The 57,671-nt window shown below is 53.7% G+C and carries 50 protein-coding genes, 2 tRNA genes and 1 riboswitch (2 of these 53 cut by a window edge); of the genes, 24 read left to right on the top strand and 28 right to left on the bottom strand.

Annotated features, from left to right (window positions below; all coding sequences use genetic code 11):
• The 8 genes from DPQ25_RS05310 to ade all read left to right on the top strand — a co-directional run.
• Positions 1–941: the 3' portion of an MBL fold metallo-hydrolase gene (locus DPQ25_RS05310; protein WP_112332146.1), read on the top strand. It extends 358 nt beyond the left edge of the window; the window shows 941 of its 1,299 coding nt (coding positions 359–1,299); the start codon falls outside the window, past its left edge; its stop codon occupies positions 939–941.
• Between the two features lie 82 nt (positions 942–1,023).
• Complete coding sequence (locus tag DPQ25_RS05305; RefSeq protein WP_112332145.1) at positions 1,024–2,421, top strand: MBOAT family O-acyltransferase; 1,398 nt, start codon at positions 1,024–1,026, stop codon at positions 2,419–2,421.
• A gap of 43 nt (positions 2,422–2,464) precedes the next feature.
• Positions 2,465–3,673: a DHHW family protein gene (locus DPQ25_RS05300; protein WP_112332144.1), complete on the top strand. Its 1,209-nt coding sequence runs from the start codon at positions 2,465–2,467 to the stop codon at positions 3,671–3,673.
• Positions 3,674–3,995: 322 nt separating this feature from the next.
• Positions 3,996–6,176, top strand: coding sequence for a DUF3825 domain-containing protein (locus tag DPQ25_RS05295; RefSeq protein WP_112332143.1), 2,181 nt, complete (start codon positions 3,996–3,998; stop codon positions 6,174–6,176).
• A gap of 299 nt (positions 6,177–6,475) precedes the next feature.
• Positions 6,476–7,531 carry a uroporphyrinogen decarboxylase family protein gene (locus DPQ25_RS05290; RefSeq protein ID WP_112332142.1) on the top strand — a complete coding sequence of 352 codons (1,056 nt, stop codon included), beginning with the start codon at positions 6,476–6,478 and terminating at the stop codon, positions 7,529–7,531.
• A 700-nt stretch (positions 7,532–8,231) separates the two neighbouring features.
• Positions 8,232–11,711 (top strand): glucosidase family protein, encoded by a 3,480-nt coding sequence (locus DPQ25_RS05280; RefSeq protein ID WP_146740529.1) that lies wholly within the window; start codon positions 8,232–8,234, stop codon positions 11,709–11,711.
• A 338-nt stretch (positions 11,712–12,049) separates the two neighbouring features.
• Positions 12,050–12,382: an antibiotic biosynthesis monooxygenase family protein gene (locus tag DPQ25_RS05275; protein ID WP_112332139.1), complete on the top strand. Its 333-nt coding sequence runs from the start codon at positions 12,050–12,052 to the stop codon at positions 12,380–12,382.
• Between the two features lie 121 nt (positions 12,383–12,503).
• Positions 12,504–14,171 (top strand): adenine deaminase, encoded by a 1,668-nt coding sequence (gene ade, locus DPQ25_RS05270; RefSeq protein WP_112332138.1) that lies wholly within the window; start codon positions 12,504–12,506, stop codon positions 14,169–14,171.
• Positions 14,172–14,312: 141 nt separating this feature from the next.
• On the opposite strand, the gene DPQ25_RS05265 is transcribed toward ade, so the two are convergent.
• The 17 genes from DPQ25_RS05265 to DPQ25_RS15020 all read right to left on the bottom strand — a co-directional run bounded on the left by DPQ25_RS05265 (position 14,313) and on the right by DPQ25_RS15020 (position 30,097).
• On the bottom strand, positions 14,313–14,552 hold the full coding sequence (locus tag DPQ25_RS05265) for a hypothetical protein (protein ID WP_146740528.1): 240 nt from the start codon (positions 14,550–14,552) through the stop codon (positions 14,313–14,315).
• Between the two features lie 139 nt (positions 14,553–14,691).
• A complete protein-coding gene (locus DPQ25_RS05260; protein ID WP_112332136.1) occupies positions 14,692–15,072 on the bottom strand; it encodes a radical SAM protein in 381 nt (126 codons plus the stop codon).
• A gap of 12 nt (positions 15,073–15,084) precedes the next feature.
• Positions 15,085–16,332: an MFS transporter gene (locus DPQ25_RS05255; protein ID WP_112332135.1), complete on the bottom strand. Its 1,248-nt coding sequence runs from the start codon at positions 16,330–16,332 to the stop codon at positions 15,085–15,087.
• A gap of 139 nt (positions 16,333–16,471) precedes the next feature.
• A complete protein-coding gene (locus DPQ25_RS05250; protein WP_112332134.1) occupies positions 16,472–17,620 on the bottom strand; it encodes a helix-turn-helix domain-containing protein in 1,149 nt (382 codons plus the stop codon).
• Positions 17,621–18,138: 518 nt separating this feature from the next.
• A complete protein-coding gene (locus tag DPQ25_RS05240) occupies positions 18,139–18,729 on the bottom strand; it encodes a hypothetical protein (RefSeq protein ID WP_112332132.1) in 591 nt (196 codons plus the stop codon).
• A 25-nt stretch (positions 18,730–18,754) separates the two neighbouring features.
• The gene (locus DPQ25_RS05235) at positions 18,755–19,540 is read right to left on the bottom strand and encodes a hypothetical protein (protein ID WP_112332131.1); all 786 of its coding nucleotides are present in this window, start codon (positions 19,538–19,540) and stop codon (positions 18,755–18,757) included.
• 463 nt (positions 19,541–20,003) lie between these two features.
• Positions 20,004–20,177, bottom strand: a complete 174-nt coding sequence (locus DPQ25_RS15305) for a barstar family protein (RefSeq protein WP_407928152.1) — start codon at positions 20,175–20,177, stop codon at positions 20,004–20,006.
• A gap of 82 nt (positions 20,178–20,259) precedes the next feature.
• On the bottom strand, positions 20,260–20,553 hold the full coding sequence (locus tag DPQ25_RS05225; protein ID WP_112332130.1) for a barstar family protein: 294 nt from the start codon (positions 20,551–20,553) through the stop codon (positions 20,260–20,262).
• Between the two features lie 16 nt (positions 20,554–20,569).
• Positions 20,570–21,166: a minor capsid protein gene (locus DPQ25_RS05220; RefSeq protein WP_112332129.1), complete on the bottom strand. Its 597-nt coding sequence runs from the start codon at positions 21,164–21,166 to the stop codon at positions 20,570–20,572.
• 529 nt (positions 21,167–21,695) lie between these two features.
• The gene (locus DPQ25_RS05215; protein WP_112332128.1) at positions 21,696–22,862 is read right to left on the bottom strand and encodes a hypothetical protein; all 1,167 of its coding nucleotides are present in this window, start codon (positions 22,860–22,862) and stop codon (positions 21,696–21,698) included.
• 411 nt (positions 22,863–23,273) lie between these two features.
• A complete protein-coding gene (locus tag DPQ25_RS05210) occupies positions 23,274–24,803 on the bottom strand; it encodes an ABC transporter ATP-binding protein (protein ID WP_262510510.1) in 1,530 nt (509 codons plus the stop codon).
• A 121-nt stretch (positions 24,804–24,924) separates the two neighbouring features.
• On the bottom strand, positions 24,925–26,607 hold the full coding sequence (locus tag DPQ25_RS05205) for an ABC transporter ATP-binding protein (RefSeq protein WP_112332126.1): 1,683 nt from the start codon (positions 26,605–26,607) through the stop codon (positions 24,925–24,927).
• Between the two features lie 76 nt (positions 26,608–26,683).
• Positions 26,684–27,448, bottom strand: coding sequence for a hypothetical protein (locus tag DPQ25_RS05200; protein ID WP_112332125.1), 765 nt, complete (start codon positions 27,446–27,448; stop codon positions 26,684–26,686).
• Positions 27,445–28,869 carry a radical SAM protein gene (locus DPQ25_RS05195; protein ID WP_112332124.1) on the bottom strand — a complete coding sequence of 475 codons (1,425 nt, stop codon included), beginning with the start codon at positions 28,867–28,869 and terminating at the stop codon, positions 27,445–27,447. Before DPQ25_RS05195 ends, DPQ25_RS05200 begins: the two co-directional genes overlap by 4 nt.
• Before the next feature lie 61 nt (positions 28,870–28,930).
• Positions 28,931–29,068, bottom strand: coding sequence for a hypothetical protein (locus DPQ25_RS14620; RefSeq protein ID WP_177576855.1), 138 nt, complete (start codon positions 29,066–29,068; stop codon positions 28,931–28,933).
• 90 nt (positions 29,069–29,158) lie between these two features.
• Positions 29,159–29,410 (bottom strand): integrase core domain-containing protein, encoded by a 252-nt coding sequence (locus DPQ25_RS15025; protein ID WP_242978235.1) that lies wholly within the window; start codon positions 29,408–29,410, stop codon positions 29,159–29,161.
• A gap of 297 nt (positions 29,411–29,707) precedes the next feature.
• Positions 29,708–30,097 carry a hypothetical protein gene (locus DPQ25_RS15020; RefSeq protein WP_242978234.1) on the bottom strand — a complete coding sequence of 130 codons (390 nt, stop codon included), beginning with the start codon at positions 30,095–30,097 and terminating at the stop codon, positions 29,708–29,710.
• A gap of 246 nt (positions 30,098–30,343) precedes the next feature.
• Here DPQ25_RS15020 and DPQ25_RS05185 point away from each other — a divergent pair, with 246 nt between their 5' ends.
• Positions 30,344–31,333, top strand: a complete 990-nt coding sequence (locus DPQ25_RS05185; protein WP_177576854.1) for a nucleotidyltransferase family protein — start codon at positions 30,344–30,346, stop codon at positions 31,331–31,333.
• A gap of 157 nt (positions 31,334–31,490) precedes the next feature.
• On the opposite strand, the gene DPQ25_RS15300 is transcribed toward DPQ25_RS05185, so the two are convergent.
• The 4 genes from DPQ25_RS15300 to DPQ25_RS05160 all read right to left on the bottom strand — a co-directional run bounded on the left by DPQ25_RS15300 (position 31,491) and on the right by DPQ25_RS05160 (position 33,391).
• Entirely contained in the window at positions 31,491–31,676 is a 186-nt protein-coding gene (locus DPQ25_RS15300; RefSeq protein ID WP_112332342.1) for a leucine zipper domain-containing protein, read from the bottom strand.
• Positions 31,677–32,190: 514 nt separating this feature from the next.
• A tRNA-Tyr gene (locus tag DPQ25_RS05170) sits at positions 32,191–32,275 on the bottom strand.
• Between the two features lie 53 nt (positions 32,276–32,328).
• A tRNA-Thr gene (locus DPQ25_RS05165) sits at positions 32,329–32,404 on the bottom strand.
• A gap of 129 nt (positions 32,405–32,533) precedes the next feature.
• Entirely contained in the window at positions 32,534–33,391 is an 858-nt protein-coding gene (locus DPQ25_RS05160; protein WP_177576853.1) for an AraC family transcriptional regulator, read from the bottom strand.
• 193 nt (positions 33,392–33,584) lie between these two features.
• On the opposite strand from DPQ25_RS05160, the gene DPQ25_RS05155 reads away from it, so the two are divergent.
• From DPQ25_RS05155 to DPQ25_RS05135, 5 genes are all read left to right on the top strand, one after another.
• Positions 33,585–34,307 carry a ThuA domain-containing protein gene (locus DPQ25_RS05155; protein WP_112332120.1) on the top strand — a complete coding sequence of 241 codons (723 nt, stop codon included), beginning with the start codon at positions 33,585–33,587 and terminating at the stop codon, positions 34,305–34,307.
• Positions 34,308–34,399: 92 nt separating this feature from the next.
• Positions 34,400–35,500 (top strand): Gfo/Idh/MocA family protein, encoded by a 1,101-nt coding sequence (locus DPQ25_RS05150; protein WP_112332119.1) that lies wholly within the window; start codon positions 34,400–34,402, stop codon positions 35,498–35,500.
• A 114-nt stretch (positions 35,501–35,614) separates the two neighbouring features.
• On the top strand, positions 35,615–36,583 hold the full coding sequence (locus DPQ25_RS05145) for a sugar phosphate isomerase/epimerase family protein (protein ID WP_112332118.1): 969 nt from the start codon (positions 35,615–35,617) through the stop codon (positions 36,581–36,583).
• A gap of 52 nt (positions 36,584–36,635) precedes the next feature.
• Positions 36,636–37,685 carry a Gfo/Idh/MocA family protein gene (locus DPQ25_RS05140; protein WP_112332117.1) on the top strand — a complete coding sequence of 350 codons (1,050 nt, stop codon included), beginning with the start codon at positions 36,636–36,638 and terminating at the stop codon, positions 37,683–37,685.
• 72 nt (positions 37,686–37,757) lie between these two features.
• Positions 37,758–38,486 (top strand): sugar phosphate isomerase/epimerase family protein, encoded by a 729-nt coding sequence (locus DPQ25_RS05135; protein WP_112332116.1) that lies wholly within the window; start codon positions 37,758–37,760, stop codon positions 38,484–38,486.
• A gap of 204 nt (positions 38,487–38,690) precedes the next feature.
• On the opposite strand, the gene DPQ25_RS05130 is transcribed toward DPQ25_RS05135, so the two are convergent.
• The 3 genes from DPQ25_RS05130 to DPQ25_RS05120 all read right to left on the bottom strand — a co-directional run bounded on the left by DPQ25_RS05130 (position 38,691) and on the right by DPQ25_RS05120 (position 41,217).
• Positions 38,691–38,891, bottom strand: coding sequence for a helix-turn-helix domain-containing protein (locus tag DPQ25_RS05130; protein WP_112332115.1), 201 nt, complete (start codon positions 38,889–38,891; stop codon positions 38,691–38,693).
• On the bottom strand, positions 38,875–39,657 hold the full coding sequence (locus tag DPQ25_RS05125) for a DeoR/GlpR family DNA-binding transcription regulator (RefSeq protein WP_177576852.1): 783 nt from the start codon (positions 39,655–39,657) through the stop codon (positions 38,875–38,877). Before DPQ25_RS05125 ends, DPQ25_RS05130 begins: the two co-directional genes overlap by 17 nt.
• 207 nt (positions 39,658–39,864) lie before the next feature.
• Positions 39,865–41,217 (bottom strand): sodium-dependent transporter, encoded by a 1,353-nt coding sequence (locus DPQ25_RS05120; protein WP_112332341.1) that lies wholly within the window; start codon positions 41,215–41,217, stop codon positions 39,865–39,867.
• A 475-nt stretch (positions 41,218–41,692) separates the two neighbouring features.
• Between DPQ25_RS05120 and DPQ25_RS05115 the strand changes: the two genes are divergently transcribed.
• The 5 genes from DPQ25_RS05115 (at position 41,693) to ptsP (ending at position 47,558) form a co-directional block, all read left to right on the top strand.
• The gene (locus DPQ25_RS05115) at positions 41,693–42,493 is read left to right on the top strand and encodes a DeoR/GlpR family DNA-binding transcription regulator (protein WP_112332113.1); all 801 of its coding nucleotides are present in this window, start codon (positions 41,693–41,695) and stop codon (positions 42,491–42,493) included.
• Positions 42,494–42,521: 28 nt separating this feature from the next.
• Positions 42,522–43,427 carry a 1-phosphofructokinase gene (pfkB, locus tag DPQ25_RS05110; protein WP_112332112.1) on the top strand — a complete coding sequence of 302 codons (906 nt, stop codon included), beginning with the start codon at positions 42,522–42,524 and terminating at the stop codon, positions 43,425–43,427.
• Positions 43,428–43,477: 50 nt separating this feature from the next.
• Positions 43,478–45,460 (top strand): PTS fructose transporter subunit IIABC, encoded by a 1,983-nt coding sequence (locus DPQ25_RS05105; RefSeq protein ID WP_112332111.1) that lies wholly within the window; start codon positions 43,478–43,480, stop codon positions 45,458–45,460.
• Positions 45,461–45,511: 51 nt separating this feature from the next.
• Positions 45,512–45,775: an HPr family phosphocarrier protein gene (locus DPQ25_RS05100; RefSeq protein WP_112332110.1), complete on the top strand. Its 264-nt coding sequence runs from the start codon at positions 45,512–45,514 to the stop codon at positions 45,773–45,775.
• A gap of 73 nt (positions 45,776–45,848) precedes the next feature.
• Positions 45,849–47,558 carry a phosphoenolpyruvate--protein phosphotransferase gene (ptsP, locus tag DPQ25_RS05095; RefSeq protein ID WP_112332109.1) on the top strand — a complete coding sequence of 570 codons (1,710 nt, stop codon included), beginning with the start codon at positions 45,849–45,851 and terminating at the stop codon, positions 47,556–47,558.
• Between the two features lie 250 nt (positions 47,559–47,808).
• Here the strand turns inward: ptsP and DPQ25_RS05090 are convergent, their stop codons facing one another.
• The 3 genes from DPQ25_RS05090 to DPQ25_RS05080 all read right to left on the bottom strand — a co-directional run bounded on the left by DPQ25_RS05090 (position 47,809) and on the right by DPQ25_RS05080 (position 50,534).
• Positions 47,809–48,714 (bottom strand): AraC family transcriptional regulator, encoded by a 906-nt coding sequence (locus tag DPQ25_RS05090; protein ID WP_112332108.1) that lies wholly within the window; start codon positions 48,712–48,714, stop codon positions 47,809–47,811.
• A gap of 267 nt (positions 48,715–48,981) precedes the next feature.
• Positions 48,982–49,872: an energy-coupled thiamine transporter ThiT gene (gene thiT, locus DPQ25_RS05085; protein ID WP_112332107.1), complete on the bottom strand. Its 891-nt coding sequence runs from the start codon at positions 49,870–49,872 to the stop codon at positions 48,982–48,984.
• A gap of 93 nt (positions 49,873–49,965) precedes the next feature.
• Positions 49,966–50,078, bottom strand: a riboswitch (TPP riboswitch).
• Between the two features lie 75 nt (positions 50,079–50,153).
• Positions 50,154–50,534, bottom strand: a complete 381-nt coding sequence (locus DPQ25_RS05080) for a thioesterase family protein (RefSeq protein ID WP_112332340.1) — start codon at positions 50,532–50,534, stop codon at positions 50,154–50,156.
• A 283-nt stretch (positions 50,535–50,817) separates the two neighbouring features.
• Between DPQ25_RS05080 and DPQ25_RS05075 the strand changes: the two genes are divergently transcribed.
• Entirely contained in the window at positions 50,818–51,807 is a 990-nt protein-coding gene (locus DPQ25_RS05075; RefSeq protein WP_177576851.1) for a ComEC/Rec2 family competence protein, read from the top strand.
• 248 nt (positions 51,808–52,055) lie between these two features.
• Positions 52,056–53,147 (top strand): uroporphyrinogen decarboxylase family protein, encoded by a 1,092-nt coding sequence (locus DPQ25_RS05070; protein WP_112332106.1) that lies wholly within the window; start codon positions 52,056–52,058, stop codon positions 53,145–53,147.
• A 105-nt stretch (positions 53,148–53,252) separates the two neighbouring features.
• Here the strand turns inward: DPQ25_RS05070 and DPQ25_RS05065 are convergent, their stop codons facing one another.
• Positions 53,253–54,293, bottom strand: coding sequence for a DUF3737 family protein (locus DPQ25_RS05065; RefSeq protein WP_407928151.1), 1,041 nt, complete (start codon positions 54,291–54,293; stop codon positions 53,253–53,255).
• 402 nt (positions 54,294–54,695) lie between these two features.
• On the opposite strand from DPQ25_RS05065, the gene DPQ25_RS05055 reads away from it, so the two are divergent.
• From DPQ25_RS05055 to DPQ25_RS05045, 3 genes are all read left to right on the top strand, one after another.
• Entirely contained in the window at positions 54,696–55,586 is an 891-nt protein-coding gene (locus DPQ25_RS05055) for a LysR family transcriptional regulator (protein WP_112332104.1), read from the top strand.
• Between the two features lie 444 nt (positions 55,587–56,030).
• Positions 56,031–56,522, top strand: a complete 492-nt coding sequence (locus DPQ25_RS05050; RefSeq protein WP_112332103.1) for a MarR family winged helix-turn-helix transcriptional regulator — start codon at positions 56,031–56,033, stop codon at positions 56,520–56,522.
• Positions 56,515–57,671, top strand: partial view of an ABC transporter ATP-binding protein gene (locus DPQ25_RS05045; protein ID WP_112332102.1) — the 5' portion only. The gene runs 577 nt beyond the window's last position; only the first 1,157 of its 1,734 coding nucleotides appear in the window; its start codon is at positions 56,515–56,517; its stop codon lies beyond the right edge, outside the window. Before DPQ25_RS05050 ends, DPQ25_RS05045 begins: the two co-directional genes overlap by 8 nt.

Genomic DNA, 57,671 nt, shown 5'->3' with positions numbered 1-57,671 from the left:
CGGACTATGCCATTGTCAACGTTTCTTCCCTGAAGATTCTGGAGCGTGCCGTCCAGCTCACGCCTGCCGCCCAGGTGGTTCCTGTGGGGCAGGGCGACTGCTTCGGCTTTGACGGCGTGACCTACGACGTATTATGGCCTCCGCGCCGGGATTGCGTTTTTTCCGACCTCTTCGCCGGTGCGGTGGAGGAGATGAACGTCTGCCTCAGCTCCCCCTTCCTGCCCGAGTGCGCCAGGCAGTTCCTTGCCTTGAAAAATGCTTTCTGCCAGGCTTACCTTGCCTGCTGCGCAGGCGGCCCGCTCGATGCGCTGCGCGTGGCGGAATGCTCCCGCCTGCTCGCCGAAATCGATGCGCTGCTGCCCGCCGTCAACCTGCTTCCCTCCGCGCCCGACATCCAGGAGATCCTGAACCGCCCGGTTACCAAGGCCGCCTATACCGAGGAGCTCAACGCCGCGAGCGTCGTCTTTCACAACCGCCGTACCCAGGAGGCCAGCACGGACGATATTCTCATGACCGGCGACGCCTCGCCGGAAACCCTCGACGCCCTCGCAGAGCTGCTCTATGAGAATTATTACATCATTAAGGCCCCGCACCACGGCACCGCCAGCCATTGGAGCCACCTGCTTTCTGAAATATCGTCCAGCCACATCCTCGTCAGCAACGGCGACTACCAAAAGGCCGGAAAAATCGCCCCCGCGTATCTTGAGCTGCCTGCCGTCAAGCACTGCACCAACTGCAGCGCCTGTGACTGGTACGCCGTCAGCGGCTGCTCCTGCAACCGCATGGCCGTGTGTTACGACCTGGCGAACGGCGCAGGGCTGACGATTAAATGCCCCTATGTATGCGGCGCCCAACAGTCCCCGGACTGCGGCATCTTTATTGTTGGCGCTGCTGGGCGGCGTTCCTGCCTCTGCGACAATCTGCCCGTACAAATCAACTGATTTTCTTGATATTTCCACCTTTATCACGTAAAATAATAGTAACCTCGGTACTGCGCAAAAAGAATATGTTAGGGAGTTTGCCATGATATTCAGCAGCCTGTTTTTCATTTTTATATTTCTGCCGCTTGTGCTCGTCGCCTATTACCTGGTTCCGCGCAAATTCAAGAACCTGTGCCTTGTTCTTTTCAGCCTGGTTTTTTATGCGTGGGGCGAGCCAATCTATGTTCTGCTCATGATTTTCACCATCCTGGTGGACTATGCCTGCGGCCTCTGCGTTGCCCGGTTTATCGACCGGCGCGGGAAGGCCAAGCTGTTTATCACCATCAACATTGTCATCAACCTGGCACTGCTGGGCTTCTTTAAATATGCCGGCATGCTGGTCGGCACCTTTGACGCCGTCACCGGGCTGGGCCTCTCCATTCCCGAGGTCGCGCTGCCCATCGGCATCTCCTTTTACACCTTTGAAAGCATGTCCTACGCCATCGACGTTTACCGCCGGGAGGCGCCCGCCATGCGCAACATCATCGACTTTGCCGCCTACCTCTCGTTTTTTCCGCATCTGGTGGCAGGGCCCATTGTGCGCTATGAGGCGCTTCAGGCCCAGGTGTTGAACCGGCGGGAAACCCTTGAGAAATTCACCGAGGGAACCAAGCGCTTTTTGACCGGCCTTTTCAAAAAAGTGCTAATCGCCGACAACCTCGCTATCCTGGCGGAACGCGTGCAGTATCTTGGCACACCATCCACCCTTACCGCATGGATGGGCATCCTGGCCTTTACCTTCCAGATTTATTTTGACTTCTCCGGCTACTCTGACATGGCCATTGGCCTGGGGAAAATGTTTGGCTTTGAGCTGCCGGAAAACTTTGACCACCCCTATGTCTCGCAAAGCGTTTCGGAGTTCTGGCGCCGCTGGCATATGACCCTGGGCGGCTGGTTCCGCGAGTACGTTTATATCCCGCTGGGCGGCAACCGCAAGGGCCGGCTCTGTACCGTGCGTAACCTGGCGATTGTCTGGGTGCTCACCGGCATGTGGCACGGCGCCAGCTGGAATTTTGCCTTTTGGGGCGCCTATTACGCCGTGCTCATCATTTTGGAAAAGCTCTTTCTGCAAAAAAAAGTGCTCGACAAAATCCCCGCCTTTTTCCGCTGGCTGTACAGCTTTTTGGCGGCGGCCATCGGCTGGCTGTTTTTTTCCTACACCGATATTGGACAGGCCTTCTCCGTGCTTGCCTCCATGTTCGGCTTTGCCCCCGAGGGCGCAACCAGCCTGGGGCTTTACGCCCTGCTGACCTACGGGCTGCTGATGCTCATCGCGGCGCTGTGCAGCGGGCCGCTGGCGCGCAACCTGTTTGAGAAGCTGCGCAACGCCGGAACCGCCGGCAAGGTGGCGTGGGCGCTGGGTGTTGCCGGCCTGTTCATCATCACCCTTTCCTTCCTGGTCAACAGCTCCTACAGCCCCTTCCTGTACGCAAAATTTTAAAGGCGCCCGCTTTATTGACGAAAGATAGGAGAAAATACAGCGCATGAAAAAAATGGAAGCGTTTAAAGAAAGCGTCAAGCAGTGCAAACCGGAATATCTTGCCGTCACCCTGCTGCTGTTTGTCACCATATTAGCCGGCCTGGCCTATCTGGCTTTTGTACCGAAGCAGACATTTTCAGAGGAGGAAAACCGCGCGCTGGAGGAAATTCCCCAGCTTTCGCTGGAGAATCTGGCTGACGGCAGCTTCATGTCCTCCGCGGAGTCCTATGTGGGCGACCACTTCATGCTGCGGCAGGCGTTCATCTCACTAAGCACCACCGTTAAGCTCGGGCTCGGCTTCCGCGATGTCGGCGGCAACTACAGCTCCGTTCCCGCTGAGGGCGGCGTCTATTTTGGCGGCAACGGCCACCTGTATGAAGTCCTGCTGCCAAACAAGGACCAGGTCTTTGCCCAAAACGTGAAGGGCCTTGCCGCCTTTTGCGAGGGCGCCGGCCTTCCCTTCTATGTGGTGCCCGTGCCCTCCGGCGCGCAGGAACAGGCCCAGAACCTGCCGCTCTTCTCCTACAGCCATAATCAGCGCGAGGAGTTCGAGGCCCTCCGCGCGGCCATTGGTGAAAACGGCGCTGTTGTCGACCTGTTTGATGCCCTGAACCTCTGGAACGGCGACTACTATTATAAGACCGACCATCACTGGAACACCGAGGGCGCCTATGTGGGCTACACCGCGTTGGCGAAGGAAATGGGCTTTACCCCCACCGACCGCAGCCAGTTTGAATTTAAGCTGGTCAGTAATGATTTTTACGGCACGCTGTACTCTAAAGCCATTTCCCCTTTCCAGGAACCGGACTCCATGTACCTGCCAATACTGAAGGAGCCGCAGCACATCACTCAGACCACCGGCTCGGAAACGCGCGAAGGTCTCTACTGGGAGGAATACCTGGGGAAAAAGGATAAATATTCCACCTTCCTCGGCGGCAACCACAGTGTAGACGTCATTCGCAACAGCGATGTTAAAAGCGAACGCAAGCTGATGATCCTCAAGGATTCCTACGCAAACAGCATGATCCCCTTCCTGGCGACAAACTTTTCTGAAATCCATGTGGTTGATTTGCGCTATTATGCGCAAAATCTGTACACCTATATCGACGAAAACGGAATCACCGACATCGCCGCCATCTACAGCATCAAGCAGCTCTGCGACACCGATGTCTCCCGCCGCCTGCTGGCGCCCAAACCGGGCGGCGCAGCCTGACGGCCGGCCCTGATTCCTAAACAATCCGCCTGCTAACATTGGCCCTTTACCATTGGCAACCGTTAGCCGGCGGTTTTTATTGTAGCATGCGGTTATACCGCTGACGCATCTGGTTCACCACCGGATTATTTCCCGGTTTTATGCGTAAACTTCTCACCGCACTGCGTCTGAAAACTCCTTGCTTTCATTATTCCTATATGATAAAATTATAACAAACAAAAGCATTTTATTTAAGAAACAAGGATTTTGAAAAATTAACACCGTATTGCAAAAGAGGCACCCTTTTTGCAATACCTAAGAAATAATAAGGAAGTAATATTAAATGATGGATCTAAATGAAAAAAGCTATATTTATCAGCTGCTTACCCAGAGGTTTCCAACCGAAACGGAAATTCCTCTCTCCAGCATATCGCTGTGGATGACCAAAAACGGCGCTTACAGCCGGAATTACGGCTATATTAAAATGAAAAGCCTGCTTTTGGACCTCCCGGAATTTCTCACCTTTTATGAAATTCCCAACGGCACCATCAACCCGGAGCAGTACGTCGTACTGCACCACTGGCAGCCGGGCTCTGACGGCGGCAGCTACGATGGCTCTGACGAGGGCTATGACGAAGCGGATGCGTCTTTTTATTCCTTGGTAAACGTGCCCTCTAAATCCACAGCCGCATATGCCGCGCTGTTCAACATGACGCTGGAGGACGTCTATGACGAAATTGCCCAGGCCTTTGAGGAGGCCCGGGCAAGCGGCGCCCTGGAGGACGGCGGTTCCTGCCTGCGCTATACCACGCCGCACGCCACGGTTATCCTTACCGAAAACCGCTACCAGGAAATGGACGGGCGTCCCTGGCATTTTTCCTTTGAGTCCCCGCTGCCGCGGACAGGCCCCGCAGCCTCCCCGGCGGCTCCAGCCATGCAGGCGGCCCATGCCGCTCCCGGCGGAATACCGGCGGCTTCCCCGCTCTCCGAGCAGGACCGCAGGGAAATTTATTTGGCGCTTTGCGCGGCCCTGCCGCTGGAGGAAAAGCTCCACATGGCGCGTGTCAGCCTGGTACTCAATGAGTCCGGCCATACCAAGGAGCGCTATGGCTTTCAAAAGATGAAGGAGCTGCTGCGCTGCCTGACCGATTTTCTCACCCTCGATGATGCCGTTATGGGCGGCGTTCCCCAAACGCTGATCACCATTCACGCCGTTCCCGCCTGGAGCTATCCGCACCGCCCGGCAGCCATCCATGCCAACGCCGCAAAAATATCCCTTCCGCTGCCGCTGGAAATGGACGGCACCATCCTGCTGCCCCCAAAGACCCTTGCCAAGCTGAACCTTGAGGTTACCGGCGCCGAGGAGCAGCCCTCCGGCGAACTGCTGGGCGATTTGAGGGAAAGCTACCGAAAGGCCCGCCAGTCCGGCGATTTCCGCCGCAGAGGCGACGCCTATGTATTTTCGCTCAACATCACGGCGCTGAACGGGGCCCCCATGGTTGCCTCGCTGAAAGAGACAAACGCCGCCAATGTCCGTTGGTACCTCAATTTTGCAGGCGCCGACCGCCGGGAGGCCAACATCCCCGGCAAAATGCTGGAGCGCTTTGCCTTTCTGGGGTCCTGGCCCAGCTTTTTAGAGGAGCTGGCAAAAAAAGCCCTGCCGGAGCCCTGGGACTTTGAGGGCAGCACGCAAAAGGAATATTTCATTCTGCAAAAATATATCCAATACACCTTTTACCGCCTTCAGCTGGAGGATAAAATCTGTATTTCAGAGCATAAAAGCTTCGCCGCCTTCAACACCGGGCTGGTTTCGCCCTATTATGACGACATTTACGCCTGCTTTGAAGCGCAGGATGACGACGGCGAATATCAGACCCAATGGCGCTTTCTGGAATTTTGCACGGCAGCCGGACGCGGCACAGGCAAAAAGCTGGTTGAATATTTCAACCCTCTTCCTCAGCCTGCCTCCTACTTTGAGCGCAGGGGCGACCTGCTTTTCGACCTGGAGAAGGAGCTGCACACCGATTATGAACACATTCTGCTGGACAATATCTCCCGCCTGCCGCTGGATTTTATCCGCGAAGAATGCCGTGGGGCAGAGGAAGCGCAAGAACTGATAGACGAAATTGAAGATGGACAGGACTGGGCCGCCAGGAAGCGCTTTTACCGGCAGCTGAGCGATTTAATCGCCTCCACGCCGCGGCTGTTCAACCGGATGCGCAACCGGTTGGAGGATGCGATTGAGCTTGCCCGCAAGCAGGTGCGCTGGAACTTCAAAACCGCCATTCCCTGCTATTTCCCCACGCGCAACGTCATGAGCCTGATGCTTCCGCTCGCCCTGCAAAACGACAACCGTGCGGATGCCGCCCTGGTGGTGGAACTGACTTCCTCGGGCAATTACCAAGGCCAGACCATTTTAACCCTGCAGCAGGCGTACCTGGACGGTCGCCTGCTCTGCCGCCCCAACAGCGAATGGCTGGATTCCGAGACCATTTACAGCGACGGCGATTACGACGATGATTAACCCCGGCTTCTGCTTTGGCAGAAAACCATGAAACCCGAAGAAGGGCCCCGGACCTCCGGCTTCTATAAGCCGCGCACGGTTCCGGGGCCCTTTCGCGTTCCCGCCCAAGGGCAAGCCCATCCCCGGCTGCCACCCGTACCGCCAGCGCCAATTTCATGATTGCATTTCAAAGCGCTGTCGTTTATAATGTGTGCAGCGATCATCGGCCCGCAAAAATGCACGGCAAGCCGCCGGCGCCGCACGGGTATGCGGACTGCCGTGTTGGGCCGGTAGTACGGCGAGTTGGAGGAGGATTCCCAATGACTTCAAAGGAACGCGTGAGAGCAGCCATCCGCCATGAAAAACCGGACCGGGTTCCAGCCGCCTATGAGGCTGTGGGCCCGGTCAACGAAAAGCTGCTGAAGCACTATGGCTACACAAATATGGACCAGCTGCTGGAGCGGTACCAGGTTGATATTGTTCCGGTTGGGCCGCGCTACATCGGTCCGGAACTGAAAACCCGCAAAAACAGCCGGGGCGAGCTGGTCGTGACCTCGTTTTGGGGGCACGAGAGCACGCTTCATGCGACCGGTGTGGACACCTACCCGGTCACCACCCATTTTCCCCTTGCCGGAATGGAGACCATCGACGATGTAAAAAAGGGCTACCGGTTTCCTTCCCCGGATTGGTTCGACTACGCCAGCCTGGCGGAGCAGTGCGCACGCTACCCCGGCAAGGCGTTGATCTTCGGCCATGAGGGGCCCTTCCAGATGGTTACCTTTCTCATGGACATGGAGGAGTTTTTTCTGCTAATGGTTGACCATCCTGAGACCGCCCGGTATATTCTGGACCAAATGGTCGCCTTTGAACTCGAATTTTACCGGCGCTGTTTTGAGGCCGCCGGGGGCCGGTTGGACATTCTGCGCCCGCATGACGACTACGGTACGCAGATTTCTCTGCTGTTCAGCGTGGAGATGTGGCGGGAATTTTTTGCCGAAAATACCCGCCGCCTGGTCCGGCTGGCACACGAATACGGCGCCTTCTACCAGCAGCATTCCTGCGGCGCCGTGGCGCCCATCATCCCGGAGCTGATCGCCTGCGGTGTGGATGTGCTGGAACCGCTGCAAAAGGTCCCGGGCCTCTATCCGCAGGAGCTAAAAGCCCGCTATGAGGGGCAGCTTACCTTCCACGGTGGGATCGACACCCAGAGCCTGCTTCCCCGCGGCACCCCGGAGCAGGTGCAGCGCGAGGCCCGCGCTTACATGGAGCTGCTCGGCGCGCATGGCGGCTATATCCTCATGGCCAGCCAAGGCTTCGAGGGCGACGTCCCCTTGGAAAATATCGAGGCGCTCTACAGCGTCTCCCGCGAGCTCTGACCCCCGCGGCGCTTGCCGTTCTTTAGAAAACGGCGCAGAACGGTGATACAATACCTGCCGTTCTGCGCCGTTTACGTTTTATGAAAACCAATAAAAGTTATTGACTTCACAGGAGGGTGGAGCCTGGAGGAATATTATAAAATCCTTGAAATCGCAGAAAACAGCTTAAAAAAAGTCAAGCTACAAGCCTACACCCAATGCATAGTAGTCCTAACAGACAAACAAAAAATTTATCATAAAATCATTGCGAATGCGTTGTCAGAAGAAAATGCGGTTGAATTTTCTTTTTTAAATGAATTGAAATCCAATCATGATACTAAAATTAAAAAAATCGTTTGTATGTGGGGAAGCGGCGACATTGATCTGCCCTCATGGAAGCTTCGTAAAATGCTGTGTGAGGTCAATCTCGAAAACCAAAAGGCTCAAATGCTTTTGCTGGGAAAACCATCCTATATCGTTAAAAATATTTTACAAACCTTAAAGTAAAACGGGACATTCACTACAGTAAATGAGCAACCGCCTCCTTTTCCATCAAAAGCTCCAGCACACGGACCCGCGGAAGCTTATCCGCGGGCTTTTTTATAAAGCACTTGTTTTACCCGCATATCCATGCTATTATAAAACCGATTTTCTGAGTTCCCGGCAGCCCTGCAAAACCGGCTATGGGGATTGCCCTCAGACAAATGGAGAGGTGTTTGTTATGAATCAACGGAGAACCCTGCCCGAACCGCAGCCCACGCTGAAATACCAGGATGAGCGGGCGAGCGCCTGGGGCCAGAGCATGGTGTTTATGCGCCAAGCCTACCCCAACATGGCACTGATGACCTACGATAATATTGTTCACCGCGGGTCTGAGCATGTGGTGCTGGCAAAGCTTGTCGTCGGCGTGGGCAATGAGTCGCCCACATGGCTTACCTGGGAAGCCTGCACTGCGGAGACCACCGCAGACAACGTGCCAGGCGGCCTGGTCAGCCGCACTGTCCTGGCGGACGGCGGCTCTCTGACCGCCGAGCTCTACCCGCTCATGGCCGGACGCGCCCCGGACGCATGGGAGGGCGGCGCCGTACTGCGCATCTCCTGTGAACGCGAAACGGGCCTTTGGCTGAAATTCGGCGGCGGCAAAATTGCCTTTATGCACTACTCCCCCAACGTCTCCATGGCTGGGGATCAGATTGATTGCGAGGAAAGCAGCGCGGAGCTGGACGGAAGTACTGTTTTCCTGTCCCATGGGACCGTGCCGCTGTTCACCGCCGTCTCCGCGGACGCGGATTTTCGTGTGGAGACCCTGCCTGAAGCCGTTACCGGACGCGGCGCAGACTGCGGCGCGAACTGCGGCGCGAGCTGCGGCGCCTACGCCGTCGCGCACACCGCGCGGAACCAGCTCTGCCTCACAGCCGGCTTTGCCCGCAGCCGCGAGCGGGCCCGTCAGCTCGCTCAGACGGACGCGGCGGCGGAGATCTTGCGGATCCAGGCCTACTATCGCGGGCTGTGTGAGCATTGGCGGCTGGATACGCCCTCCGCGAACCTCAACGAGGCCTTCACCCACGCGCTCTACCACCTGGAATATGCATGGCTGGAGCCTTACGGCTGGATTGAAAGCATCCAGCACTGGCCCACCATGTGGCACATGGAGCATACCGCCGCAGAAGAGTGGAACGGACATTCCGAGCGGGTTAAAACCTGCCTGACCGCCCAGATGCAGCGTGTGTTTGACAACGGCGCGATTCCCGACCTGTGCCCCAACGGCGAAGGCCGCCGCGATTGGGGTGGCAACAACCAGTTTTTCCTGCGCGAGGTGCTGCACTATGTGCGCATGACCGGCGACCTGGACTTTGCCGCCCAGGCAGAGCCCTTTATGGAGCGCGCCCTGAAGCAGAGCTTTGCGGAGTATGACCCCACCGGCAGCGGAGTCATCGGCTGGAGCACACAGATCGGCAATCAGGAGGATATGGAGAGCACCCCCGGCAAGGGCGCGGCAACCGGCAGCGAGGGGGTGCGCATGCTTGAAATTATGGCCGAGCTCAAGGAGCTGCTCGGCAAGCCGGAGGAGGGCGCGCGTTACCGCGCGCACGCCGCATACTGCCTGGACCAGCTGCGCCAGACTCTCTGGCTGCCCGACCTGGGCCGCTATGCCTGGTATGAGGATAGCGTAGGCGAAAAGCGCCTCGACACTACCTACCACGGCATCGCCTATCCCGTGATCTACGGCCAGCTCGACGCCTTTGACAGCAAGAGCGCCCTCGACCACCTCAAGCATCGCCTGAGCGGGCCGGAGGGGGAAATTTATCAATCCAACCACTTCGGCGACCATGCCTATTGGGACGTCCCCACCTGGGGCATGCAGTGCGGCTCCGACATGCAGCCGTTCGCCACGGCGGCCTATGCGGCCGTGGGCGATGCGCAGGCCGCCGTCCGGCCCCTGGAGTTCATCGCCAAGCGCGTCTGCGGCCCCTATCAGCGCGGCGCTTGGCCGGAGACCGCCAATGAGACCCGCTTCGCCTATTTCTCTCCCTCCGCCGCGGTCTATGCCCAGGCTGTCATTGAATCCATATTCGGCCTCAGCCGCGATGCCATCCGGAATGAAACCGTGCTCGCCCCCTGTATGCCCGAGGACTGGCCCTCCGCCGGGCTGACCCTGCCCGGGCTGTCTATACGCTATGAAAAGAAGGACGGCGCCTGCCGCCTGGAGCTGCACGCGGATGGCGACCATACCCGCAAGCTGCTGCGTCTGCGCTGTGCCCCCTACCGCTCCATTTCCGTTTCCGTCAACGGCCGCGAGGTTCCCGTGCGCACGGTTCCGCAGTGCGGCTGGTTTGAAGCCGAGGCCGATCTGGGTACGGATACCATCATCAGCGTCAGCTGGCGCCTGCTGCCGCTCTCTCTGTCCATCGACGGCCCGCAGACGGCAGCCTGCGGAGACGAGGTCTGCTTTTCGCTGTCCGGTACGGACGGCAGCGTCGAGCTGATTGGCTTGGATGACCGCTGCGGCCTGTTCCAGCATGCCGTTATAGCCGGCGGCCTCCTCACGGCACGAGTCCGCACCGGCCTGCTTACGCCCTATGAAAAATTCGGCCCATTGGGCATGATGAACTTCGCAAGAAGGCAGTTTGCACTGCTGCTGCGCCAGGGTGGGAGAAGCTTCTCCATGCCTTGTACGCTGACCCTGCTCCCGGCGCTGACTGTCACCGGAGCCTGGGAACCGTTGGCGCGCCAGGCGGTGCTGCGGGTACAAAACCACACCGCGCGGCCCATCACCGGCAACTGTGTGCTGACGTTCGGCGGCTGTTCGCTCACAGGCAGAGCCGGCCTCCCGGCGGGAAGCAGCGCGGAGCTCCGTTTTCCTGCCCCGGCCGGACTGGAGCCGCTGCTCTCGCCGGGGCAGAACCGGGCCGTTCTTTCCTGTCCCGGCGCGCAGCTGTCGCTGGAATTTCCGTTACAGGCGGCAGGCATACCGGCACGAGTGGAGGGCCTGCCGCTTCCGGATGAAGCCGTGTTGCCCGCGGAGGCCTGGCGGGAGCTCGGCATGCACGCTCACCAGGGCTGCATCCTCCAAAACCCGGACATCTTCCTCAAGGACTTTTTCACCCGCTACCAGCAGGTGCAGGTGATCGACGGTGTGCCGCTGCCGCTGAACCCCAACGGCTTCCTGCCTATAAGCCAGGAAAAATATCCGGTGCTCACGCTGCCCATGGGCGGCAGGCGGATAAAAAAGCTCTATCTGCTGATGTGCGCCTTTATCAATAATTCCGACACCTTCGCCCGCGTTTTCCGCGTGGAGGCCGAGGCCGGGCGCGAGGGCGCCTATATGCGTCCCATTTTCCACCGGGAGCTGTGCAGCCCCGGCGCGCTGGATATGGGCTACGGCAGCGGCGTCATCGCCGGCTTTGCCACCTTTGTACCGGGGACGCAGCGCGGCGCACTGCCGGTCTTTCCCGAGGAGGCCGAGGCGGGGGACTACCCGCAGGCTGTCCCGCCCCAGTACCCGCAGCGGGAATTTTGGAGCCAAAGCCCAGCGGTGGCGCTGGACAATAACGTATTCAACCTGATTGAGCTCGACTTCGGGCGCTTTGTCTCATTGAAGGAGCTGCGCATCACCGCACTGGAGGCCGACGCTGCCGCGGGGCTGTTCGCAGTCGCCGCGCATCTTCCGGCGGAGCCCGATCCCGATGTGCAGCGGTAGAAGCATGTAAAACGAATGAAAGCCTAACAGCCGAAAATCTTCGGCACTTTGTAATTTTACGGTTCCCATCTTATAATAAACGCGCACCGGGCCGTACCGGAAACGGGTTGGCTGGGCAAGTAAAAATTTTGAGGGGGGTATTGCCTGATGTTTCAGACAATACCCCCCTTTTATGTGAAGCTCTTATTGACTTCTTAACCGGTACTGTGTACGATAAAGCCTAAGCGCTGCTTAAAGAGGATGCCGTTAAGCTCCCGTTACGGGCTTGCTTGGCTCTATAATAGCCGGGAACGACGCAGCCTATCCTTATAAATAAAACTTTACGGAGGCATACCAAAATGGCCATTACAATCAACATCTATTATAGCGGTAAAAACGGAAATGCAAAAAAGTTCGCAGAGGAAATGCTTTCAACCGGAATCGTCGACAGTATTCGCAGGGAAAAGGGAAATATTAAATATGAATACTTCTTTCCAATGGCTGATACAGAAACTTTGCTTCTAATCGACAGCTGGGAGGATCAAAGCTCCATCGATCTTCATCATGCTTCTCCGATGATGGCACAAATTATAAGGCTTAGGGAAAAATACGGCCTTCACATGAAGGTGGAACGCTATGTTTTGGCAGATAACGGTATTCCTGAAGCAGATAGAAAATTTATAAAGGAGTAGAAAGCCTGCATGGCGTTTTCCCTAGGCTGCACCCAGCCGGGAATTTTATTTTGTTGCGCTCCTATTTGCTTTATGGTATCATGGCAGCAAACAACCAATCATCCAGGAAAGAGGGTGCGAAATGGACCGGCGTAAACTGATTGACACGGCCCAGGGCAAGCTGGAGCCGGACCTTGTTCTGAAAAACGGAAGGATCATCCAGGTGCTGACCGGGGAGATTTTGGAGGGCGACATCGCGGTCAAGGACGGTTGGATCGCCGGTGTGGGCCGTTACGACGGGCCGCATGCGGCGGACCTGGACGGCCGCTACGTGTCGCCGGGCTTCATCAACGCCCATTGCCACGTGGAGTCCTCCATGGCTCTGCCGGAGGTTTACTGCGCGGAGGAGCTGCGCTACGGTGTCACCACACTGATTACCGACCCGCATGAGATTGCCAACGTTGCGGGAGCCGCGGGCATCGCCTTCATGCTGGACCGCTCCGAGGGCCTGCCGATGCGCTACTACGTCCAGGCGCCGTCCTGTGTACCCTGTACCGCGCTGGAACACGCGGGCAGCGTGCTCACGGCGGAAAGCCTAGCCCCCTTCCTGGCGCATCCCCGTGTGACCGGGCTGGGGGAAATGATGGATTTTCACGGGGTGGCGGACGGCGCGCCCGGTGTGCTGGAAAAGCTGGACCTCTTCAGCGGCAAGGTGCTGGACGGGCATCTCCCTGCGGCGCAGCCGTTGCTGCAGCCTTACGCGGCCGCGGGCATCCGCACCGACCACGAAAGCGTCACCTTTGAGGAGGCGCAGGCAAAACTGCGCGCGGGCCTGTCGGTGCTGATCCGGCAGGGCAGCGGCAGTAAAAACCTGGACGCCATTGTCGCCGGGATTGTGCGTGAGGGGCTCGATACTTCCGGCCTGGCCTTCTGTACGGACGACAAGCACCTGCTGGATATTCACCGAGAGGGCACCATCCGCTGCTGTATTGAGCGCGCCATTGCCCTGGGGCTGCCGCCGGTCACCGCCTACAGGCTGGCTACTCTCAACGCCGCGCGCATCTACCGCTTATGGGATCTCGGCGCGATTGCCCCTGGTTTCCGGGCAGACCTGGTGGTGCTGGACAGCCTGGAGCAGGCCCGGGTACACAGCGTCTATCAAAACGGAAAAAATGTGAGCGGCCTCCCGGCTCATCCGCACCGCCAGCCGATTCCGCCGGAAATTCTGCATTCCGTCCACATTCGTCCACTGGCAAAGGAAGCCTTCCGCCTGCCCGGGCAGGAGACGTACCCCGTCATCAATATGGTTCCCAACCAAATCATCACCCGGAAAACCCTGGTTTCCGCTGCGGAGGCGGAACGCCTGCTGCGGGAAAAGGAGCTGCTGAAAATAGCCGTGGTAGAGCGGCATCATGCCACCGGCTGCATGGGCGTGGGCCTGCTGGCCCGCTATGGCCTGCGGGACGGCGCTATCGCCACCACCGTGGCCCACGACTCGCATAACCTGATTGTGGTAGGCGGCAGCGACCGCGACATGCATATTGCCGTGCAAGAGCTTCAGCGCGTGCAGGGAGGCTTTACGCTGGTACGCGGCGGGCAGGTGCTCGCCACACTGCCGCTGCCGGTGGCGGGCCTCATGTCCGACAAACCCTGCGCCGAAATTACCGTGAAACTGCAAGCGCTCACCGGGTTGGCCCGGGAGATGGGCGTGGACCCTTCCATGGACCCCTTCATCGCCCTAAGCTTCCTCGCGCTGCCCGTCCTTCCTGAAATCCGCATCACGGACCTCGGCGTGGTCGAGGTCTCCTGAACCGCCGCATAAGCTTTAAAGAGGGCGGATATATCCATAAAAAGGTTGACAAGAGGCCGCGCCGGCTACTTGGCCTTTAATACCCTGATAGATATAGTAGGGCTTCGAGAAGAAATAGGGGCCATTGCGACTGGCGTCTAGTTATGCCGGGTTGTAGCCGTTCAGAATATCCAGAATGTCGGCCCGGCAGATATTGCCGCCCAGGACGCCGCCGTCCGGAGAGACGCACAAGGCGCGGATATCCGTTGGGTCCTCCGCGTACGGGCTGGTATATGTCCGCTCCCTGTCAAAATATGCGCTCAGATATTTAAGTGCATTTCCGCTCGGGAAAACGGTGTTGCCCTTAGAGGCCGCAATCCCCATTCCGGCAAATTCCTCCAAGATCGCCGCCGTCCGCTGGTTATAAGGGTTTGTGTCCTCCCTGCCAACCAGCCAGCCAGGCCGGGTGCGCGCGAACCGGGATGCCGGCGGCCTTCGCCGCCCGCGCAAAGCTCTTTACCGGCTCAAGCGGAATGGCCTCCTAGTGGAATGCATCGACGGACAGCAACAGGTCGTTGACGCCGCTTTGAGCCAGCCTCAGGGCGGCTTCTCTTATTTTTTTCTCATCCCTATTGAAAAAACCGTTTGTTATCAGCTGCCTTTTGGGAACACTCATCTCCTGAGCCGCAGCCTGAATCTCGCAGACCTCATCAATGCAAAGCAGCGGCTCCCCGCCAAAAGTCATAAGGGAATCTATACCGAACGCCCCGCACAGGCTATAAACAGCCCGTACCGCCGCGCCGCCGTCTATATGCCCGCCCGTGGACGCGTGCTCTCCCTCGGAGCAACGCTTGCAGCGGCCCGTACAGGCCAGCGTGACCAAAAACTCCAGACGCCTAAGATTTCTAAAAGCTGGATTCATGCGCGTCCCTCCCTATTCCTGCGCCCCGGGCTCCGCCGGCTGTTCCTGAGCGGGTATTCCGCCCTTGTGCGCCAGCTCCTGAAAGACTTTATCCCTGACCAGGAAGAACGACCCTGCCATAAACAGCAGGCCTGTGGCAATGAGGATGTATTCAATTTTAACATAGTCTGCCAGCGGGCCAAAGAACACCATCGCCAACGGCATAACGGCCCCGGTAATAACCGAGATCAAGGAAAACACCCGCCCCTGCTTATCGGGGTCGACATGCTCCTGAAACAGCGTGATAAAGGGGGTGTTGACCATCGGCATGGTCAGGCCCGTCAGCGCCATCCATACCAGGTACACCACAAAGCCGAGCGGCAGGCCCATAAGAACGGAGAAGACCCCGCACAGCAGGCAGCCCAGTCCAATGGTGTGGATTTTATTTTTGAACCCGCCCCAAGAGGAAATCAGCACGCCGCCAAGAATATTGCCGATGAAAAAAATCATCTCATTCAAAGTCAGGTACCAGGGTTCGGCGCCGAAGGAACGGGTGACCATCAGGGGATTGAGAATGGAGAGCGGCGCCATCAGGATATTGGCAAGCACCAGGTAAATCATCATGCGCGAGACAAAGCGGTGGTTTTTGGTGTAGAGGATGCCCTCCTTGATCGCGCCGAAATAATCGACCTTGCCCTGATCCCGCTTCTGATAATGCACCTGTACAAACGAGAAAACCGAGATGCCGATGACGGCGGTGATAACATCGACAAAAAAGATATATTCCAGCTCCACGTTTGCCAGCAGCGCCCCGCTGACAGCCGGGGAGATGATCAGCATAATGGATTGAACCGTGGTATTGATGCCGTTTACACGCATCAGATGCTGTTCGGGTACAATCTCGGGAATGAAGGAGGTCACCGTGGGCGTTTGAATACCGCTGCCGAAGGAGCGAATACACAACACTACAAACAGCAGCCAGATAAAGTCAAAGCCCGCCAGGAATAAAATGGCAATGACCAGGGTTGCAAGGGCAATCGTGCCATCCGCCAGCATGATGAGCTTCTTTTTATTGTATTTATCCGCCCACACGCCGGCAAACAGGGAAATCAGCACCTGTGGGATAAAGCCGCACAGGGTCGCCAGCGTCGTCATAACGCCGGACTGCGTCTCAAGGGTGATGTACCAGATAATTGCATACTGAACCAGGGATGACCCAAACAGCGAAACCGCCTGGCTGGTCAGGAACAATCCGGCTTTCTTCTTCCAGGTTTTTTCCATAAATCTCCTTTAGGCTCATTTTACAGCCCGGCTTTTTATTGATTCGTTTCTTTATTATACCTGAGTATGAACCGGCTTGCAAGAAATAAAAATCCCGGGCCAAAGCCCGGGATTTTCCACCGCTTTTAAACCGCTCGAATTAATCCGCCCGGCCCTTCTGCAGCTTTGTGGACACAAAAACATACTCCGCCATCCACTGCGCCATTTCATTTTCAAAGGGAAATACCTCCGTGTCCGGCGCGGGCAGCTCCCCGTAAATTTTCGTACAGGCGTTTTCCTTAAAGCCTACCGCCCGGCAGTACTCCTCCCATTGCTGCACATTCACCAGCTCTTTCTTCCACCAGGCCTCTTCATCTCCCGATACGGCGGAAAGCAGCAGGTTCATCCAGGCCTTAGAGTTTTCGCTCTCAAAATCCTCGACGACCGATTTTGTATAAACGCTGCAGCCGCCGTCCTTTAAAACCCTGTTCGCCTCACTGAGCCCGGCCATCATTTTAGCCTGCATACTCTCATAGCCTCCATAGGAAAACACCAGGTCGACCGAGCCGTCCTTCAGCGGCAGATTGGCGCCGTCACAAGCCAAATATACCATATCGACAAACGGGTTTCTACACTCTGTGGCATAAAAAACCTTGTTCCACTTCAAAATCCGGTGGCTGATGTCCACCATGATAATCGTCACCGGCCAGTTGATCCGTTCAATCTGTTGCTTGATCCCCATCCCTTGACCACAGGCCATGTCCAGGATCACCTTGGGCCGCTTCTTCTCAATCGCCTGCCACATGACGTCGGCCTGGCTCAGGCCCCTTCTGTAATTGGGATTTTGGGGCCGGTGATGCTCGCGCAAATACCCCTCATAGTTGCGAAATGCAAGGGACCACAGTTCCCCAGGAATTTCCCTGGTGTTGAAATCCAAAACGCCGTCAACCACCGCATAACTATGTCCGCTGTCGCATGCATAGGTAATGGGGCTGTCACAAACCTTTTTCAGCTTTAACGGCTGGCGGCATTGCGGGCATAGGAGAATCTTGTCCATAAAAACATGCTCTCTGCCGATATTGCCGATGCCCTCGGTGTAATCGTCCCCCTCCAAAATGCTGTTGATTGAGACCTTGCAAATCCAGGACATATCCAGAAGCGTGCCGATGTCCGGCAGCGATACGCCAGTTTCCCACTTGCTGATCGCCTGCGGGCTGACGTTCAGAAGCTCAGAAAACTCCGCCTGTGAATACCCTTCCCTTTTGCGAAGAGCACTCAGCCTTTTACCCACGTCCATTTTGTCAATCATTTTATACACCTCCCAAATTTTAATCTTACTATAGCATATCCCTGCGGATATAAAAATGGAGAGACAGTTTCAACAAACCATGAAAGCATCAACCGCCGGTTGATAAGAGGTAGTAGACCGGCAGCGCTGTGAGCCCCTATGCCTGCGGGCAAAAAGGCGATAAAAAGCCCCAAAGCCCGGTATTGTATACCGGCTTTGGGGAAACCGCAGGACTCTCTGCCCTCTGCCCTGCACGCAGCCCAACCGTTGGTTACTTAAAAAAGCTGTTGACGGCCTCCGCCCCTATGACCGCTAAGAGCACAAATATTATACTGAGCACGCAGAACAGCACGGCCTGTACCGGCCGCACGAACCGCGCCCTACGACACATAAAATTGCGCCTGTGGCAACAGCAGAATGCCGCCGGCATTTGCCCGGCATAAACAGAGCCCGGGGCGGGCAAGGCCTCCGGGCTGCTGTAAATAGGAATTTGGCACGGGATGTGCTTTTATGTTGGGCGCTGTATTCGTTCGCTGTTTTTATTTTGCTGCTTCAATCTGATAATGCAGGCCGATGCTTCCGACGCCCTCGGAGACAGCAGCTCTCAGTGTGAGCACGGTATTTTTTCCAACATTCCAGGTTTCTGTCCAGCTGCCGGATGTCCCGCTTTTGATTTTTTCCATGATTCCCTCGGCGGAAAGCCGGCTGTCTAAACCCGGGTAGGTAGACATTTCGCCGTAGGCTGCCTTTGCATCTGCCAGCAGGGTTTGCGCCACAGCTGCGAGCTGTCCCGGGTCTAATTCGCCTAAAATGTAGTCAACGCCGTAAAACGTTTGCGGATCCGCGCGCATAAAAAGCGGTTCTTCGGTAAACGCCTTGCCCGCCAGCTCTTTCTTAGCGGTCAGGACCAGGTTTCCGGGAGAGTGGGCTCCGTCCGTTGTATAATCGCTTTCAGAAAGCTTCAGGGCAGCCGTAACATCCGCCGCGGCGTTTCCGTACTGCGCTTCGTAGGCCTCAATGGTTTTATGGTCGGGCAGCCCGCCGGCAGCCGTCTGCTGGCAGGCAGTGGCAAAAACAAGTGCAAGGACAAGACAGATCAGGGCGGTTATTCTTGTAAAGCGCTTTTTCATCGCAAATTCTCCTCGTTTAATGAAGTTATAGCGCTACGGTGTAGTCATTCCAAACTCGGTCTATCTGAATATCGAATGTTAGATATTGTCCAGCAGAAAGTGAACCTGTTGGGTTGATAACTCTATTTGAGTAAGGGAAGGTACGATTAGTCATATACATTGTAGATGGAACCGGGTTTGGTTGATTAACCGTAATTACATACTCTACCTCATTAGGATCAACTTTTTGGAATCCTGGGTATGAGTACCAGAAACCACCACATGTGTAATGAACCCTAATAGCAGTTAAATTACATTCTTGATATTTTTTATAGGTAAAATATGCAGCAGTAGGACGATAATAGGAATAATTAAATACATCATACACAGCGGTTGCACGGACAACATATCTTCCATCCCAAGAAAGTGGAGGGAACTCCGCTGTTGAGCCCGCCCTGGTGCTGACATCGCCGGATTTTTCAAGCCCAGCCTCGCCGTCATCATCCACGAGGAGAAGAACATCCTTGGTCATTGTCGGGCCATCGGTATTGGTTACCACCAAGGCCTCTCCGGTGCCATTTGCGGACGACTCAACAGGAAGCAACTGAATGTCTGAATCGTCACAGACGGGAACACCTGCCTCTTCAATATTTTTTTTCAGAGATGTCGACAGGTCGGCACCGGTCATGGAATAGGTTTCGCCTGCATCTATAGACTCGGGCGAGGCTGTTTTTACAGGATTGGAAGAGTCCTGCACAGCCCATGCGTTTGTTACTCCCAGAGAAAATAATAAAGATAGGCAAAGTATAGTTGACAATAGTTTCTTCTTCATTGTTATTCCTCCCTATATCAACAACTTCTGAGTTCCTGCTTTTTCTGTGTAAGTATAGTGATTATATCGCTGGACTCAATTTTAAGATTTTGACTTTAAGATTAATTCTGCATTGGAATCACCTCGATATCAGGTTTATCTTTCAGTCCAATTATATACTATTTATATAAAATGTAAATAGATTTATGTGATTTAGTACACAATTTTTAAAAATTAATGAAATCAATAAAACAGATGAGAATATATAGTTGTATTTTGCATTTATTTGGCAGTATTAGTCGATAAAAGCTTAACCTTTAATTTGAAATGAAGTAGAAAATAACTCCTAAGTCCCGAATGAATGAGAAATAGACTCAGAACAGGTGAAGGCCTGGTGTTGCGATTACCGCGGGAATTTGGTATCATAAATTTAAAGAAGCAGGTTAAAGGGGACGGAAAAAGGGAGACAAGATGAAATTATTATTTAAACAGCGCTTCTTCTCACTGTTTGACAGCTACGACATTTACGGTGAAGACGGAAGGACGGTTTTTCTCCATAAAAATCGGGAAAATCAAAGGCCTTTTTAATTCTCTGGTGAATCTCCCCCAAATACTTGCACCCGGTTAAGTCCAGCGTAATGATCTTTTCTTTTTTCATGCGTACCGCTCCTTTTGATAATTTACAGAACCATCATATCTACAAATAGCAAACAGGAAAGAAATATAGCTGAAAGTAATCTTTAGCTGCGTATTTCGATCTCCACCTGCTCGTCATATTTAGCACAGTGTTCCTGAAATTCCTTTAAAATCTTATATATCATTTTAACGCTCGGTCTCAGCTCTTCCGATACAGCCTTTTCTCCCAAGACAATCACCTTATCTGCGTCACACTCACTCCAAAGTAAATCATCGAATGCGCTCCAGTTTTCTCCATAAAAATCGGGAAAATCAAAGGCCTTTTTAATTCTCTGGTGAATCTCCCCCAAATACTTGCACCCGGTTAAGTCCAGCGTAATGATCTTTTCTTTTTTCATGGTGCGTAGACTCCTTTCAAATAATTTCTAAAAATGTTTCATAATGATCGTAGGTGACAAACAGCAATCCGTCGTTTGACCATAGCAGGCGATGCCGGTTTCGCTGCCCGCTGTAATAGTTAATGTCCGCCTCGTACCAAATCCGTCCTGGAATTTGGGGTAAATGATGATCTTGATTTTTATAAATTCCCTTCGTTACCATTTTTCCCGGCGCAAATTTTGCGGGCGCTTTTCCCTTTCTCCATCCAAGTTCTCTTAAATCGTTTTCTGTCATGTAGTACTCCGGTAAATCTGCAAAATACTTCATCCAGTAATCCGCGCCGTTTTGTCCGTCCTTTGTTCCCTGTCCGGCAATCACCGCATCCATTGGTTTTATCTCGCACCGGCAGTTCGGGTGAAGCGGCGGCTCTATGTCCGGCGTCTCATCCATCCGATAAATTTGACCGTGGCGGGCTCGGCATTCCAGACAGGTTTTCAAGTCGAGCACCGCAACCCAATTCTTATAAGTCCGGCTTTCCTGTGTGGGCGGCGAATAGGAATCCAACCGGCCTTTTGTCAAGACACAGAGCATATTTGCTGAAACGACATATCCACACATCTTTTTTACATACATTATAACACTTCCTTACTTTGTAATAAAGATAAAGTCTTTTCACTATTCCTGAAAAATCGCATAAAAGTTACACTGTTTTATGCAACTTGAGAATAATATTTACAATTCATTCATACCTTAACAGATAAAATCCATCACAAAAAGGAAAACGGGGCCTCCGGCCTGAAAATCAGGCGGAAGCCCCGCATCTGCTTGTGAAAGTCCCTTGTTTTTCCATTTTATGGAAAAGACATCTATGGAAAACTGTTTTTGTTTTGTGGGCTCTAAAAAGCCCACAAACCCGCATGAAACCTAAAAAATGGGCCGGTCATCTATTATGACCGGCCCATTTGTCAGGGGTGGACACTTTAGATGCCGCCCCCGCCGCGAGCGTTCCGTTTAGGCAAAAGACTAAATGTCAACGCGAATTGCGTTCGGACTTAGTTTTTATTTCGGCGGTAAAAAAGATATTTTTGCGGTTTCGGCAGAGAGAGCTGAACTCTCACACCTCTCGAAAAGGGAGGACGATCGACGCCGATTTAAATAATTTTTATTTTTCCAAATTTTCTTTAATCACATCAGCAACATGCGAAAACCCATTTTTCCGCAGAGCGTTAAGATATCCATATGTGTTTTTATTTTCCAGGTCTGTAAAGCATCTGATAACTTTTTTCATGCTATCAAAACCAATATCGTTATAAATTTTATAAAAAAGTACAGTCCCTTTGTCATGCACCCCATCAGGCCGTGTTCCATCAAGTGTTTTAATAGGCGGCAGTGTAGTAGACTGCTCAATTTTAGGCTGTAAAATATAATTAAAGAGATTGGTATCATTGTTTTTCAGGGCAAACAATAAAGAGGCCCACTCCGCAGTCGTTTCGTTGAGCCAATCCTCCCAACTGCCGGTATCAGCACCGGCACACCAGATATGTGCAGTTTCATGTGCAAATAACCAACTAATTTCAGCTTCGCTGTTTCCTAATGAGGTACACCACATAAAATCTTTTCGCCTATAAGCACCACCTACAGTTATAAATGGCCAGGCACAAGCAATGTCTAATGTAGAAATATTAATCTTTTGAAATAAATCACCGTTATAAAAGTTTACGATATCATTATAAATTTCATTTGCTTTTTCTGCCTGTAAAGCAATACTATCATCAAGAAAATATATACTCATATATTCGCTCGATACTTTTTTCATTAAAGCACGGTTATAAGCGACAATATTATATGGATCAAAGCCCTGATTTCCATATTCCCATGTTGAGTTTTTATCATTATAAGTACCTTTTATGACGAACCAACGCTGTCCATCTTCAATAATTACCTTATCTATAGATATATCAATAGACATTTCCTGAGGATACCAAGCCGAATAAAAACTTAATGAAACAAAATCATCTGTTACAATATTGTGCCAATTTTTTCTCTTTTCTAAATCAAACTGCACGGAACCACAATATGCAATAGTAATATTCTGAATGGGTTCATTTCCTGTTACTTTTATTACTTGTGATAACGATCTGAAGGTTGGTGAAATTGTATCAGTTTTTTGATATGTTATATTTTCTCCGAATATCGAAGTAATAACCAAATCATTGTTAAGGATAAAAGAAAGTTCTTTTTCTGTATTATTGGGACAGTTAATATTTGCTGAAGCAAAGAATTCATTGTTTTGAAATTTTACAGTTACTTTCATTGCATTTTGTGACATTATTGCCTTCCCCCCTCTACATAAAAACAACGATTTTTGTTTTAATAATACTATATTCCACATAAAATGTAAATAAAAAGTATGATTTTAATAAAAAATTACCGTATGAAAAAGGTACTCTATTCCGCAGGGCGTCCCGTAAAAAGTTGGCAGCAACGCACAGGCATTGATCTTGTTTGTAAGCAAACGACACTAGTGTCCCCCGACGTGTCTGGCTATCATGAAATAGGTACCTGTTGCCAACACAGCAGCAAAACTTCAAAATAGAAAAAATGCGGCCATCTAATTGCTGACCGCAAATTTGGAAAGGCAGCCCTAAATATGGAATAAAAAGGACAACAGTGTTTAAAACAATCCATAAAAAACTGTTCAAAATACTGTCATCCGATCAAGTAGCGTTTTCTTCTTCCTTTACCGCAGGAGTCCATTTTCTAGGGTGAGAATCCGGTCGAAATTCCGGGCGAAAGTGGGGTCGTTGGTGGCAGCCAAGACGGTCAGATCTTTCTGGAAAAGAAGCGCTGCCATTTCCTTCCGGAGACTGGTGTCTTGGGCGGAGGTGATCTCATCCAGACAGAGAATCTTCTCTCGGCGCAGCAGCGCCCTAGCAAGGGCAGTTCGTTGCTTCTGACCCCCGGAAAGAGCGGCATCCCCACCTTCAACGGGCGTGTCCAGGCCAAGACTCCGGTCTGAAACGAAATCGGCAATTCCTGCCTCTGACAAGGCTCTCTCAATTTCATGATCAGAGGCATTCTCTTTGCCCATACCCACGTTTTCACGAACTGTTCCCGGCAGCAAATCAGCGGACTGATCTACATAACCGAAGCAACGCCGCCACTGGCGGGGATCTGCCTCCTCCAGGGGGATGCTGTCTATGGAAATTCTTCCGCTGTCAGGGCGCAACACGCCCGCAGCCAGCTTCAGGAGAGTGGATTTTCCGTTGCCGGAGCTACCCACCAAAGCTACCTTTTCTCCCTTGTGGAGGGTGAAACTTACATCCTGGAGAACATCCTGAACTCCGCCGGGATAGCGAAAGGTAACATGAGCAAAGGTGAGAATCTGGGGAGAGGTTTCCGGCAGAGGCGTACCGGTTACCTCTTCTTCCATGTCCAGTATCTCAATGACCCGGTTGCAGGCAGGCAGGGAAGCCTGATACATGGCAACTATGTCGATGAGAAAGCCAATTTTTATGACGACTTGGGGCAATACTCCCAGCGCCAGAATCAGAGCGGGTAGAGTAAGTTGGCCGTGGTAGATCAACAAGCCTCCCATCAGGCAGATACCGCCGTAGGTCATCCACTTGCGGCAGTAGGTGAGACAGGAAAATCGGGTGTCTAGTGAGACTTTTTTTCGGTTGGTCAGAGTGATGCTCTCCAGTTTTTGGCTAAGCTCCCCTCCGCGGCGGCCAGCCAGCAAAAAGAGACGGACGGCAATTTTATTGGCGATATTGTCGGTGATTTCCGACTGGGCACTCACTTCGGCTTCTCGAAGTTCCTGGCCGACGGCACGTAATTTTCCCACAAAATGTCGCTTGATCCAAACATTCAAAAGGCCAATGAGCACAGCTGTCAGTCCCAAAAGCCAATGAACCTGCAAAACTATCACCAGACTTCCTATCAGGGCGATAAGACTCTGAAGCAGGCTGGAAATGGTGCCGTAGGTGGAAATAGCTGCCGTCGTTACATCGTTGGAGAAACGAATAACGGCATCATCTGTTTTCATGGTTTTTTTAGCGTGCAGAAGCTTTTGAAAGCACCGGTTCCAGAGACGGCATTTGGACTGCTCCTGAATGACCATAACCAGATAAGCGGTAACGCAGAAAATTGCAAGATAAATTGAAAAGGCCAGAACATACCCCAGAACGATATACAAAAAGCTATTGGCACTGGCGCCTAATGCGAATTCAGTCAAACTCTCCTGAAGCTTTGCGAGAAAATAGGGCATAACAAAATCTTGAGAGGTCCAAATAAGAAGGGCTGGGACGTATAGAGCCAATTGGGGGACGAGAAAGGCGCCGATTCGTCTCATGATTGTGAAGGATTCCCTGAAAGGCTGTTTCTTTTTTTCACTCATGGTGGGTCACCTCACTAAGAAAGAGTGTTCGGAAAAGTCCCTCGGACTGGAGAAGAGCCTCCGTCTTTCCGTCCTGGACGATCTGACCTTGATCCACAACCAGTATCCTCTCAGCTTGTTGGATTTCCGCCCAGTCGTGGGAAACAAAAACCACGGTTTTTCCAACGGTCTCTTCAGCCAGGCCAGCGAGAAGCCGATTGGTGGTGTCAGTGTCCAATTCTGAGGTAATCTCGTCGAAAAGGAAAATTTCTCCACCTTTCAGAAGGGCTCTGGCAATTTCCACCCGACGCTGCTGGCCACCGGAAAGCTCGGAAGCCTTTCGGTTTCCCGTCTCGTCGGAGACAAAATCCACGACGGCGCTACGGAAAGCTTTTTGTAATTGAGCCGGAGTTGCATTTTCCCGACCGTAACTCACGTTTTCGGCGACAGATCTCTGAAAAAGAGGGCCACCCTGCTGGAAAGCGCAACTTAGTTCCTGGCGAACCTCCAATTCCGTATCCGGCCGCTTTCCCGAAACGGTGACTTCTCCTTCATCGGGAACCAGAAGTCCTGCCATCAGCTTGATCAGAGTGGATTTTCCTGAACCGGATCGACCTACCACAGCTACCTTTTCTCCAGACTGGATTTTCAGGGAAACGTTGCGGAGAACAGGCTGATCCCCATAGGAAAGAGAAACATTCTGAAGGGAAATTTCTCCGGTTCTGCCGGGTTTCTCTGGGGTATCCGAAAGAGTTTCCAGAGGAAGGAGGACCAGCTCCAGATAACGTTTGGCAGAAGCTCTGTTGGATCGCCAATCCAGGAAAAGGGTCGGCATCTGACTCATGCCGGAGTCAACGGTGACCAGCAAAACGGTGACCGAAACCAACTCTGCTACGGTGATCTGGCCGACGCCTGTCAGGTATGAGGAAATGACAAACATCACGAAAACCGGCAAGAAAGCGAGGATACTCATGGGAAGGGTCAACAGACTCCGCTTAGCCCAAACGTTTCTGGTTGCGGCGACATAGCCTTTAGTACCATCTTCCAGTTTTTTCTGGGCTTGGGTTTCGTAGTTATAAGAACGGATCAGGCCTATTCGGCTGTAAAGTCCTCGGAACTGCTCTCCTATTTCAGCATTTTTGGCAAAAACCTCGGACATAGCAGTGTCAGCAGACTTGCTTAACCAGAATTGTAAAGCAAAGATGCAAAGCCACATCGCTCCGTATATGGGAGCCAGGTACCACTTGACCAGCGCTAGATAGACCAGACCGACGCCGAAGGTCAGGCCGGAGGACAAGAGACCCACGGAAGATTGATAGAGGAAGTTGGCTGTCCGCTTGCTGTCCTCAGTGGCTCGCTGGTAGAGATCGCCGTCACTGATTTGGGTGAGAAGCTGGTAGTTAGCTCCGGTAATGGTAACGTTGGCTCTTTCGCAGAGATTATTGGTCGCCTTCTGAGTTTGAAGACCAAAAAACCGGGTGTTCGCAAGAGTGAAGAACAACTCGCCCAGAACCGCGACTACCAGTAGAATTAGTTCTCCTGCCGATATGGATTCCTCCTCCTGAATCGCCCCCAATACCCTTCCGATGAGTTGTGCCGAAAGCAGTGCGGCAGATATAACGCCGATTTTCAGCACCACTGTCAGAGTGACCTCCTTCCAACCGATATTGGCACTTTTGCAGATGTTCCTGTACATTGCTCTCCCTCCTATTGTTCAGGTTCAGGTGGCACAAATCCGTATCCTATTAACACTACAGGCCGGTCTAGGTTTCTTAATTTTTATCATCCTTGTTCGCAACATTATGTATCCAATTTATAAGAAAATTCCAGTTGTTTCCCATTTCAAGGGAGTACATATCTGCGGAAAGGAGAGTGTAAAAAAGTTTAGCAAATTCTTCCGAAATCTCGATTCTTCCATGAGCGTTAAATGTTGCAAATAAGAGCTTTTTAGCAATATTCTGGTCAATTTCTTGAATCAAAGTTGTTTCTGTTACGATTGTTGGAAAAATAACACATGACAATTCTGCTTCCATAGCACAGGATGTATTTGTGTATGGATCTATTGTTGTTATGCCGAATGGAAAGTCTTTTACCTCGGGCATAAGAACAGTGTCAGAGTTTTTTCGAACTTGTATTAACAATGGAACAGACTCAACTTGAATAGCTCCATTCGCCTGCTTTTTAAGGAAAACAATATCATCGTTCATTGGAACGAAACCAACAGCCGACATGTTTAAGAGAATGGTGCTTTTTCCACTGTGAGTTTTTCCTGGGAACAAAAATGCTTTTCCTTGTTCCACAATAGCTGCCGCATGTAAAGAATAAAAGCCTTGTTCATGAAAAATAGAACGGACAAAACGCTTAAGAACCTGCCGCGCATGATAGGAAAGCTTTTTTTCATTTCCCGAGATAATATAAGCTTCTTTTTCTTTTTCAATCAACAAGCATCGAGAAGGATAGTAAAGTTCAGTTACAGTACACTCGTTTAACAAAAAATATCGGTTTTTTATATCCGGCAAATAATTTGCGTCGTTCACGGATATAAAGTCATCTTTTTCACACTCAGCATTGGAAATAAGTCCGCTATCATGTTACAATATACATTTCTAGCAAAAAGGGTTCCGTATTTTATAATTGTATCCTTATGGCACCTATGTCTATAGCAACATTCAAAATCTGCACACGAATAACACAACGTCTTTTGAAATCCCTCTCTTGAAGGACTTAACCATCTCATCATTTCTAAAGATTTCCATACTTCCTGAATTCCTTCAGTATGAAGATTGCCGACAATAAGTTCATCACAATATTGAACCTGGTCACAAAACATAACTTTTCCATCAGAACGGACTTTCATTCCGTTAACGCTAGCCATACAAATAGGCCTTCTCAGATAATTTTTAGCATTTATATTCGATTTTTCCTCTGTTAAAATATCTAAATAGCTGAAATTATATTGAATTTGCATTTTGGGATGCGTAATGCGAAATTCTTCAATAACACTATTTAGGCGTTGCACTTGGTCTATGGAGGCCCCAAAATTTCCAACTTTGGTTTCACAACTTTCTCCCCAAAAACTAAAGCTGACATTAAACATTTCTCGCTCATGGAGGAATATTAAAAGATCACCTATTTCATCAGCGTTGTATTTCGTTATAACACACCTAACTGAAAGCGGAATTCCCACATGTAGGGCATTTTCAGCAGTTTGCACCAATTCGGGAAGCACACCTATTGTGCCTACTAAAAAATCCTCTATCTCGCTATTAGCAGAATCAATACTTACTTGCAGAGAAGATAGGCCAGCATCTAACAACTTTTTTGTAAAAGCTTGGCTTAGTTTCATTTTTGTAGATGTTTTTACTGATATCCCAGATAACCTGGCTATATGTATATAGTCAAAAATATAGGGATTGAGCATTGGCTCACCACCTGTAAAAATAAAAGTTTTTGTCCCTAAGTTTTGAGCCTCGTAAGAAATTTCTTTAAATCTTTCAACTGACAAAAAATTGTTAGTTGCATACGATTCATTTTTAGACTGAGAACCAGAAAAGCAGTAAATGCAGTTCCTTGTGCATTTATTTGACAAATAGAAATCAATATACAATGGGTAATCTTTTCGAAATTCAAGATAGTTTTCTGCTATAGTGGAAAGCTCTTCTACCAAATTTGATTCCGCAGAGAAATTCCGCTGTTCAGAAGCGTCTTCTATGAAAAGCTGAAGAGATTCCATTGTATCAATAACCTTCTTTTTAAGTTCCAAGTTATTGTCTCTTGTACATTTTGACATGGTCAAAATGATATTTTCGACATCATTCTTGCCATTACAAAGTAACAATAATAACCCTACAAAACGACCAACTTTAAGCACAGGAAGTTTTTTTGTTTTATCTATAACATAATAACAGTCTTCCCATTTACTAACCGTAAATTCCTTTTTTACTATAGGGTTCTGCATTTAATCACCTCCAATCCATTTTTAAAAAAGGCAGCGCATATTATACGCTGCCCTCATCACATCAATAACTTTGCTGGAAAGAGGTGCAACACGGGGAGCATTGACACAGCACCTCGATGTCATCAAGGTCATTGATAGACAATTCTAATTCTTTTGCTAACGTTTTGAGTTCGTTTAATTCGGCATCTGTAAATTCCATCTGCCATCCCTCCTTTGACCACATTAAATCATAAAACCATATATTTGTCAACAATTTTAATTAAAATTTATAAAAATTATTGTAAGTTTGTCAATGATGTGTTACAAAATGTGAAAAAGAGAGAAGAACCTGTTTGGGAGAACACCAGTTAAGAGGACGTATGGGAAAATCATTGTAATAGCGCTGGTGAACAGCCAATTGCTTTTGGAAATCCTCAAAAGAATAGAATGTGTGGGAAGCAAAAAAGTACTCGTTGTCCTTGCGATGGCTGCGTTCAAGCTTGTCATTGTGCCTCGGAGTAAATGGCCGGATCTTCTTGTGCCTAATGCCGAACTGAGCCAAAGTTTTTCAAATAGGGTTGGGGCTTCTTTTTGCTGTTGCCCATCTCGTTGGTAAACTCAAAGCCATTGTCTGTCTGAACACACTTAATCGCATATAGGGGAACTTTTCTACAACATGCTTGAGAAATTGTGTGGAGGAGTAGGTACTGTGTTCTTTAAAAGCCTTCAAATACCGAAACCGGCTATATTCGTCAATGAATGTGTATTGGTAAAACTTTTCTTCGGCCGCACCTCCTACAAGGCAGGCGGAAGGCACAAATTTCACATCGATCTGCACACGCTGGCCAGGGTATTGCATCTACTCGGATGGCTTGGGGATATACTTGGGATCGGGCAGATTAACAGGCTTACCGTCGATCCGCCCCAGCAGCTTATACAATCCTGAAATGGAGCGCGTATATCCTCGCTGACGCAGTTTGACCCAAAACACAACCAAACCCGCATGCGGGTTTCGGCGGCGCATATTTTTCACGAGTTTGATTTCTTCTTCGGTATACTGGTTTGGATAGTTGTGAGGACGGTGGGAACCATCGGCCAGAGAGCGGACGGTTCCGTCGTACTTTTTTCGCCAACGGTAGATATTTTGGCGGTTGGTTTTGTAGCGGATGGCTGCCGTGGTGACACCGTCTTTGAAAGAATATTCAATTACCACTTGCTTAAACCGCATGTCCTGTGTTATCGTATTCATAGCGAATAGGATTACCTGCTTTTCGGTTTTGTCTCATCAACTCTACCGTATCACAGGTTTTCTCTATTCGCTACTCTTTTTATTCCTCCTTGTAACATATCATTGTCGCACCTGCAGTGCACTAAAAATTATTTTCAAAAATCTTTTACAAAAAACTAATAATTTGATATGTTTAAATACAAAACATATTTTAACAAACTATTTTGGTCTCCATGTGAAGTTCAAAATGGTGGAGGTGGATTTATAATGACAAATTTAGATAAAATTAAATTGTTTTATTTAATGGCTTGTAATAGTAAATTTCAAGCAAAACGGGGCTATCTTACAGATAGAAAAAATGAAATTATCGAAATAAATTATTTGCTTAAAAAGAACCAAATAAAGCCCATTTTAATCAAAGGTGCTTCTTTATTGTATAATTTGTATTCTCAAACACTTGATCAGCGTGGTGCGGGAGACTTAGACATTCTTGTTTCCGCTCTGGACGGACGAAAAGCATATGATACTCTTCTTAAAAATGGATATTCTGTTGGATACGATGATATGAAGCGACGTGAACGATTAGAAATACTGATGGAAGAAGAGTTTCAACATTTTCCAGCACTATATAGTAAATCATTACTTGTTGAAATACATCATAGATTGGATCCACGCTTTATGAAAGAAAAATTAAATGTAGCACGTATTATTGAAACTGCTACTTTGCAAAATGGACCTTTAGGTGAGCAGTGGATTCCTAATATTTATTGTGATTTTATTATTTTATGTCATCATATATATAGGCACGAAGTGTATGAACATATGTATGATGTTATAAGATACATTGATATTTTTAAATATATACTAAGTGGGAAAATAGATTTTAATCTACTTAAGCAAGAGCTCGTACATCACACAATTCAATATTCCATTGCGTACACCCTCTATTGTGCAAACTATCTCTATAAAATCATCTATAAAGAAGAATTAATTTCATCTAAAATATTGGATATATTTTCTCCAAAGAATTTTGAAAAGGAAAAAGACGCTATTCGCTGTAGAGGTTTGTTTGAAGACATTACATACGGTTACTGGAGTGTTCCATATGAGGATCGTTTCTTTTTATGTAGAGCCGAAATAATGCAGCATGTGTCTGTAGCAGTATATTTCTATCTTCATGAAAAAAAGTGGAGCGATCTTTTTGAAAAATATAAAATTCAACCTCTGTCTAGAAACAGTGGTGATTGGTATATATAATATGCACGCAATAAACAAGCTCCCAGCCTGCCTTATGAAAACAACCTGCTTGTAAAGCTCCAGGAAGTGGGTTCTTTATCCCCGTTTCACATCCCATGCCTTTTGATACAGTACCGCAATCTTCTTAGGCCCTCAAGTTGGATGTGCCGTCCGCAGTTTAATTAACCCGTATCACCATATCCTCATCCAGCTTAGACGGGCTGTTCTCCGGCGTTCTGCTTCGGTCACAAATCCCTGCATATCCATATTCGAAAAACCGGTTTTTCCACTTGTGGCCGGTTTTCTCCGATATTCCGTATTTTTCACAGAGGCCCTTAAAGCTTGTCTGCTTTTCCTGCCAGATATTCCTGTATGAATTCTTTTCTCTGTTCCACTGCTGTGCTCTCCTTCCAACTCAAACAGAAGACCTCCTTCTCAGTTGTTCTTCTGTCCATTTTATTCCTTTAACTTACCTATGTCCTGAATCTTTTTACGTACCTTTCTCATGATACTATACAGCCGCAAAAACCTCTCCAGCGGCCTGCCGGAGAGATTCTAAAAAGGGCGCACTTCCCCCCTTGTATTTTGAGGGCTTGAAATTGGCCCGTTTTGGGGATTCGTCAATCTATCTATGAAACTGCCGGAAACTTCTACACTTCCGACAACGGGAAAAAAGGGTGGTAAACGCAAAAAAGCGGAGCTCCCAGCCTGAAAAATCAGGTGAAAACTCCGCTTATGCTCATAAAAAGTCTTTGTTTTGCTGTTTTTTGGAAAAGGCATCTATGGAAAATCACTTTGGATTTTGCGCTCTAAAAAGCCCGCAAACCCGCATGAATACTGACAAAAATGGGGTAGACATCTAAAGTGTCTACCCCAGATGGTGGAGGAGGATGGATTCGAACCATCGAAGCAAGAAGCAACAGATTTACAGTCTGCCCCCTTTGGCCACTCGGGAACTCCTCCGAATATGTACCGGAACAACCATGCTGGTCTTGTCCGGCTTTCAGCATTGCTCTTGGAGCTGGTGAACGGACTTGAACCCCTGACCTGCTGATTACAAATCAGCTGCTCTACCAACTGAGCTACACCAGCATGTACAACCATTGACCGGTAATCAACGGTGCCAGAATACTATAGCATTTTCTGCACCGTATGTCAAGGGAAAATTGAAAAAAATACAAATACTTACCCGCTCAAATAATTTTTACCGCGCCAACGCGCTTACCCAAAAATGGATTTACCGCCCGCAGCACCGGGCCTATAAACCTTCCCGGCCGTATGGCGGCTGGCGTACTGCGAGGGCGTCATGCCATAGCAGCGCTTGAAAGCGCGGTAGAAGGTGCGGGCGCTCTCAAAGCCCACCCCCATGGCGATTTCCACCATGGATACCTCGTGACGGGCCAGCGCTTCAGCCGCGGCCTTACAGCGCAGGGTATTGACGTATTCCGAAATTCCGCTGCCGAAATATTCATGAAACAGGTGGGAGAACCGGCTTTTGCTATAGCCGAAGGTCTGCGCCAGCGCATCCAGTGTCAGGTCGCCTTGGTAGTGCGCCTGCAGATAGGTCAGAATGTCCTTCGCCAGCGAGGTATTCTGATTCTCCGACACATCCTGAACGCCGCTTTCCTCCAGCATCAGCCCAAACAATACATAGACGTAGCCCTTAATGGTATTTAAGCGCCGGATAGATTCCTCTTCCCCCTCCAGTGTCAAGCGGTTGAGGGCCTCCAGGCAGTGGCGCATCTCCCCGCCCGAACGGTCCTTGCAGCAGCAATTGGCGAAGGTCTTTTTTGAGAGGAAGGATTTGTAAGAGGGGATGGCCTCAGTCGGAATAGTAAGCACATAGGCATAAGAGTAGGCCTCTGTCTGGTAATAATGCACGGTATAGCTCGGTGAAATTAAAAATTCACCCTCCCCCACCAGGGCCGGACGGCCGTTCAACGCCGCCCGAATCTGCCCCTTCAGCACATAAAGCACCTCTATGCTGCTGTGGAAATGCGGTTCACACGCATCATTCTCGGTTTTCCAGCAGGCGGGCAGCCGGTGGTTATCTCTTGTATATTCATAGGTTCCCTGCACCGAAAAGCCCTCCTTAGGAAAAATGGCAAGTTTTTCTGTGAAAGTCAGCAACTTTTGTCACCAAGTGGCTAGAAACTGACAAGACAAACAGCTTTGCTTTTATTATAATCTCTGTAGAAGAAAAGCTCAAGAATGAAATTTTCCTTGAGCTGTTTTTAACAATAAAACACTTCTGGGAAGGAGTCCTTTTACTATGGAAAAAAAGGAAATCCGCGTAACCGTTTGGAATGAATTTATTCATGAAAAGCAGGTTCCCGAAATCGCGGAAATCTATCCGGACGGCATCCACGGCTACATTGCGGGCTTTCTTGAAAAAGCCGGCATGAAAACGCGGCTGGCCTCGCTGGAAATGCCCGAGCACGGCCTGACCGAGGAGGTGCTCGGCAGCACCGACGTCCTTGTCTGGTGGGGCCATATGGCGCACGAAAAGGTCGGCGATGAGGTCGTACAGCGGGTTTATGAGCATGTGCAGAACGGCATGGGCCTGATTTTGCTGCATTCCTCCCACGCCTCCAAAATTTTCTCCAAGCTGTGCGGCACCACCACTCTGAATCTGAAATGGCGTGAATCCGGAGACAAGGAAATCCTCTGGGTTGTGGAGCCGGGCCATCCCATCGTCCAGGGCCTGGGCGAATCCATCATACTGGAGCATGAAGAAACCTACGGCGAGCGCTTTGATATTCCCAAGCCCGACGACCTGGTCTTTATCAGCTGGTTTTCCGGCGGCGAGGTTTTCCGCAGCGGCTGCTGCTACAACCGCGGGCGCGGGCATATCTTCTATTTTCAGCCGGGCCACGAAACCTTCCCCACCTACCACAATCCGGACATTCAAAAGGTCATCTGCAATGCGGTCCGCTGGGCGGCGCCCGTGGACGGCCCGGTCCCCAAGCAGGGTATGTGCGCGTCCATTCTGTAAGCGCAGCCGCCTGCCCTCTCATTTCAGGCAATAAACGGCCGGGCCTACAACAGGCTCTGCCAAACATTATAAAATTGAAGGAGCGATATACTGTGAGTGATAAGATTAAAGTAGGCATCATCGGATGCGGCGGCATTGCCAACGGCAAGCACCTGCCGGCCCTGTCCCACCAGAAAAGCCGTGTGGACATCATCGCTTTCTGCGACCTGATTTTAGAACGCGCCGAAAAGGCCGCCAAGGAGTACGGCACGCCGGACGCCAAGGTCTATACCGACTACAAGGAGCTTTTGAAGGACGAGCGCATCGATGTCGTCCATGTGCTGACCCCGAACGTCGCGCACTGCGAGCTGACGGTCGCCGCTTTGGAGGCCGGCAAGCACGTCATGTGTGAAAAGCCCATGGCCGCCACCCCCGCCGACGCAAAGAAGATGCTCGACGCCCAGAAGAAGAGCGGCAAGCTGCTGACCATTGGTTACCAAAACCGGTACCGCCAGGACAGCCAGGTCCTGAAAAAGATGTGTGAGGCCGGCGACCTGGGCGACATCTACTACGCACGCGCGCAGGCTATCCGCCGCCGCGGCGTCCCCACCTGGGGCGTGTTCCCGAACAAAGCGCTGCAGGGCGGCGGGCCGCTGATCGACATCGGCACCCACTCGCTGGACCTGACCCTGTGGATGATGAACAACTACGAGCCCAAAAGCGTCATGGGCGCAAGCTTTGAGAAGCTTGGCCGCCTCCTCAAGCCCGGCGAGCAGGGCAACGGCTTCTCCACGTGGGACAATGAGGACTACCAGGTTGAGGACTCCGCCTTCGGCTTCGTCACCATGAAAAACGGCGCCGTCATTACCATTGACGCCTCCTGGGCGCTGAACACGCTGGACCAGGGCGAGGCCATTACCATGCTGTGCGGCACCAAGGCGGGCGCGGACATGAAGGACGGCCTGCGCATCAACCATATTGTCTACGACAAGCAAACGGTCACCAAGCCCGAGACCGCAACCCCGCAGGGTGTGGCATTCTTCGAGGGCGCGGAGGTCATGTCCGCGGAGGACTTCGAATGCAACACTTGGCTCGATGCCGTCCAGGGCAAGGGCGAGCTGATTGTAAAGCCCGAACAGGCCTTTGTCGTCACTCAGATTCTCGATGCGATCTACGAGTCCGCCCGCACCGGCAAGGCCGTCTACTTCGACTGAGGCCGCGCCGCGCATAACCACTGAGCTACCAGCCTGGGCGCCGTTCTGTACCGGTTCCTGTGGAAGCGGCCAGGCGGCGCCGGCTTATATAAAGCTAAAAAGGAGTGTGTCCCAATGAAGTTGGGTGTTTTAACCGTTCTTTTGGGCGACCTGTCCCTCGATGAAACCCTGCGCTACCTCAAAAGCCTGGGCGTTCAACAGGTTGAAATCGGCTGCGGCGGTACCCCGGGCACCGCGCACGCGGACGCCGTGCAATTTATGGAGCATCCCGAGTTGATCGACCAGTTCATGGAAACCATCAATAAATACGGCCTGGACATCGCGGCGCTGGCCTGCCACGGCAACCCCGTCCACCCCAACAAAGAGATTGCCAACGCTTACCACGAGCAATTTGAGGCCGCAATCTGCCTGGCGGAAAAAATCGGTGTCAAAACCATTGTCGGCTTCTCCGGCTGCCCGGGCGACTGCGAAAATTCCCAGTACCCAAACTGGTCCATCGCCAGCTGGCCGCCGGATTTCCAGAAGATCCGCGACTGGCAGTGGAACGAGAAGCTCATTCCCTATTGGAAAAAGGAAGCCAAATTTGCGCAGGAGCACGGCGTAAACCAGATTGCCTTTGAGCTCCACCCCGGCTTCTGCGTCTACAACCCCTCCACGCTGCTTCGCCTGCGCGAGGCCGTCGGCCCCGTCATCGGCGCGAACCTCGACCCCTCCCACCTCTTCTGGCAGGGCATCGACATCATCGCCGCCATCCGGGCCCTCAAGGGCGCCATCTACCACTTCCATGCCAAGGACACCGCCATCGACCCCTACAACACGGCGGTCAACGGCGTCCTGGACACCCCTTCCTTCGACCGCATCGACGAGCGCCCGTGGGTTTTCCGCACCGTGGGTTACGGCCACGGCGAGGACACCTGGCGCGCTATTTTCAGCGAGCTGCGCAAGGCGGGCTATGACGGCGTCATCTCCATTGAACATGAGGACGGCCTGATGAGCACCCGCGAGGGGCTGGAAAAGGCCATCGAGGTGCTCAAGCGCACCATCATCTTTGAGTCCCGCGAGAGCGGCATGTACTGGGCTTAAGCCCCGGTCAGCCGCTATTCCATTCTAAACAGACAGCAGAGGGAATAATGCTATGTATGAAATTGCAGTAATCGGCTACGGCGGAATGGGCAGCTACCACACGGAGCAGCTGCTTACGCTCCCGGAGGAATTTCACCTGGCCGGTATATACGACATCAACCCAGCGCGCATTGAGGCCGCACGCAGCAAGGGCATCCGCGGCTTCGACACGCTGGAGGAGCTGCTCGCCGAGCCCTCCGTCCGCACGGTCATCATCGCCGTGCCCAACAACTTTCATAAAGAGCTCTCCATCAAGGCGCTGCGCGCCGGAAAAAACGTCATCTGCGAAAAGCCGGTGATGATGTGCGCCGCAGAGCTGGAGGAGGTCATCGCCGTCTCCAAGGAGGCCGGCCGCCAGTTCACCGTGCACCAAAACCGCCGCTGGGACCGCGACTTCCTTATTGTTAAAAAGGCCATTGAAGACGGCACGCTGGGCAAGCCCTTCTATATTGAGTCCCGCGTACAGGGCAGCAAGGGCATTCCGGGCGACTGGCGCTGTGTCAAGGAGGCCGGCGGCGGCATGCTGCTGGACTGGGGCGTACACCTGATTGACCAGATCATGTGGCTGGTCAAAAGCCCGGTCAAGGAGGTTTACGCGCACCTGCTCTCCGTTAAATTTCCCGAGGTGGACGACAACTTCAAGCTGCTGCTCCGCTTTGAAAACGGGCTGTCGGCGCTGGTGGAGGTCGACACCTATACCTTTATCAACCTGCCGCGCTGGCATGTCTCCGGCGATGCCGGCACCCTGCAGATTGACAGCTTCGGCTGCGAGGGCAAAATTGTGCGCGCCAAGACCAGCGAGATGCACTGGGAGGCCGGCATTGTCTACACGGTAGCGGGCCCAACCCGCACCATGGCCCCCCGTCCCCAGGAGACGATTGAGGAGATCGCCCTGCCGGAGGTCCAGACGGACGCCCGCGACTACTACCGCAACTTCCGCGATGCGGACCTCGGCAAAGCAGAGCTGATCGTCAAACCCGAGGAGGCTCTGCGCGTCATGCGCGTCATCGATGCTGTGTTTGAGTCCGCACGGACGCACACCTGTATCTCGGTCGACATCTAACTCCGGGCGCCCCGCCGTTCTATGGCTTTCGCGGTGCCTGAAAACAAATGAAAAGCAGGGAGGAATTTCACCATGAAAATTGCGCTGCAGCTTTACTCCGTACGGGATTGCATTCAATCCGGAGAAGATATGCGAGCGGTCATGAAAAAGATCAAGGCGATGGGCTATGAGGGCGTTGAGTTCGCCGGCTATGCCGGGCTTTCGCCGCAGGAGGTCAAAGCCGCTCTGGATGAGGCCGGCCTGGTTGCCGTCTCCTCCCATGAAGGGGTAGACCGCCTGGAAGCGAGCCTCGACGAAATTATGGCCTACACGCTGGCGGACGGCGCCAAAATCATCGCCTGTTCCTATTCACCCACCGCCACGGAGGAGGACATGGCCCGCCTGGAACGCGTGATGAAGGCCGCCAGGGCCGCCGCGGAGCCGCACGGCATCACCCTGGCCTACCACAACCACTCCCACGAGTTTGAGCCGTTGCCGGACGGCGTGCGGCCCATCGACCGCATCGCGGGCTTCTGCAAGCTGGAGCCCGACACCTATTGGGTCTATAACAGCAGGGTTGACCCCTATCAATACCTCAAAGACCATGCCCAGGACGTAGCGCTTGTCCACCTGAAGGACGGCGACGAAAACGGCAATCCCTGCGCTATTGGCGAGGGAAAGAACGACATTCTCGGCATTCTCCGCGCTTCCGCTGAAATCGGCGTGGAATGGGTGGTCGTTGAGAACGACGACCCCACCCCCGACGGCCTCTCCGACGTCCAGCGCAGCATCGAGTGGATTCATCACAACTATAAGGGCTGAGTCGGCCCATACGATCCTGCAAAAAATGCACAGTGCGCCTTCTTGGCACTGTGCATTTTTATTGTGAAGAAAAAGAGGCCGGCCCCATGCGGAAGCAAGTAAACGCGCCCCGGCAGCCCGCCCTTTACCGCCCGGCCCGTGTGCTTGGCCCTGACAGGCCTTTGTTTAAAAGCGGCGGGCAATAGCACGCCCCCGCCCCTGCTTTCATATATAAAGCTCAAACGGGTTCAAGCCGAGCTCCCGGCAGAGCTGCATCACCGTGTCAAAGGAAGCGCCGCCGATTCCCCTTGCCAAAAGCGTCATCACCGTGCTGTAGGGCACGCCCGCATGCAGAGAAAACTGCCGGACACTGGCATAACGGTCCAAAATCAGGCTGCGCAGCCGCTCTTCACGTGTCATCCCCATTTTCAACCACCATCACCTGCGGCCCCTTTTCTCTCAACTGTCCGGCCTGTTCCTCATCGCAGTCCCAGTCGGTAATAATGGTGCTGAAGTCCTCTGTTTCACAGACCTTGATCATGGAATCCGCGCCAATTTTTGTACCCGGCATCAGCAGGATCCGCCGGCGGCTGTTTTTCATTACCGCCCGCTGGAACGCCGCCGTTTCATCCGTGTTATTCGTCAGGCCGAACTCGGCGGTCAGGCCGGCGCCCGTTATAAAACAGAGGTCAAAATGAAAGCGCCCGACAAACGCGGTAGCCAGGCTGTCCACCACCGATCCGCTCTGCCGCATCTTTCCCCCGATGCTATACACGTCGACGCCGTCCCAGGCGCGCAGCTCCTTCGCCAGGTCAACACTGTTGACAACCAGCGTATAGTGGACGCCGCGCGGTAAAAGAGAGAGCAAAATAAACCCAAAGGAACCGCTGGTAAGGTAGATGACATCGTTCTCCTGTACCAGCTTCACCGCTTGCCGGGCAATCCGGCGGTAGTTCTCAAAAACCGGCATAGCGCTGTAATCCCGGTCGCGCGGCGGAATCATGTTAATCTGCCCCAGGCGGATCGCTCCGCCGTGCGTGCGCTTGCACAAGCCCTTCTGCTCCAGCATGCGCAGGTCCCTGCGGGCGGACTCGTCCGAGATATGGTACTTCTCCACGATTTCAGCAATAAGTATCTTGCCGCTCCTAGCGATAGCTTCCGCAATTTCCTGCTGCCGTTCCTCCATAAACATTGCGATAACCTCCTTTAAAAATACTGCTACCGAATTTGACAGCAGTATAATAACACACATTCAGAAGTAATTCAATATAATCAGTAATCGAATTTGCGTTGATTTATGTGATGTGCCCATCCTATCTAAAAAGGACGCTTTCCCCACAGCCGGGAAAAGCGTCCTTTTGGTTTGTCTATTTGAACAGAGGAACAAGCCCCTTGCAATTTATCCGATCCCCTGAAATACAATACCAAGGACAAAAACCGCCGCGGTCAGCCCGCAAAACACATATTTTGTCATTGGCTCCAGCCAGCGGCCAATGGGGCGCTTCCGGCCCTTTTGCAGTTCCGCGCGGGCAAATTTTGAACCGAATACCCAGTAAAACAGAATACCCGCCATTCCTGCACCCAGGGGGCAGATGTAAATGGAAACCGCGTCCATCCACTCGCCGACAATTGCCTGGATGCACAGGCTTATTACTGTGCCGATGCCCAGAATGGCCAATACCGCCTGTGCGCGCGTAAGCCCGAGCCGCTCCTGCAGGGTGGCGATTGGCGCTTCAAACAGATTTATGAGCGAGGTGATGCCGGCAAAGAACACCGCGATAAAGAAAACTGCTGCCAGCACCGCGCCGCCGGGAATGCCCTTGAACAGATTTGGCAGATGAATAAACAGCAGGCCGGGGCCGCCGTCAAACAGATTGACGCCCGCGGTCGCCATGGCGGGGATGATAACCAGCGCCGCCAGCATCGCCGCCATGGTGTCGAAGAGCGCGACCTTCCATGCCGAGCCGATGATGTCCTCATCGTCCTTCAGATAGGACCCGTAGATTAATGTGCCGTTGCCCGCCAGGGAGAGCGAGAAAAAGGCCTGCCCTAGGGCGTAAACCCAGGTCATAGGGTTGGCAATGTTTTCATCCACGGTAAACATATACCGGTAGCCCGCCGCCGCGCCCGGCTGAAAGGCCATGTACACCGCCAGCCCGGCAAACATCAGAAAAAACAGCGGCATCATAATCTTGTTGACCTTCTCAATCCCGGCCCCGATGCCGGCAATCAAAATGACCGCCACCAGCACCAGGCCGGCTACCTGCCAAAAATTGTTCCCAAAGCTGGAGGCCATCTGCCCAAACTGCGCGGAGAAGCCGTCCACATCCGCCGGCGCCAGCGTCTCGCCGGTAAAGGCCCCTACGGTGTACTTTAATATCCAGCCCATTACAACAGCATAACCAATTGCCAGCGCCAGCGAACCCAGAACCGGCACGGCGCCCAGCACCCTGCCGGCCCTGCCGCTGCCCCCGCGGGATTCCAGCGCTTTTTGAAACGCCCCCACCGGGCCGGAACGCGTCACCCGCCCAAAAGCCATTTCACCGATTACGCCCGAAAAACCGATGATGGCGACAAACAGAAAATAGGGGATGAGAAAAGACCCGCCGCCATATTTTGACACCCGGCTGGGGAACATCCAAATGTTGCCCATGCCCACCGCGGAGCCAATACAGGCCAGAACATACCCCCAATGCGAGGCAAACCCGTCCCGCCGCCTTATCCCGTCCGCCGCAGCCTGCTGCTTGTTCATAAAATCCATCCTTCCCCAACGGAGCCTGCGGCCCCTTGTCAATAAGATTTTAATAGTTTTATATGCTTTTGTCAATTCGCCCGCCGCAGCGGACAAACGGCTTTTCCCGGCACAATCCTGTCCTCCGGCTTCTTCCGCATAAAACATTTGCTTTTATCCGATACTAAAATTTACCCCGCCCGCCGCGCCATTTTGACGCCTTTTGCCGTTCCTCCCGCGTCACCCGGCGCCGCCGTCCAGCGCCGCTGTCCAGCGCCGCCGCCTCGCCCTTTCAAGGCCATTCCGGGCGGACAGGCCGGTTTGTCCAGGCTTTTTTGCCAAATCATACAAAAGCAAACTTCAATATTTGTATATTATTCAAGACTTATTTTGATTGAAAATAATTGATTTTGACTGATTTATGTGGTATATTAAAATCAATCCAAGAAAATCAATCAAATTCCAGCAAATCATTGCAAGGTATGGTGAATGTCTTATGTTAGCGGAGGAAAGGTTCGGCATCATTTTAGAGCTGCTGGAAAAGCAGCAGACCGTCAGTATTTCTCAGCTCTGTGAAAAGCTGGGCATCTCCGAGGCAACGGCGCGCCGGGACCTGACGGCGCTTGACCGGCAGGGAAGGCTTACCAAGGTACACGGCGGAGCCGTCGCCCTGCGGGAGACGGTGCAGTCCGGGTCCGACGAGCCGGATTTTGTCACAAAATCCAAGCTGCACATCGACGAGAAGGAGCGCATAGCCCGCTATGCTGCCGCGCAGGTCAACGACGACGATTTTGTCTTTCTGGATGCTGGAACCACCGTCATCCGCATGGTAGAGCACCTGACAAAATCCCGGGCGGCCTTTGTCACCACCGGCATCACCTGCGCCCGCCGCCTGGTAGAAATGGGGCTGCGCGCCTACGTGGTGGGCGGGCTGCTCAAGCCCGGCACCGAGGCCATTGTCGGCGGCGTCGCCCTGGAGGGCCTGCAGGGCTACCACTTTACCAAGGCCTTTTTGGGGGCCAACGGCGTCACAGTCAAGGAAGGCGTTACCACCCCCGACACCGAGGAGGCCCGCATCAAGGCCAAGGCCGTGGAACAGGCTTACATGACCTATGTGCTGGCAGACTCCAGCAAATTCGGCAAGGCCGCCGCGGTGACCATTTGCCCGATGAACAAGGTCTGCATCATCACCAGCCGCCTGCCGGACGAAGCCTACCGCCAGCACGCCGTCATCAAAGAAGTGGAGGCCGGCTCTAAAAGCGAAAAAACAAGCCGCCCCGCAAAACCCAACCTATAAATAAAAAGCATCGGGAGGGATGAACACAATGATTTACACCGTCACCTTTAACCCGGCTATCGACTATGTGGTGCACATGTCCTCCTTCGAGGCCGGAAGCGTCAACCGCACAACGGAGGAGCAGCTCCAATTCGGCGGCAAGGGCATCAATGTCTCCATGGTCCTGCGCAATTTAGGCGTCGAAAATATCGCGCTGGGCTTTTTGGCGGGCTTTACCGGCCGGGCCGTCGCACAGGGACTCGCACAGGCCGGCGTGCGGATGGATTTTATCGAGCTGCCCGCCGGGCTCACCCGCATCAATGTAAAAATCAAGGCCGGGCGCGAGACCGAGATCAACGGCCAGGGGCCCGACATTCCGGCGCAGGCTCTGAACGGGCTTTTTGAAAAGCTCTCCCGCCTGCGGCAGGGCGATTACCTGGTTCTGGCAGGCAGCATCCCGGCCTCGCTCCCGGATGATATTTACGAGCAGATTCTGGCGCGGCTCGACGGGCACGGCGTGCAGGTTGCCGTCGATGCCGAGCGTGACCTGCTCTGCAACGTGCTCGCCTACCGCCCGTTTCTCATTAAGCCCAACCATCTTGAGCTCGGCGCCATTCTCGGCCGGGAGCTCCGGACCGACGAAGAGATCAGGCAGGGTGCCGCGGTTCTTCAGCAGCGCGGCGCGCGCAACGTCCTGGTTTCCATGGCGGCGAAGGGGGCTATCCTACTGGATGAAACCGGGCGTTACCATAAAATTTTTGCCCCCGAGGGAACGGTAAAAAATTCCGTCGGCGCGGGGGACTCCATGGTCGCCGGTTTTCTGGCCGGCTGGCTGGAAAAGCGCGACTATGCCCATGCGCTGAAAATGGGCGCCGCCACTGGCAGCGCCACCGCCTTTTCGGACGGCCTCGCCACCAAAGGCGCGGTAATGAAGCTCTTTCAGAATCTGCCCTGAACGGCACGGAATAAAAAGGAACAACCTACACAGAGAAAGGAGCATCCACCATGCGAATTGTTGACCTGTTGAGCAAGGAAAAAATTCTTCTTCACACCAGTGCGGCGGATAAAAATGCGGCAATTGACCTGATGGTCGGGCTACAGGAAAAGGGCGGCGCCCTGACGGACAAAGAGGCCTATAAGCAGGCGATTCTGGCGCGCGAGGCACAGAGCAGCACCGCCATAGAGGCCGGCATTGCCGTACCGCACGCCAAAGCCGGTTGCGTGCGCGAGCCCAGCCTTGCCGCCGTCACCCTTGACCGCGGCGTGGACTACGGCGCCATGGACGGCCAGCCCTCCGACCTATTCTTTATGATTGCCGCCCCGATGGACGGAAATGTACATTTGGAAATTCTCTCTCACCTGATGGTGCTGCTGATGGACCCCGCCTTCTCCGCTGAGCTGCGCGCAGCCGGGGATGCCGATGCCTTCCTCGCGGTAATTGACCGTTATGAGCAGGCCAAATACGGCGCGCAGGAGGCCGCCGCACCGGCAGAGCCCGTCAAAGAAAGCCTGCCCGCTGAAAAGAGCGGCTACCGCATCCTTGCCGTTACCGCCTGCCCTACCGGTATTGCACACACCTATATGGCGGCGGAGGCCCTGGAAAAGGCGGGCCAGAAGCTCGGCCTGCCCCTCAAGGCCGAAACCAATGGCAGCGGCGGCGCAAAAAATGTGCTTACGCCTGAGGAGATCGAAGCGGCGGACGGCATTATCATTGCGGCGGATAAAAATGTGGAAACTGCCCGCTTTTCCGGGAAAAGGGTCCTCTTTGTCCCCGTATCCGACGGTATTCACAAGCCCGAGGCGCTGATTCAGCGCATTGAAAGCGGGAATGTCCCCGTTTATAAGCATGAAGGCGCAGCCGAGAGCAGCGCCGCCACAAAGAACGAGTCCGCCGGACGCCAGATTTACAAGCACCTGATGAACGGCGTCTCCCACATGCTGCCGTTTGTAATCGGCGGCGGCATCCTGATTGCGCTGGCCTTCCTGTTTGACGATGCTGCCATCAACCCCGCCAACTTCGGCATGAACACCCCTGTCGCCGCTTTCTTCAAGACGGTTGGCAACGCGGCCTTCAGCTTTATGCTGCCCATCCTGGCGGGCTACATCGCTTACAGCATTGCGGACCGTCCCGGCCTGGCTGTCGGCTTTGTCGGCGGCTATCTCGCCAGCGTCGGCACCTCCTTCTGGACCATCTCAACCGGCAGCGCCCCCATCCCCGCGGGCTTCCTGGGCGCGCTGCTCGCCGGTTTTGCCGGCGGCTACTTCATGCTCGGCCTGCGCAAGGCCTGCGACAAGCTCCCCCGCAGCCTGGAGGGCATCAAGCCCATCCTGATTTATCCGCTCATCGGCGTCCTCTTCATGGGTGCGTTCATGTGCCTGGTCAACCCGGTCATGAGCCTGATCAACACCGGGCTGACCTCCTTCCTCAACTCGCTCGGCGAATCCAGCCGTATCCTCCTGGGCGCCGTCATGGCAGCAATGATGAGCATCGACATGGGCGGGCCGTTTAACAAGGCCGCCTATGTAACCGGCACCGGCGCTATTGCTACTGCCGCCGCGGCGGGCGCTGCTTCCAATGACATTGCCTACCAGATGATGGCAGCCGTTATGGTCGGCGGCATGGTCCCGCCAATTGCGATTGCCCTGGCCACCACCTTCTTTAAGAAAAAGTTCACCCCGGATGAGCGCAAATCCGGCATTGTCAACTACATCATGGGCCTCTGCTTCATCACCGAAGGCGCCATCCCGTTCGCCGCATCCGACCCGCTGCGCGTTATTCCCTCCTGCGCGGTAGGCTCGGCTGTAGCCGGCGCGTTGAGCATGCTGTTCCAGTGCACCCTCCCGGCCCCGCACGGCGGCATCTTTGTCTTCCCCGTCATCGGCAATGTGTTCGGCTATGTTGTGGCTCTGGTAGCCGGCTCCATTATCGGTATGCTGCTGCTTGCGCTGCTGCGGAAAAACCGCACCCCCGAACAGCTCTCAAAATAAATCCCCGCTGAAAAATAAAATTCATCTGTTTGATAAAGGAGAGAATTGATTATGACTTCCAAAAAAACAACCATCGTCAACCCCATGGGCATGCACATGCGCCCCGCGCAGCTCTTTATTCAGACCGTAACGCCGTTCAACTGTGACGTAACCCTCCTGGCCAACGGCAAGGAGATCAACGGCAAAAGCATTATGAACCTGATGGCAGCCTGCATTAAGCAGGGCGCCGAGGTGGAGGTCCGCTGCGACGGGCCCGACGAGGAGAAGGCGCTCAAGGCTATTATTGAACTGATTGACTCCGGCCTGGGCGAATAAGGGCAGTCAAACGGGCGCGCACCCGATAAGCGGCGCGCACCCGATAAACCGACAGCTGAAAGGGGAGCGTGTGATGACACTACACGGTATTGGCGCCTCGTCCGGAATCGGAATCGGCCGCGCCGTCTGTATTCAAGAGCAGGACCTCGACTACTCCGCGGTTGTTTCCGCCGGCAAGGAAAAGGAAAAGGCACGGCTGCAAAAAGCCATTGAGGCCTTTCAGGCCCGCACACAATCCATGGCGGACGACATTAAGGCCCGCGTGGGCGAAAAGGAATCCGAAATTCTCACCGGCCAGATCATGATGCTTAACGACCCGTTCATGCTGTCCCAAATGAACGACAGCATCGATGCCGGTAACTGTGCGGAGGCCGCGGTAGACGCCGTTTGCAGCCTTTATGCCGACATGTTCGCCGGCGTTGACGACGAGCTTATGCGCCAGCGCGCCACCGACGTGCGCGACATCCGCACCCGCATGCTGGGCATTCTGCTGGGCAGAACGGGCACCGATGTCTCCGCGCTGCCGCCGGGAACCGTCCTGGTGGCGCATGACCTCACCCCCAGCATGACCGTGGGCCTGAAAAAGGAGAACATCGCCGGTATTCTGACCGGGACGGGTGGAAAGACCAGCCATTCGGCTATTTTGGCCCGTGCGCTAGAGCTGCCCGCCGTGCTGAGCGTGGACCTGGGCCGGGTGCGGGACGGAGACCGCGTTATTTTGGACGGAGACAGCGGCGAGGCCATCCTCTCCCCCGACGAACGGACCCTGGAGGCTTACCGGGCAAAGCGGACGGAGCAGCTGAAGCAGCGCGAGCTGCTCGAAGCTTACCGGGGCAAGCCCACTGTCGATGCCGACGGGAACGCCTACCAGCTCTATGCCAACATCGGCTCCCTGGCGGACGCCGAAGCCGCGGCAGCCTCCAGCGCGGAGGGAATCGGCCTTTTCCGCACTGAATTTTTGTTCATGGACCGCCCTGCACTCCCCAGTGAGGAGGAACAGTATGAAGTATACCGCCAGGTTTCTTCCCTCATGCAGGGCAAGGAGGTCATCATCCGCACCCTCGACATCGGCGGGGATAAAGACATCGCTTACCTGTCCATGGACAAGGAGGAGAACCCCTTCCTCGGGCACCGCGCCATCCGTTACTGCCTGGACCGCCCGGATCTGTTCCGGGTTCAGCTGAGGGCCCTGCTGCGGGCCGGCGCGCAGCACCGCAATATCAAGGTCATGCTCCCGCTTGTTACCAGCGTGGATGAGGTCCGCGCCGCCAAGGTCCTGCTTTCAGAATGCAAGGCGGAGCTGGAGGCCGAGGGAAAGGCCTACGACGGGCAAATCGCCCTCGGTGTAATGATGGAAACACCGGCCGCAGCGCTGACAGCCGACCTGTTCGCCCAAGAGGCCGACTTTTTCAGCATAGGCACCAACGACCTCACTCAGTACGTCCTTGCAGTGGACCGCGGCAACGCCAAGGTGGAAAAGCTCTACACACCGCTTCACCCGGCTGTCCTGCGCAGCATTCAAAATATCATCACCGCCGCAAAGACGGCCGGGATCCCCGTGGGCATGTGCGGCGAGGCCGCCGCAGACCCCTGCCTGATTCCGCTCCTGCTCTCCTTTGGACTGGATGAATTCAGCGTAAGCCCTTCCGCCGTATTGGCAACCAGACGCCATATTTCCACCTGGCATAAGGAGGCCGCGGGCCATGTGGCCGCAGAGGCGATGAGCCTCTCCGGGTCCGCCGGAATCGGCGGCTATCTGAAAGCTGCCAGCTCAGGCCACTGAACACGGGCCGGGACAAACCAGCAAACCAGCAGCCCAGCAGAGGCCTGCGCGTTGCTCCCGGCGCCGCTATATGGCCGCCGCCCGATCTATTCTTCCCTTCTCAGGCTCGGGTGGGCGCCGGGCAGGCGAATGTGTTCCGTGTACCCAAATTGGCCTTAGCGCCGCAGCGGTACCAGTGCGTACCCGGTAAAAAGCGCCGGCCCTGTTAAAAAAACAGGACCGGCGCTTTTCCAGCTTTACACCATACGGCCTACGCCTTACCGCGTTTACGAACGGGCACGTAAATATCCATTTGTGCCGTCTCTCCGTGGTCGCGCTCATCATAATATTCGTAGCCCTCCCGGGCCTCGTCATATTCATAGCCCGATTGGGGAAGCCAGCTGCCGAGAACCTGCCCCCAGGTGTCGTGTATGGACTGTACATACTGGTCCTCCGCGACCCTCGGTGTTGTAAAGACCGCATATAGGCCGCCTTGTATGCGGCGGCGGTAGGTTCCCGGGCGCTGCGGGACGGCGGCATCCGCCCCGTCAACCCCGACACCAAGCATGTACGTAAAGCACGCCTGCCGCTCGTCCAGGTCAAAACAGACCGCGACCTCGCAGTGGCGCGACTGCCGGTAGGTGTCGTGCAGCGTGGTAAGCGCCGCCCCGTATTCCAGATTGATCTTCTCCCAGTAGCCCGGGATGTCGGAAATGTTCCCTACGCCCGGCAGCCGGTGGCGCGATGCGTAGCCGACGATGTCGAAGGGCTGGATCTCCTTGATTTGAACCTGCATATTCATTGCCTCCTGTTTTAATCTCACACTGTAAACCGCCGCCCTTTCCGGCGGGCATGCCGGGACATGCAGGCAGTACAGCGAGGGCGGGGAGCCGAAGGCCCTTTTAAAGGCCCTGGTAAACCCCGCGTGGGTCTCAAACCCATACTCCACCGCAACCTCCAGGATCCGCCTGCCCTTTGACAGCTCATACAGCGCGTGCTCCAGCTTGCGCCGGGTAATATAGCTCACGACCGGCGTTCCGGTCACCCGCATAAACACTCTGCGGAAGTGATGGGTGGAATAATGGGCGGCGCGCGCCAAATCCTCCACATAAATATCCCCCTTAATCCTCCGGTCAATTTCCTCCAGGGCCGATTGGACAACCGCCTCGTACTCCATTTTCTATTCCCCCTTCCGCCCGGCAATCTGCCCGGTAATCCATAGTCTACCATAAGAAAATCTCGCCCGCTTATCCGGTTTAGCCATCCTGAGCGGCGGGCAGCCTTCGCATTTTCCAGAAAGGCCGGTTTATTTCCCGTTATACCGCCGCCTAAACGCAAACCGGCACGCACAACCCCGCACAGCCAGACGTGGTGAAAAAACGCGCCCTCCCCCGCAAGCAGCCGGGAAAGGCGCGTTCCATTCAGGCCTGTAAAAGGCCCGGCATTAGTCCTGTGTGTTATTTTTCTTGTTTTTCAGCTGATTCTCACGGATGTCCGAGAGCAGCTGTACCATCTCCCCAAGCGCATAGAGCACCACGCCCGCAACCGCGCAGACAACGACCGTGCCGGTAACGGCGGCGGAGGAAAGCTCCATCTCCGTGCCGCTCTGCACACTGGCGCTGAAAGTATAAATCACGCTGGAAACGCTGTAGAGAATGCCGCCGATTACGGTAACAACCCCCACCAGCTTTGCCGCGAGCGCCGCGTTATTGCGCGGCAGAGCCTCCTCCGTTTTGGCGCGGCGGCGGGTAATGCTCGGGCTGCTGAAGTCGAGGAAGAGCGAGATCAGCAGCGCGCCCGCTACCGTGATGATGGTTTCCGGCAGCATATAGGAGCCGTTGTAGACAACCGAGTACAGCCAGGCGGGCATCCCCTCCGGCGCCCACACCCCCCAAATGAACAGTCCGGTGATAAAATGGCAGCAAAAGCGCAGCACACAAGCCACCACGCTGCCTGCCGCCAAGGCCAGGCCCTGGTTTTTGATTTTGCCGCGGAACAAGCCGCCGAAGCCCAGCACACCGAAGGCCACCAGGTAATCAAACAAAATAATACATGCCACAGCCCAGAAACTGGTGCCGTATTGCAGGTTCTTCATTCCAAGCAGCATCTGGAACAATCCGCTGACAAACCCGGTAAAGAACCCCCATTTCATGCCGTAGCGGTAAGCGATGATCGCCACCGGCAGCATACTGAACGCGGTAATGGACCCACCCATGGGCATATCCATCACCTTAACCTCGCTGAGCACCGTGGCGAAAGCGATCATAATCGCGCTCTCCGTGATGCGCAGAACATTGCTGCGCTTTTGCGCAGCCTTTGCAGCTTGCGTAGCCATAAAAAACCTCCGTCAATTCAATTTGAACCGCAAACCCATCTTGAAAAAAGGAAAGCCCGCGCAGTGCAAATGGCAAGCCACAGCAAAGCGCGGGTCTAAAGACCTCGTTTTTTCCTACGCTGGCATTACCCAGATCAGGTTCAAGGGACATGAGCGTCACTTCGCTCCATCTCAGCCGCGGTTACGCAGCGCCCCGATTCAGTTCATTCTTATAATAATACATCCGTCGGAATTTGTCAACTCCCCACGCAAACGCCCGGTTTTGCAGGCGGCAAACCGGCTCAGGCCAGCCGGGCCTTCGCTTTTTCGGCAAAGCTCGCCTGCTTTACCGAGACACGCTCATGGACGCCGTCGGCAATTTCGCCGGCGTTGTCGCTGGCTGTCAGGGTAAAGCGGAACACCCGCCCCTCCCGGGCCTCCAGCACAGCGCGCACGGTAATCTCGGCGCCAACCGGGCTGGCGGCCTTGTGGTTAAGGGCCAGCCTGGTGCCCACGGTGGTCAGCCCGTCCTCCAAGCAGGCCTGGGCCAGGGCCGCCGCCGTGTTCTCCATCATCGCGGCCACTGCCGGGGTCGCCAGCACCTCCACGCTGCCGCTGCCCATGGCGGTGGCCAGCTGGCTAGGACCTACGGTGAATTTTTTAATCAGCTCATTCGGATTCATTGTCAAATGCGCTCCCTTCCGTTATAATAAGTACTGCGGGCAGCCGCATCAGCACGGCCCGCCTATAGAAATTTTCACCAAGCAGCTTCACAGAGCCCCTCGCCCTGAACCGGGGCCGCGCCCGAATACCAGGCCCGCAGCTGCAAATAAACCAAGCAGCCAAACAAGGCAAGCGAGGCCCCGCAAGGGGGAATTTTCGTGCAACAGCCCGGGGGCCTGCTGCCATTATAGCACAAAGAGCCGCCGGTTACAATTCTCATACCGGACAGACAGGGAGGAAAGCATGGCCCGTTACGTAAAAAAATATTCATCCCAGCGCAAACCCAAAAAGCCCAGGTTTTACCCGCTTTGGGCGCTCTTTGCCGCGGCGGCGGTAGCCATTGGCGGCTGGGCCGTCCAATATTTTCAGGACAGGCCCGCGGACCAGGCGGATGCCCCCAGCACATCCCTGGCCGATGAAAATCAGACGCGGGTCTATTTTTTGGATGTCGGCCAGGGCGACAGCGAGCTCATCCGCCTGCCGGACGGCGTCAATATCCTGATAGACGCCGGCACGAACGCTACCGAGGACGAGCTGCCCGAATACCTGAAGGACCTGGGCGTCAGCCGTATCGACGTCCTAATCGCCACCCATCCGCACGAGGATCACATCGGCGGAATGGACACCGTCATCCGGTCGCTGGAGATCGGCAAGGTCTGCATGCCGGATCTCTCCGCCGATGCCACACCCACCACAAAAACCTATGAAAGCGTACTGGACGCCATTGCCGAAAAAGGGCTGAAGGTCACGAGGGCAACGCCGGGCGCCGTACTGTATGAAAACGAGACGGCTGACATCCGGCTGACGCTGCTGGCACCGCTGGAAAATGATGACGACAACCTCAACAATTACTCCGTGGTGGCAAAGCTCACCTGCGGCAACCGTTCCTTCCTCTTCACCGGGGATGCGGAAAAGGAGGTTGAGGATGCGCTGCTCGCCAGCGGCGCCGACCTGAGCGCCGACGTGCTCAAGTGCGGGCACCACGGCAGCAAGACCTCCACCTCTGCGGATTTCCTGGCGGCAGTCCACCCCGGCGCCGCCGTAATCTCCTGCGGGCTGGACAACGACTACGGCCACCCGTCCGACCCGGTCGTCAAACGGCTGAACAAGGCCGGAATCTCCATTTACCGCACGGACCAGCAGGACACGCTCCTGGCACAGTGCGACGGCGATGCCATCGCGTTTACCACCGGGCTGCCCTCCGTACTGCCGGATAAGTACGGGCAGGGCTGACGGGCGGAGTTCCAGCGGCGGGCGTGAATTTTCTTTTCCGCCGCGCCGCCCTGTGCATTGGTATTCCTCCGACCAGCCCGCACTGCTCTTGCCGCGGCGCCAAGAGGCACCAATAAAATTGATAAATGGGCTTGCTTTTTTTGAAAAAAAAGCTATGCTTGTAGTAGGTTCTTTTGCAGTTTATCATTTGTTAATTTTACAAATTAGAAAAACGTTTTTATACTCTTAATTAATTGAGGAGGAGCCCAATGGAACCATTGACCAACCGTGAGCGCGTAAGGCGCTGCGCACAATGCCTGCCCATAGACCGCGCCCCGTTTTCATTTTACTTCGGCCCCTGGGGAGAAACCCTGGAGCGCTGGAAAAGCGAGGGGATTGACAATCCCCTCGCCTGGCAGCAGAACTTCCCCTTTGACAAGCCCGTGGTTCAGGTTGCCGGATACGTCAACCACCTGCACTGCCCGCCCTTTGTGCCCGAAGTGCTGGAACGCAGCGGCAGCAAGCTGGTTATGCGCGACCCCATGGGAGAAATCGTGGAATGCATCGAGGGAAAATCCGGCATTCCTAAAATTCTGCGTTCCCCGGTAAACAACCGCGAGGAATGGGAGCAGCTGAAGGCGGAACGCCTCAACCCAAACGACCCGGCCCGTTTCCCGGAGAATTGGAAGGAGCTGGCACGGCAATGGAATGCGGCGGATGCCCCCGTACAGATTGGGATTTACCCCTGCGGGCTCTACGGCACCCTGCGCGACCTAATGGGCGTGGAGGGCAGCCTTTTCGCTTTTTACGACATGCCCGACCTGGTCAAGGACATCATGGACGGCCTGACAGATTTCTGGCTCTCCATTTATGAAAAAATCTGCCGGGACGTCAAGGTCGATATTCTCCACATCTGGGAAGACATGTCCGGCAAACAGGGCTCCCTGGTCTCGCCGGATATGATCCGCGAATTTATGCTGCCCAACTACAAAAAGCTCAGCGATTTTGCCAAAGCGCACGACATCGCCGTCATCCAAGTGGACACCGATGGCGACTGCGAGGAGCTGATCCCGCTGTTTGCCGGGGCCGGCGTCAATATGATGCTGCCCTTTGAGGTAACAGCCGGCTGCGACGTAGTGGCGCTGCGCCGGAAATACCCCTATATGTCCATGATGGGCGGCATCGACAAAATGGAAATTGCCAAGGGCAAGGAAGCCATTGACCGCGAACTCAAGCGCATAGAGCCCCTGCTTTTTGAAACGGGCTATTTCCCCGCTCTTGACCACCTGATCCCCCCTGAAATCAGCTACGCGGATTATACCTACTTTGTCAACCGCCTGCACGACATCATTTTTCAATAAGCCGCAGCCGCTCAAAATAGCGGAAAAGGCCGTGCCGTTGGCCTAAACAGGCGCGCCGGCAGGGCCTTCATTAAACGCGCTGATGAAAGGGCTGCCGGTTTACGCTCAGACACAGCCGCAAGCCCGCTTTTCCCCGGCGAGCCGCCCGTCTATTACGACCTCGCCCATCGCGTTTTCATCGTCCCGGATAATCTCGCCCACGGCGGGCGCCGTGATGCGGCCTGCGTAGGGATTTTTAATGCTGATGACCGGGGTGGTGACGGCGGCCTGCACCTCGCTCCGCTCAAAGGCAAGGTCCGCCCCTTCCATCTCACAGTCAATGAGCTTCAGCCCCTTGCAGTAGCACAGCGGCTGGGTGCCGGTGATCCTACAGCGTTCAAATGTGACATTCTCGCAGTACCAAGCCAGGTACTCGCCCTTCACAACACTGTCGCGCACCACGACATTCTTGGCATGCCAAAAGGCATCCTTCGTGTCAAAGACGCAGTTTTCAAAGACGGAACGCTCAATGTACTGAAAAGAATATTTTCCCTTCATGCGCACGTTTTTGAAATGCAGGCGGCTGGCACGCATCATAAAATATTCGCTTTCGGCCGTGCAATCCTCCATTTCCACGCCATCTGCCGACCAGCCGAACTCCGGGGAGACAATGGCGCAGCCCCGCATTTTTACCCGGCTGCATTCCCGCAGGGCCTTGATTCCACGGAGCTCGCTGTCCGCGATCTCAATGTGGTCGGAATACCACAACGCAGCTCTGCAATGCTCCGTCATTTCCGAATCCTTTATTTTCAGCCCGTGGTTATGCCAGAACGGGTAACGCAGGTTGAAGCGGCAGTCCTCCACCTCTATGTCCGCGCACTCCTTAAAGGCGCTCTCCCCGTCGGCCGGCCCGTCAAAATTACAATGCCGGACCGCCACCCCTTTACTGCCATAAAGGGCGCGCTCCCCATCAAATACTTGGTTCTGAATAATCTCCATTTCATTGGCCTCCTTGTCAATGGAATCAGCGGCCTGCATCGCCGCTTGATGTTTTTTGCCCAATCGGTAAGCTAAATAATCCAGGCAGTCCATGCGCCTTTCCTCCCGGCGCACCCACTCAAGCAGCCGCTTCCGATGCGCGGAGAGAAGCCGCAGCTGCTCCGGCACGCCACCGCTCCTTTCCAGCGAAAAAAACGTTCCGCCAGCCGGGGGCCGCACCCGGCATCCCTCAGGTTTTGCAGGGTTGCCTGCATGGAAGAAACGTCCGCCGCGCTTTCCGGCGCTTCTTCGTGTTCTTTTTGGCCGCTCCGCAGTACAGACTGCCACCTTCCGGGAAATTTCAGCGCATGCAGCAAGCGCTATTCTATTTCTATGCGCGGGCTGTACATTTGTTTTATAGTTTCAGTATAGACCGGGTACCATTAAATAGCAAATACTTATTTATAATAGAAATTAATAGTTGAAACCTATGGCGTTTTTTATTATGATTTAAGAATAAACACGGTCCTCAAATTGTCAAACCGGCAAAGTACGCTTCCGCGTACGGTGCATGAAACAGGAGGCCTTCAAATGGAATTGCGCGTTTTGCAATATTTTTTAGCGGTAGCAAGGGAGCAGAGCATTTCAGCCGCGGCGCAGTCCCTGCACCTTTCCCAGCCCACGCTTTCCACACAGCTCAAAGCGATGGAGGCCGAGCTCGGCAAACAGCTTTTAATCCGCGGCGCGCGGGGCTCCCGCAAGGTGACGCTGACCGAGGAAGGCATGATCCTCCGCAAGCGTGCGGAGGAAATCCTTCAGCTGGTAAAGAAGGCCGAGGATGAAATTACCCTGTCCGACGAGGCCATCGCCGGTAATGTCTTTATCGGCGCCGGAGAGACCGAGGGTGTGCGCTATCTAATTCAGGCACAGCACGCCCTGCAGCAGAAATACCCGTTGGTCTATTTCCATATACAGAGCGGGGACCGAAAGGATATTCTTGACTCGCTGGACCAGGGCCTAAGTGATTTCGGCCTTATTCTCGGGGAGGTGGACACCGCAAAATACGACTGCCTGGATATTCCCTGCCGGAACACCTGGGGCGTTTTGATGCGCCGCGATTCCCCCCTGGCTGAGAAAGCGGCCGTCGAGCCCGAGGATCTTTGGAACAAGCCGCTCATCCTTTCCCGCCAGGAATGCTATGCCGGGGCCCTGCTGCCCTGGCTGAAGCAGGAGTGGGGGCAAATTAACAAGGTAGCTACCTACAGCCTTCTTTTCAACGCCTCCTTAATGGTGGAGGAAGGGCTCGGCTACGCCGTTGGGCTCGACCAAATTATTAACACCAGCGGGGAGAGCAAGCTGTGCTTCCGCCCCCTGCGGCCCAGGATAGAAATGGGCACGCACGTCGTCTGGAAAAAATACCAGATGTTCTCAAAGGCGGCAGAGCAGTACCTGGCTTTTTTAAAAAAAGCCTCCCAGGGCTAGGCGCTCATGTTTCGGGCTGTAAAGGGCAACGGTACGGTGGAAAGCCGCATCGCTGCCCTTTGTATTTTGTTCTGCGCGGGCGTGCCGGGTCCTTCCGCTTCAGGGTAAAAAACCGGGCCGCCCAAGTAAAAACAGCGTTCATCGAACCAGCCTCTGTCCGTCACGGCGCCTACAGCGCCCGGTTCGTTTTTTGTTAAAAATATTTATATTAAAATATTTTTATATCTAAAAAATTAATTTCAGCATTTACTACAAATTCAGCCTCTTTTATTGCCGTTGATCTTCAATTATTTTACATCTCTTCGTTTAAAACCGGCCCAAAAATACGCTATCTGTGCACCGCCGCCATATTTGCTTTGCGCCCCGTGCTGCTGCAAGGGGTTGACAAAATTTAAAACCCCCTTATAATTGTTAGGGAACGAACAATTATAAGGAGGGATTCGTATGGGGATGCCGGCAGCGGCGGATGCACAGCCGGATTTTGGGCGGCTGATTCATGCGCTCTCCCATCATCTCAGGCGGAGAAGCCCCGTTTCTGAAGGAGGCGGCGAGCTCACCCACATGCAGCGGCACATCCTTTTTTATATTCTGATGGAGTCGCTGAACCGCGAGATTTACCAAAAGGATGTGGAGGAGGAGTTTCACATTCGCCGTTCCACCGCCACAGGGATGCTTCAGCTGATGGAAAAAAGCGGGTTTATCACCCGCGAAAGCGTACCCCAGGATGCGCGGCTGAAAAAAATTGTGCCCACCAAAAAGGCCGGGCGGTTCCGCACGCAGGTTCAGGCCAATATCGCGCGCATGGAGCAAAAGCTCGCGGACGGCATCCCCCCGCAAGATCTGGACACCTGCCGGGAGGTACTGCTGCACATGCTCGGCAACCTTACCCAAAATGAAAGAAGAACGGATAACGAGCAAGGAGGTAACGATGAATAGACGATTATTTCAATCTGTACGTGAATTTAAAAAAGAGTCCGTCCTGTCCCCGGTTTTTGTTATTCTGGAGGTCCTGATGGAGGTCCTGATTCCGCTGATGATGGCTAAAATCATCGACGTCGGCATTATGAACGGCGACATGGGCTACATCATTGGGATGGGCGCCGTCCTGGTGGCCATGGCCATGCTGGCGCTGTTTTTCGGCGTGAAGGCCGGCAATTATGCCGCCAAGGCGGGCGCGGGCTATGCAAAGAACCTGCGCCATGACATCTTCTATAAAATTCAGCAGTTTTCCTTTAAGAATATCGACCGCTTTTCCACGCCCGGCCTGGTGACGCGGCTCACCACCGACATCACCAATGTGCAAATGGCCTATATGATGAGCATTCGCCTGCTGGCCCGCGCGCCGATCATGATCGTCCTCTCTCTCATCATGACCATGACGGTCAATGCGCAAATCGCTCTGATTTTGCTGCTGACGGTGCCGGTGCTCGGCGGCCTGCTGATTTTTATCGCCAAGAAGGCACACCCCCATTTCATTCAGGTGTTCAACGAGTACGACGTGCTCAACAACACCGTACAGGAAAACGTCAACGCCGCGCGCGTGGTCAAGGCCTATGTGCGCGAGGATTATGAGGTCAAAAAATTCCACGGCATTTCCAAAATCATTTACAACCTGTTTACCAAGGCGGAAAAAATTGTCGCCTGGAACTCCCCGGTTATGCAGTTCACCATCTATGCGGTGGTTCTGCTCATGGTGCTCATCGGCGGGCGCAGCATTGTCTTCGGCTCCATGGAAACCGGCGAGCTGACCAGCGTTATCATCTATGCCATTCAGATCTTAAGCTCCCTGATGATGGTCTCCTTCGTCTTTGTCATGATTATGATTGCCGAGGCCTCCTCTGACCGCATTAGAGAGGTGCTGGACGAGGAGCCCGAAATGCAGGACGGCGCTGAAGCGCTTCAGGAAGTCCCCAACGGCAGCATCGACTTTGAAAACGTCAGCTTCAGCTATGCGGGCGAGGGCGGCAAGCTGTCGCTCAAGCACGTGGACCTGCACATCAAGGCAGGGCAGACCATCGGCATCATCGGCGGCACCGGCAGCGCCAAATCCACCCTGGTGCAGCTCATCCCCAGGCTCTACGACGT

This window comes from Hydrogeniiclostridium mannosilyticum (assembly GCF_003268275.1).
GTDB lineage: Bacteria > Bacillota > Clostridia > Oscillospirales > Acutalibacteraceae > Hydrogeniiclostridium > Hydrogeniiclostridium mannosilyticum.
This window is presented reverse-complemented; position numbering and strand designations above follow the sequence as displayed.

Excerpts from the sequence above, each read along its gene's own strand:
- DPQ25_RS05250 (WP_112332134.1), bottom strand. The coding sequence starts at position 17,620 with ATGATTGACAAAATGGACGTGGGTAAAAGGCTGAGTGCTCTTCGCAAA.
- DPQ25_RS05240 (WP_112332132.1), bottom strand. The coding sequence starts at position 18,729 with ATGAAAAAGCGCTTTACAAGAATAACCGCCCTGATCTGTCTTGTCCTT.
- DPQ25_RS05185 (WP_177576854.1), top strand. The coding sequence starts at position 30,344 with ATGACAAATTTAGATAAAATTAAATTGTTTTATTTAATGGCTTGTAAT.
- DPQ25_RS05300 (WP_112332144.1), top strand. The coding sequence starts at position 2,465 with ATGAAAAAAATGGAAGCGTTTAAAGAAAGCGTCAAGCAGTGCAAACCG.
- DPQ25_RS05275 (WP_112332139.1), top strand. The coding sequence starts at position 12,050 with ATGGCCATTACAATCAACATCTATTATAGCGGTAAAAACGGAAATGCA.
- DPQ25_RS15020 (WP_242978234.1), bottom strand. The coding sequence starts at position 30,097 with ATGAATACGATAACACAGGACATGCGGTTTAAGCAAGTGGTAATTGAA.
- ade (WP_112332138.1), top strand. The coding sequence starts at position 12,504 with ATGGACCGGCGTAAACTGATTGACACGGCCCAGGGCAAGCTGGAGCCG.
- DPQ25_RS05260 (WP_112332136.1), bottom strand. The coding sequence starts at position 15,072 with ATGAATCCAGCTTTTAGAAATCTTAGGCGTCTGGAGTTTTTGGTCACG.
- DPQ25_RS05050 (WP_112332103.1), top strand. The coding sequence starts at position 56,031 with ATGGGGATGCCGGCAGCGGCGGATGCACAGCCGGATTTTGGGCGGCTG.
- DPQ25_RS05295 (WP_112332143.1), top strand. The coding sequence starts at position 3,996 with ATGATGGATCTAAATGAAAAAAGCTATATTTATCAGCTGCTTACCCAG.
- DPQ25_RS05255 (WP_112332135.1), bottom strand. The coding sequence starts at position 16,332 with ATGGAAAAAACCTGGAAGAAGAAAGCCGGATTGTTCCTGACCAGCCAG.
- DPQ25_RS05215 (WP_112332128.1), bottom strand. The coding sequence starts at position 22,862 with ATGTCACAAAATGCAATGAAAGTAACTGTAAAATTTCAAAACAATGAA.
- DPQ25_RS05120 (WP_112332341.1), bottom strand. The coding sequence starts at position 41,217 with ATGAACAAGCAGCAGGCTGCGGCGGACGGGATAAGGCGGCGGGACGGG.
- DPQ25_RS05070 (WP_112332106.1), top strand. The coding sequence starts at position 52,056 with ATGGAACCATTGACCAACCGTGAGCGCGTAAGGCGCTGCGCACAATGC.
- DPQ25_RS05305 (WP_112332145.1), top strand. The coding sequence starts at position 1,024 with ATGATATTCAGCAGCCTGTTTTTCATTTTTATATTTCTGCCGCTTGTG.
- DPQ25_RS05290 (WP_112332142.1), top strand. The coding sequence starts at position 6,476 with ATGACTTCAAAGGAACGCGTGAGAGCAGCCATCCGCCATGAAAAACCG.
- DPQ25_RS05155 (WP_112332120.1), top strand. The coding sequence starts at position 33,585 with ATGGAAAAAAAGGAAATCCGCGTAACCGTTTGGAATGAATTTATTCAT.
- DPQ25_RS05280 (WP_146740529.1), top strand. The coding sequence starts at position 8,232 with ATGAATCAACGGAGAACCCTGCCCGAACCGCAGCCCACGCTGAAATAC.
- DPQ25_RS05130 (WP_112332115.1), bottom strand. The coding sequence starts at position 38,891 with ATGGGGATGACACGTGAAGAGCGGCTGCGCAGCCTGATTTTGGACCGT.
- ptsP (WP_112332109.1), top strand. The coding sequence starts at position 45,849 with ATGACACTACACGGTATTGGCGCCTCGTCCGGAATCGGAATCGGCCGC.
- DPQ25_RS05225 (WP_112332130.1), bottom strand. The coding sequence starts at position 20,553 with ATGAAAAAAGAAAAGATCATTACGCTGGACTTAACCGGGTGCAAGTAT.
- pfkB (WP_112332112.1), top strand. The coding sequence starts at position 42,522 with ATGATTTACACCGTCACCTTTAACCCGGCTATCGACTATGTGGTGCAC.
- DPQ25_RS05105 (WP_112332111.1), top strand. The coding sequence starts at position 43,478 with ATGCGAATTGTTGACCTGTTGAGCAAGGAAAAAATTCTTCTTCACACC.
- DPQ25_RS05115 (WP_112332113.1), top strand. The coding sequence starts at position 41,693 with ATGTTAGCGGAGGAAAGGTTCGGCATCATTTTAGAGCTGCTGGAAAAG.
- DPQ25_RS05205 (WP_112332126.1), bottom strand. The coding sequence starts at position 26,607 with ATGTACAGGAACATCTGCAAAAGTGCCAATATCGGTTGGAAGGAGGTC.
- DPQ25_RS14620 (WP_177576855.1), bottom strand. The coding sequence starts at position 29,068 with ATGGAATTTACAGATGCCGAATTAAACGAACTCAAAACGTTAGCAAAA.
- DPQ25_RS05210 (WP_262510510.1), bottom strand. The coding sequence starts at position 24,803 with ATGCCCTATTTTCTCGCAAAGCTTCAGGAGAGTTTGACTGAATTCGCA.
- DPQ25_RS05135 (WP_112332116.1), top strand. The coding sequence starts at position 37,758 with ATGAAAATTGCGCTGCAGCTTTACTCCGTACGGGATTGCATTCAATCC.
- DPQ25_RS05100 (WP_112332110.1), top strand. The coding sequence starts at position 45,512 with ATGACTTCCAAAAAAACAACCATCGTCAACCCCATGGGCATGCACATG.
- DPQ25_RS05055 (WP_112332104.1), top strand. The coding sequence starts at position 54,696 with ATGGAATTGCGCGTTTTGCAATATTTTTTAGCGGTAGCAAGGGAGCAG.
- DPQ25_RS05090 (WP_112332108.1), bottom strand. The coding sequence starts at position 48,714 with ATGGAGTACGAGGCGGTTGTCCAATCGGCCCTGGAGGAAATTGACCGG.
- DPQ25_RS05075 (WP_177576851.1), top strand. The coding sequence starts at position 50,818 with ATGGCCCGTTACGTAAAAAAATATTCATCCCAGCGCAAACCCAAAAAG.
- DPQ25_RS15305 (WP_407928152.1), bottom strand. The coding sequence starts at position 20,177 with ATGAAAAAAGAAAAGATCATTACGCTGGACTTAACCGGGTGCAAGTAT.
- DPQ25_RS05080 (WP_112332340.1), bottom strand. The coding sequence starts at position 50,534 with ATGAATCCGAATGAGCTGATTAAAAAATTCACCGTAGGTCCTAGCCAG.
- DPQ25_RS05235 (WP_112332131.1), bottom strand. The coding sequence starts at position 19,540 with ATGAAGAAGAAACTATTGTCAACTATACTTTGCCTATCTTTATTATTT.
- DPQ25_RS05145 (WP_112332118.1), top strand. The coding sequence starts at position 35,615 with ATGAAGTTGGGTGTTTTAACCGTTCTTTTGGGCGACCTGTCCCTCGAT.
- thiT (WP_112332107.1), bottom strand. The coding sequence starts at position 49,872 with ATGGCTACGCAAGCTGCAAAGGCTGCGCAAAAGCGCAGCAATGTTCTG.
- DPQ25_RS05140 (WP_112332117.1), top strand. The coding sequence starts at position 36,636 with ATGTATGAAATTGCAGTAATCGGCTACGGCGGAATGGGCAGCTACCAC.
- DPQ25_RS05195 (WP_112332124.1), bottom strand. The coding sequence starts at position 28,869 with ATGCAGAACCCTATAGTAAAAAAGGAATTTACGGTTAGTAAATGGGAA.
- DPQ25_RS05125 (WP_177576852.1), bottom strand. The coding sequence starts at position 39,657 with ATGTTTATGGAGGAACGGCAGCAGGAAATTGCGGAAGCTATCGCTAGG.
- DPQ25_RS05220 (WP_112332129.1), bottom strand. The coding sequence starts at position 21,166 with ATGTATGTAAAAAAGATGTGTGGATATGTCGTTTCAGCAAATATGCTC.